52 protein-coding genes, 1 tRNA gene and 7 pseudogenes (1 of these 60 cut by a window edge) are annotated in these 55369 nt (G+C 63.5%); 27 read left to right on the top strand and 33 right to left on the bottom strand.

The genetic code is table 11. From position 1 onward, the window contains the following. Window positions 1-215 precede the first annotated feature (215 nt). Window positions 216-800, top strand: coding sequence for a hypothetical protein (locus tag IVB18_RS30080; RefSeq protein ID WP_247983995.1), 585 nt, complete (start codon window positions 216-218; stop codon window positions 798-800). Window positions 801-857: 57 nt separating this feature from the next. On the opposite strand, the gene IVB18_RS30075 is transcribed toward IVB18_RS30080, so the two are convergent. Both IVB18_RS30075 and IVB18_RS30070 read right to left on the bottom strand, forming a co-directional pair. Then, entirely contained in the window at window positions 858-2711 is a 1854-nt protein-coding gene (locus tag IVB18_RS30075; protein ID WP_247983994.1) for a nucleotide pyrophosphatase/phosphodiesterase family protein, read from the bottom strand. A gap of 146 nt (window positions 2712-2857) precedes the next feature. Next, complete coding sequence (locus IVB18_RS30070; RefSeq protein WP_256476422.1) at window positions 2858-3166, bottom strand: LuxR C-terminal-related transcriptional regulator; 309 nt, start codon at window positions 3164-3166, stop codon at window positions 2858-2860. A gap of 117 nt (window positions 3167-3283) precedes the next feature. Between IVB18_RS30070 and IVB18_RS30065 the strand changes: the two genes are divergently transcribed. After that, the gene (locus IVB18_RS30065) at window positions 3284-3640 is read left to right on the top strand and encodes a hypothetical protein (protein WP_247983992.1); all 357 of its coding nucleotides are present in this window, start codon (window positions 3284-3286) and stop codon (window positions 3638-3640) included. A gap of 20 nt (window positions 3641-3660) precedes the next feature. Next, on the top strand, window positions 3661-3951 hold the full coding sequence (locus tag IVB18_RS30060; protein ID WP_247983991.1) for a hypothetical protein: 291 nt from the start codon (window positions 3661-3663) through the stop codon (window positions 3949-3951). Window positions 3952-4003: 52 nt separating this feature from the next. Here the strand turns inward: IVB18_RS30060 and IVB18_RS30055 are convergent, their stop codons facing one another. Next, window positions 4004-4291 (bottom strand): hypothetical protein, encoded by a 288-nt coding sequence (locus tag IVB18_RS30055; protein ID WP_247983990.1) that lies wholly within the window; start codon window positions 4289-4291, stop codon window positions 4004-4006. 66 nt (window positions 4292-4357) lie between these two features. Continuing rightward, on the bottom strand, window positions 4358-4492 hold the full coding sequence (locus IVB18_RS51700) for a hypothetical protein (RefSeq protein ID WP_256476420.1): 135 nt from the start codon (window positions 4490-4492) through the stop codon (window positions 4358-4360). Between the two features lie 230 nt (window positions 4493-4722). Between IVB18_RS51700 and IVB18_RS30050 the strand changes: the two genes are divergently transcribed. Beyond that, the gene (locus tag IVB18_RS30050) at window positions 4723-5172 is read left to right on the top strand and encodes a hypothetical protein (protein ID WP_247983989.1); all 450 of its coding nucleotides are present in this window, start codon (window positions 4723-4725) and stop codon (window positions 5170-5172) included. A gap of 9 nt (window positions 5173-5181) precedes the next feature. Here the strand turns inward: IVB18_RS30050 and IVB18_RS30045 are convergent, their stop codons facing one another. Then, a complete protein-coding gene (locus IVB18_RS30045; protein WP_247983988.1) occupies window positions 5182-6024 on the bottom strand; it encodes a GNAT family N-acetyltransferase in 843 nt (280 codons plus the stop codon). Window positions 6025-6130: 106 nt separating this feature from the next. On the opposite strand from IVB18_RS30045, the gene IVB18_RS30040 reads away from it, so the two are divergent. Both IVB18_RS30040 and IVB18_RS52005 read left to right on the top strand, forming a co-directional pair. Continuing rightward, the gene (locus IVB18_RS30040) at window positions 6131-6835 is read left to right on the top strand and encodes an SDR family oxidoreductase (protein ID WP_247983987.1); all 705 of its coding nucleotides are present in this window, start codon (window positions 6131-6133) and stop codon (window positions 6833-6835) included. A 279-nt stretch (window positions 6836-7114) separates the two neighbouring features. Further along, window positions 7115-7942, top strand: a pseudogene (locus IVB18_RS52005) (outer membrane protein). Between the two features lie 62 nt (window positions 7943-8004). Here the strand turns inward: IVB18_RS52005 and IVB18_RS30025 are convergent. After that, window positions 8005-9066 (bottom strand): serine hydrolase, encoded by a 1062-nt coding sequence (locus IVB18_RS30025; RefSeq protein ID WP_247983984.1) that lies wholly within the window; start codon window positions 9064-9066, stop codon window positions 8005-8007. Between the two features lie 285 nt (window positions 9067-9351). On the opposite strand from IVB18_RS30025, the gene IVB18_RS30020 reads away from it, so the two are divergent. From IVB18_RS30020 to IVB18_RS30010, 3 genes and pseudogenes are all read left to right on the top strand, one after another. Next, window positions 9352-9741 carry a metalloregulator ArsR/SmtB family transcription factor gene (locus IVB18_RS30020; protein WP_247983983.1) on the top strand — a complete coding sequence of 130 codons (390 nt, stop codon included), beginning with the start codon at window positions 9352-9354 and terminating at the stop codon, window positions 9739-9741. Beyond that, window positions 9741-10225: pseudogene (locus IVB18_RS30015) on the top strand (SRPBCC family protein). The gene IVB18_RS30020 and the pseudogene IVB18_RS30015 overlap by 1 nt, the downstream one beginning before the upstream one ends. A gap of 179 nt (window positions 10226-10404) precedes the next feature. After that, window positions 10405-11250 carry a hypothetical protein gene (locus IVB18_RS30010; RefSeq protein ID WP_247983982.1) on the top strand — a complete coding sequence of 282 codons (846 nt, stop codon included), beginning with the start codon at window positions 10405-10407 and terminating at the stop codon, window positions 11248-11250. A 9-nt stretch (window positions 11251-11259) separates the two neighbouring features. Here IVB18_RS30010 and IVB18_RS30005 read toward each other — a convergent pair whose 3' ends face one another. Both IVB18_RS30005 and IVB18_RS30000 read right to left on the bottom strand, forming a co-directional pair. Continuing rightward, window positions 11260-11922: a response regulator transcription factor gene (locus tag IVB18_RS30005; RefSeq protein ID WP_247983981.1), complete on the bottom strand. Its 663-nt coding sequence runs from the start codon at window positions 11920-11922 to the stop codon at window positions 11260-11262. Then, window positions 11919-13311 (bottom strand): annotated as a pseudogene (locus IVB18_RS30000) (histidine kinase). The gene IVB18_RS30005 and the pseudogene IVB18_RS30000 overlap by 4 nt, the downstream one beginning before the upstream one ends. 188 nt (window positions 13312-13499) lie before the next feature. Between IVB18_RS30000 and IVB18_RS29995 the strand changes: the two are divergent. Further along, window positions 13500-14381, top strand: a complete 882-nt coding sequence (locus IVB18_RS29995) for a DUF3280 domain-containing protein (RefSeq protein ID WP_247983980.1) — start codon at window positions 13500-13502, stop codon at window positions 14379-14381. Between the two features lie 14 nt (window positions 14382-14395). Here the strand turns inward: IVB18_RS29995 and IVB18_RS29990 are convergent, their stop codons facing one another. Genes IVB18_RS29990 through IVB18_RS29980 form a run of 3 tightly spaced genes read right to left on the bottom strand, consistent with a single transcriptional unit; the run spans window position 14396 to window position 17427 of the window. After that, window positions 14396-15427, bottom strand: coding sequence for an L-idonate 5-dehydrogenase (locus tag IVB18_RS29990; RefSeq protein ID WP_247983979.1), 1032 nt, complete (start codon window positions 15425-15427; stop codon window positions 14396-14398). Window positions 15428-15449: 22 nt separating this feature from the next. Then, window positions 15450-16217 carry an SDR family oxidoreductase gene (locus tag IVB18_RS29985; protein WP_247983978.1) on the bottom strand — a complete coding sequence of 256 codons (768 nt, stop codon included), beginning with the start codon at window positions 16215-16217 and terminating at the stop codon, window positions 15450-15452. Window positions 16218-16227: 10 nt separating this feature from the next. Beyond that, window positions 16228-17427: a mandelate racemase/muconate lactonizing enzyme family protein gene (locus IVB18_RS29980; RefSeq protein WP_247983977.1), complete on the bottom strand. Its 1200-nt coding sequence runs from the start codon at window positions 17425-17427 to the stop codon at window positions 16228-16230. 182 nt (window positions 17428-17609) lie between these two features. Here IVB18_RS29980 and IVB18_RS29975 point away from each other — a divergent pair, with 182 nt between their 5' ends. Beyond that, window positions 17610-18377 carry a GntR family transcriptional regulator gene (locus tag IVB18_RS29975; RefSeq protein WP_247983976.1) on the top strand — a complete coding sequence of 256 codons (768 nt, stop codon included), beginning with the start codon at window positions 17610-17612 and terminating at the stop codon, window positions 18375-18377. A 24-nt stretch (window positions 18378-18401) separates the two neighbouring features. Then, the gene (locus tag IVB18_RS29970) at window positions 18402-19766 is read left to right on the top strand and encodes an MFS transporter (protein WP_247983975.1); all 1365 of its coding nucleotides are present in this window, start codon (window positions 18402-18404) and stop codon (window positions 19764-19766) included. A 4-nt stretch (window positions 19767-19770) separates the two neighbouring features. Here the strand turns inward: IVB18_RS29970 and IVB18_RS29965 are convergent, their stop codons facing one another. The 8 genes from IVB18_RS29965 to IVB18_RS29930 all read right to left on the bottom strand — a co-directional run bounded on the left by IVB18_RS29965 (window position 19771) and on the right by IVB18_RS29930 (window position 29800). After that, on the bottom strand, window positions 19771-21030 hold the full coding sequence (locus IVB18_RS29965; RefSeq protein ID WP_247983974.1) for an arsenic transporter: 1260 nt from the start codon (window positions 21028-21030) through the stop codon (window positions 19771-19773). Between the two features lie 23 nt (window positions 21031-21053). Next, window positions 21054-22331, bottom strand: coding sequence for an MFS transporter (locus tag IVB18_RS29960; RefSeq protein WP_247983973.1), 1278 nt, complete (start codon window positions 22329-22331; stop codon window positions 21054-21056). Window positions 22332-22381: 50 nt separating this feature from the next. Then, on the bottom strand, window positions 22382-22987 hold the full coding sequence (locus IVB18_RS29955) for a hypothetical protein (RefSeq protein WP_247983972.1): 606 nt from the start codon (window positions 22985-22987) through the stop codon (window positions 22382-22384). A 37-nt stretch (window positions 22988-23024) separates the two neighbouring features. Further along, the gene (locus IVB18_RS29950; RefSeq protein WP_247983971.1) at window positions 23025-23747 is read right to left on the bottom strand and encodes a hypothetical protein; all 723 of its coding nucleotides are present in this window, start codon (window positions 23745-23747) and stop codon (window positions 23025-23027) included. Between the two features lie 110 nt (window positions 23748-23857). Further along, the gene (locus tag IVB18_RS29945) at window positions 23858-25219 is read right to left on the bottom strand and encodes a sigma-54 dependent transcriptional regulator (protein WP_247983970.1); all 1362 of its coding nucleotides are present in this window, start codon (window positions 25217-25219) and stop codon (window positions 23858-23860) included. Beyond that, a complete protein-coding gene (locus IVB18_RS29940; RefSeq protein ID WP_247983969.1) occupies window positions 25204-26658 on the bottom strand; it encodes a HAMP domain-containing sensor histidine kinase in 1455 nt (484 codons plus the stop codon). The genes IVB18_RS29945 and IVB18_RS29940 overlap by 16 nt, the downstream gene beginning before the upstream one ends. 32 nt (window positions 26659-26690) lie before the next feature. Continuing rightward, window positions 26691-27131, bottom strand: coding sequence for an EamA family transporter (locus IVB18_RS29935; protein ID WP_247983968.1), 441 nt, complete (start codon window positions 27129-27131; stop codon window positions 26691-26693). Between the two features lie 191 nt (window positions 27132-27322). Beyond that, on the bottom strand, window positions 27323-29800 hold the full coding sequence (locus tag IVB18_RS29930) for a PAS domain S-box protein (protein ID WP_247983967.1): 2478 nt from the start codon (window positions 29798-29800) through the stop codon (window positions 27323-27325). A gap of 221 nt (window positions 29801-30021) precedes the next feature. Here IVB18_RS29930 and IVB18_RS29925 point away from each other — a divergent pair, with 221 nt between their 5' ends. The 4 genes from IVB18_RS29925 to IVB18_RS29910 all read left to right on the top strand — a co-directional run bounded on the left by IVB18_RS29925 (window position 30022) and on the right by IVB18_RS29910 (window position 34655). Further along, window positions 30022-31140: a putative zinc-binding peptidase gene (locus IVB18_RS29925; RefSeq protein WP_247983966.1), complete on the top strand. Its 1119-nt coding sequence runs from the start codon at window positions 30022-30024 to the stop codon at window positions 31138-31140. Between the two features lie 173 nt (window positions 31141-31313). Further along, window positions 31314-33329 (top strand): acetyl/propionyl/methylcrotonyl-CoA carboxylase subunit alpha, encoded by a 2016-nt coding sequence (locus IVB18_RS29920; protein ID WP_247983965.1) that lies wholly within the window; start codon window positions 31314-31316, stop codon window positions 33327-33329. A 163-nt stretch (window positions 33330-33492) separates the two neighbouring features. Then, entirely contained in the window at window positions 33493-34359 is an 867-nt protein-coding gene (locus IVB18_RS29915; protein ID WP_247983964.1) for an isocitrate lyase/PEP mutase family protein, read from the top strand. After that, entirely contained in the window at window positions 34356-34655 is a 300-nt protein-coding gene (locus IVB18_RS29910) for an acylphosphatase (protein ID WP_091889695.1), read from the top strand. Before IVB18_RS29915 ends, IVB18_RS29910 begins: the two co-directional genes overlap by 4 nt. A gap of 470 nt (window positions 34656-35125) precedes the next feature. On the opposite strand, the gene IVB18_RS29905 is transcribed toward IVB18_RS29910, so the two are convergent. Together IVB18_RS29905 and IVB18_RS29900 are read right to left on the bottom strand one after the other, a co-directional pair. Further along, window positions 35126-36646: a PAS domain-containing sensor histidine kinase gene (locus tag IVB18_RS29905; RefSeq protein ID WP_247991770.1), complete on the bottom strand. Its 1521-nt coding sequence runs from the start codon at window positions 36644-36646 to the stop codon at window positions 35126-35128. A gap of 130 nt (window positions 36647-36776) precedes the next feature. Then, a complete protein-coding gene (locus tag IVB18_RS29900) occupies window positions 36777-37631 on the bottom strand; it encodes a LysR family transcriptional regulator (protein ID WP_247983963.1) in 855 nt (284 codons plus the stop codon). Between the two features lie 106 nt (window positions 37632-37737). Between IVB18_RS29900 and IVB18_RS29895 the strand changes: the two genes are divergently transcribed. Further along, the gene (locus tag IVB18_RS29895; protein WP_247983962.1) at window positions 37738-38160 is read left to right on the top strand and encodes a 4-oxalocrotonate tautomerase family protein; all 423 of its coding nucleotides are present in this window, start codon (window positions 37738-37740) and stop codon (window positions 38158-38160) included. Between the two features lie 60 nt (window positions 38161-38220). Here IVB18_RS29895 and IVB18_RS29890 read toward each other — a convergent pair whose 3' ends face one another. Both IVB18_RS29890 and lipB read right to left on the bottom strand, forming a co-directional pair. Continuing rightward, entirely contained in the window at window positions 38221-38934 is a 714-nt protein-coding gene (locus IVB18_RS29890) for a DNA helicase (protein ID WP_247983961.1), read from the bottom strand. Between the two features lie 199 nt (window positions 38935-39133). Beyond that, window positions 39134-39871, bottom strand: a complete 738-nt coding sequence (gene lipB / locus IVB18_RS29885; RefSeq protein ID WP_247983960.1) for a lipoyl(octanoyl) transferase LipB — start codon at window positions 39869-39871, stop codon at window positions 39134-39136. A 67-nt stretch (window positions 39872-39938) separates the two neighbouring features. Here lipB and IVB18_RS29880 point away from each other — a divergent pair, with 67 nt between their 5' ends. Beyond that, window positions 39939-40181: a FliM/FliN family flagellar motor switch protein gene (locus tag IVB18_RS29880; RefSeq protein WP_057751563.1), complete on the top strand. Its 243-nt coding sequence runs from the start codon at window positions 39939-39941 to the stop codon at window positions 40179-40181. A 137-nt stretch (window positions 40182-40318) separates the two neighbouring features. Beyond that, window positions 40319-40403 (top strand) — tRNA-Leu (locus IVB18_RS29875). A gap of 532 nt (window positions 40404-40935) precedes the next feature. On the opposite strand, the gene IVB18_RS29870 is transcribed toward IVB18_RS29875, so the two are convergent. From IVB18_RS29870 to IVB18_RS29855, 4 genes and pseudogenes are all read right to left on the bottom strand, one after another. Beyond that, on the bottom strand, window positions 40936-41883 hold the full coding sequence (locus IVB18_RS29870) for a hypothetical protein (RefSeq protein ID WP_247983959.1): 948 nt from the start codon (window positions 41881-41883) through the stop codon (window positions 40936-40938). Window positions 41884-41955: 72 nt separating this feature from the next. Continuing rightward, window positions 41956-42612, bottom strand: coding sequence for a VOC family protein (locus tag IVB18_RS29865; protein WP_247983958.1), 657 nt, complete (start codon window positions 42610-42612; stop codon window positions 41956-41958). Between the two features lie 73 nt (window positions 42613-42685). After that, window positions 42686-44011: an epoxide hydrolase family protein gene (locus tag IVB18_RS29860; protein ID WP_247983957.1), complete on the bottom strand. Its 1326-nt coding sequence runs from the start codon at window positions 44009-44011 to the stop codon at window positions 42686-42688. A gap of 56 nt (window positions 44012-44067) precedes the next feature. After that, window positions 44068-44888, bottom strand: a pseudogene (locus IVB18_RS29855) (SDR family oxidoreductase). A gap of 206 nt (window positions 44889-45094) precedes the next feature. Here IVB18_RS29855 and IVB18_RS29850 point away from each other — a divergent pair. Continuing rightward, window positions 45095-45250, top strand: a pseudogene (locus IVB18_RS29850) (FMN-binding negative transcriptional regulator); the annotation flags it as partial. 194 nt (window positions 45251-45444) lie between these two features. After that, window positions 45445-46374, top strand: a complete 930-nt coding sequence (locus tag IVB18_RS29845; RefSeq protein ID WP_247983956.1) for a LysR family transcriptional regulator — start codon at window positions 45445-45447, stop codon at window positions 46372-46374. Here IVB18_RS29845 and IVB18_RS29840 read toward each other — a convergent pair. From IVB18_RS29840 to IVB18_RS29825, 4 genes and pseudogenes are all read right to left on the bottom strand, one after another. Beyond that, window positions 46280-46822 (bottom strand): hypothetical protein, encoded by a 543-nt coding sequence (locus IVB18_RS29840; RefSeq protein WP_247983955.1) that lies wholly within the window; start codon window positions 46820-46822, stop codon window positions 46280-46282. The two genes, IVB18_RS29845 and IVB18_RS29840, sit on opposite strands and share 95 nt — an antisense overlap. Window positions 46823-46878: 56 nt before the next feature. Then, window positions 46879-47202: a hypothetical protein gene (locus tag IVB18_RS29835; RefSeq protein WP_247983954.1), complete on the bottom strand. Its 324-nt coding sequence runs from the start codon at window positions 47200-47202 to the stop codon at window positions 46879-46881. Window positions 47203-47262: 60 nt separating this feature from the next. Then, window positions 47263-47451, bottom strand: a complete 189-nt coding sequence (locus IVB18_RS29830) for a hypothetical protein (protein WP_247983953.1) — start codon at window positions 47449-47451, stop codon at window positions 47263-47265. A 261-nt stretch (window positions 47452-47712) separates the two neighbouring features. Continuing rightward, a pseudogene (locus IVB18_RS29825) lies at window positions 47713-49045 on the bottom strand (PLP-dependent aminotransferase family protein). Window positions 49046-49149: 104 nt separating this feature from the next. Here IVB18_RS29825 and IVB18_RS29820 point away from each other — a divergent pair. The 4 genes from IVB18_RS29820 (at window position 49150) to IVB18_RS29805 (ending at window position 52097) form a co-directional block, all read left to right on the top strand. Further along, a complete protein-coding gene (locus IVB18_RS29820) occupies window positions 49150-49461 on the top strand; it encodes a DUF1127 domain-containing protein (RefSeq protein ID WP_346732561.1) in 312 nt (103 codons plus the stop codon). An 11-nt stretch (window positions 49462-49472) separates the two neighbouring features. Continuing rightward, window positions 49473-50231 carry a sulfite exporter TauE/SafE family protein gene (locus IVB18_RS29815; protein WP_247991768.1) on the top strand — a complete coding sequence of 253 codons (759 nt, stop codon included), beginning with the start codon at window positions 49473-49475 and terminating at the stop codon, window positions 50229-50231. Between the two features lie 171 nt (window positions 50232-50402). Further along, window positions 50403-50828 carry a hypothetical protein gene (locus tag IVB18_RS29810; RefSeq protein ID WP_247983952.1) on the top strand — a complete coding sequence of 142 codons (426 nt, stop codon included), beginning with the start codon at window positions 50403-50405 and terminating at the stop codon, window positions 50826-50828. 861 nt (window positions 50829-51689) lie between these two features. After that, on the top strand, window positions 51690-52097 hold the full coding sequence (locus IVB18_RS29805) for a hypothetical protein (protein WP_113484458.1): 408 nt from the start codon (window positions 51690-51692) through the stop codon (window positions 52095-52097). A 552-nt stretch (window positions 52098-52649) separates the two neighbouring features. Here the strand turns inward: IVB18_RS29805 and IVB18_RS29800 are convergent. Continuing rightward, window positions 52650-52991: pseudogene (locus tag IVB18_RS29800) on the bottom strand (ABC transporter substrate-binding protein); the annotation flags it as partial. A gap of 201 nt (window positions 52992-53192) precedes the next feature. Between IVB18_RS29800 and IVB18_RS29795 the strand changes: the two are divergent. Then, a complete protein-coding gene (locus IVB18_RS29795) occupies window positions 53193-53501 on the top strand; it encodes a hypothetical protein (RefSeq protein ID WP_247983951.1) in 309 nt (102 codons plus the stop codon). Continuing rightward, complete coding sequence (locus IVB18_RS29790; protein ID WP_247983950.1) at window positions 53498-54178, top strand: hypothetical protein; 681 nt, start codon at window positions 53498-53500, stop codon at window positions 54176-54178. Before IVB18_RS29795 ends, IVB18_RS29790 begins: the two co-directional genes overlap by 4 nt. A 592-nt stretch (window positions 54179-54770) precedes the next feature. On the opposite strand, the gene IVB18_RS29785 is transcribed toward IVB18_RS29790, so the two are convergent. After that, a protein-coding gene (locus IVB18_RS29785; protein WP_247983949.1) for a DsrE family protein crosses the window boundary here: on the bottom strand, window positions 54771-55369 show its 3' portion. The gene runs 1 nt beyond the window's last position; only the last 599 of its 600 coding nucleotides appear in the window; the start codon is cut by the window's right edge — 2 of its three bases fall inside, at window positions 55368-55369; its stop codon occupies window positions 54771-54773.

Genomic DNA, 55369 nt, shown 5'->3' with positions numbered 1-55369 from the left:
ACATCTCCATCGGAGCCACACTGTCTCGATTGCCCCGATAAAGCCTTTTATGACCCGCATCACGCTCGCCCGACGTTTGATGGAACCGAAATGGTCCTGATAGCGACCAATTGGCAACCATCAAGAAAAGTCGCGATCCCCATATCGAATCATTAACCACCCCTTTACGCCCGCATGAAAATGCTGGTCGATCAGAAGAAATCTGGAAGTGAACTATGTCTGCCGCTGCGCCCAAGTCCGCTGAGAAGCCTGTTGAGTTGCCGTCCCTCGAACCGTCCTGCCGCGATACCTCGGCTCATGCACTGACCATCGTGCGCGACGGCGTGATTACGGGCGAAGGCCCGACCACCAAGGGCCGGGTGCACTTTTCCCGCTCCCTCGATGCCGATGACACCGCCTGGTGCGCGCGCATCCTGACGGCCACAGCCGTCAACGACCAGCCGGTCAGCCGCGCCGAAGCCGAGACACTGTTCGAGATCAACGAGGCCGCGACCGAGCGTACCGACGGCGGCCGGTTCGACGACCTGCTCGCCAAGGCCGTGGCCCACTACGCTGCGAGCGCCTCGGGCCTGAAGGTGCCGCTGCGCAGCATCGCGCTGTCGGCAGAGTCCGACATCGACAGCTGGGCGCCGTCCTATGCCTCCAAGGTCAACAGCGAGATGCTGGAGTGGATCGCCGGCCAGATGCGCGGCAAGCGCCAGAACAACCGTCGCCTGATGGCGATGGTGGCGACCTTCCTGGGCGCCACCGCGCTGCCTCTGGCGGGCCAATTGCCGAACGTGTTCGACATCGGCATGTAAGGTTTTGGGCATGTAAAAGTTCTGCGTCTCTCTTGAGGACGCGAGAAAGCGGCGGGGTTATTTCCCCGCCGTTTTTTGTTTGCCGGCGTCCGGCTGGAGCCCGAGCGTGCGGCCCGGGAAGCCGGCGGCGTCGAAGTAGCGCTGGCTGCCGACGCGCTGGAAGTTGAGCACGGTCTGGAGACCGCTCTCGGACATCTTTGACTTCTCCACGGCCTTGTAGGCCTTCGGCACGACGCCGTTGGGCAGGGCCTCCGACATCACCCGGCCGACCAGGCCGCCATTCTGCGCGCCGCGCAGCCCGAGCAATTGGGCAGCCGTCATGCCGACATCGGCATTGCTGACCGGCAGCTCGTTGACGAACCCGGCTTTGAAGTCCGGCCCGATCGCGGCCATGAAGTTCATGGTGTCGCCGCGGCTGAAGCTGCCATGCATGCCTTGGCCTTGCCGCAGCACGGTGTCGGCCACCTGCACCGAGCAATTGGTCGGCGCCTCGCCGCAATCGCTGGCATAGGAGCGGAAGTTGACGACGATCGCCGGCGTCGGTATCGCCGCCTTGCCGCGCAAATTGATGCTCGACAGCGGCAGGGTGCCGGGGAAACGGCCGAGCTGATCGTCGACGAACAGGCCGGAGACGTAGTCCTGCTCGAGCAACGCCTTGACGGTCTTGGCCGCCAGCTTCTTGTCCTTGTTCGGGAGGTAGACCAGATCCGAGCCGCCATTGGCGGCAATGACGAGGTCGGGCTTGGTGGGATCCTTGCCGAGCACTCCGTTGCCGGCCTTGGGATGGGCGTTGCCGGTGACGGCGGCGTTCTTGTCGTTGGGATCGAACAGCGGCAGGTCGAGCGCCTTGGCGAGGTCGAGCGCCAGGAAGCCCATCGGCAGAAAGTCCTTCGGCGTGTCGTCATAGCTGACCTTGGCCGAGGGGCTGGTCTTGCTTTCCTTGGAGATGGTCGAGAAGCCGTGGTCGGCCTGGACCATGATGTTGGTGTTGGCGGCAAGGCCGAGCTCGTCGAGCGCCTTGCGGAGCTGGGCGAGGTTGTTGTCGGCATTCTTGATGCCGGCCATCGAGGTCGGTCCGTTGATGCCGGGCATGATCTGATTGAGGCTGTCGCCGGTGTTGTGCTGACTGCCATCGGGGTCGCGCGACCAGAACACCAGCACGAACGGCTTGTTGCGCGCCTTGAACATCGGCAGCACGACCTTGGTGGCGACGTCGGCGAAATAGGCCTGCTGTGCGACGTTGGCGACCGTGGTGCCGGGCGTCTTGGCATCGCCCGCCTTGCTGTTGTCGCCGCGCGGCGGCGTGGCGATGGGGAGGCCGGCTTTGGTCAGCGCAGCCTTCACCTCTTCGGACAGCGCCACGCCGTTCTTGCCGCCGGTGGCATCGTCGAACACGACCGAATGCAGGCCCGGCTTTTCGGGCTTGTCAGTGTGGTCGAACTGATAGGTCGGACCATGTTTGCCCAGCGCGGCGGTGCTGAATCCCTTGTCGCGGGCCATCTTCAGGATGGTTTCCTCGTTGAGATAGTCGCCCTTGAAATGCTCGTCGATGTCGCCGAGCACGGCGTCGTTCTCGATGAAGGGGACCACGGTGTCGCCGGCCGGGACGGAGGTGTAGTTGGTCCAGATCGTGTTGGAGAACACGCCGGTGTCGCCGAGATAGTGGCCGGTCGACATCGCCGAGCCGTTCGCCATGGTGAAGGTCGGAAACAGCGAATGTGGGTTCTTGAAATTGACGCCCTTGTCGCGGACCTCGGCCATCGCCGGCGCGGTCTCGGGCGTGACCTTCAGCGCGCGCAGCCCGTCGGGGATGAACAGGATCAGGTTACGGGGCGTGTTGTTCTGGGCGGAGGCAAGTCCGGTGGACAGCACTGTCAGTCCGGCGGACAGCAACACCAGTGAACGGCGCATCAAATCTCTCCCTACGGTGAGGCGGCTCGGCGGCCAACCGCGGCCCCCGCCATCGTTTAGTTTTGCTGCATGACAGTTTTGTTACAAGAGCGGGCAGCCATGCAAGAGGGCTGGGGAGGGTTTGCACGAGGGGGCGTGGGCAGGCCTCATTCCGGTACCCGCGGATGTTGTGCAAGCGCCTGCGCGGGCTTCGCCGCTGCGGGAAAGCCTCTGCCATTGGCCAGATCGCGGCGTAGCGACGGCGGCGCTGCTTGCAGCGCGAAGATGATCGCGATCTGAGTTCTGTTATGGAGGCGGTATTTGCGCATGATGTTGCCGATATGCGCCCGCACCGTGTTCTCCGAGATCTTGAGCTCGTAGGCGATGTTCTTGTTTTGCATTCCGCGCGCGATGAGCATCATCAGTTCGCGCTCACGCGGCGTCGGTGTAATCAAATCATTCGGATCCGGACTCATGACTTGCTCCTGCCTGGCCTTTGGGCTGACATGCCCACCCCAGCACGTACTCACTCCGTCTTGAGCGCTTCGATTGGACTGAGCTTGGACGCCTTGTGTGCGGGATAAAAACCGAAGATGAGGCCGGTCGCGATCGAAAAGACGAGGGCCAGCCCAATCGCTTCGCCGTCGATCGAGGTGATCCACCCGGCCATGCGTGCGACCGTCATCGAGCGCGTGATCCAGATTGGCGGTACCGGAACGGTCGATGCGACGATTGTCCAGAACGGGACCCGTAACTATGTCGATGTGATTCACGTGGGCGGCACCACCAACGCGCTGATTGGCCAGTCCGGCGTGAGCAACACCGCCAATATTACCCAGATCGGCAACTCCACGAATGCCCTCCTGCTCCAGATCGGTGATATGAACACGGGGACGGTGAGGCAGTTCGGACGTTTCAACTGGCTGGCGATATTCCAATTCGCTCGATGATCGAGACGATGAGGTGTGACATGAAATTCCTTCTGCTCGCATCCGGAATGAGCCTTATGACCGCGATCTCAGCAACGCCGGCCGGGGCCGGCGAGACCGGCGACGGACACACCACCGTGGTCCAGGACGAAAACGGGACGGCGGTGATCAGGCAAAGCGGTGATCCGCAGCAGGCCGAGGTCAAGATCGACAAGGAGCCCGGCCGCACCAAGGTCTATCGCCGCAGCGGTGGAAACACCGCGATCGTGTCGCAAGGCACCGGAAATCCGCAGGACATGCTGGATTGGTTGCGCAAGCAGCAGGGCCACTGACACGCGACGACCCACCGTCCGCGAGGACGATGGGCCCCTTAGCGAACGGGGCTTACCAGCTGCGATAGACGCCGGTCAGTGTGCCATTGTTGTTGCCTTCAGGGCCGACATCGCCCTGCGTCGAGCTCGGCGCGGGATGATTGGTGCCGTTGAGCGCACCGTAGGGTCCTGCCGCGCCCGGATAGTACATCGCGCGCGGCGGCACGGACTCATGGCGGGGACCGCTCCGTTCCCACCCCACTGGGTTTCCGAACCGATCGTAGCCTTGCGCCGAGGCGGCGGCCGTGCCTGCGATCAGCGACGCCGCGATGAGGCACAGAAGTTTTGATTTGTTCTGCATTTGAGATGCTCCTTGCTGGTGTCGGAGCCAACCACCGCAATGCGGCGGCGTTCCCGAATTCCGCGATCAACTCGGGATCAACTGACGATCAAATTTTTGAAAAGCGGATTGATCTGTTCCGATGAGATCATGGTAGCGGCTGCTGTGTTCTCTCGCGATTGCAGGGAAGGCGAGGAGGTCGAAGGCGTTGTCGCCGGCCATTCATTGGCCCACGCGATAAATCTAATCAGCTTTTATCGTCTAATCACCCGGCGGCCGCCGCGCAGCTGATTTTCAGCTCGGCGGCGTGCCGTGGAGAGCGGGCGCCTTTGTCGCAGGTCGCGTTAAGATTACGCCTTAACCAATAATTAATTATATGTTTGCCGGGTCCCGACGGGCGGGCCTAGCGTGCCTCGGGGAGCTGCTTTGTAGCCAACGAGTTGGTGCGTATCATGACGTATAAGATGCACGGGGCGTTGCTCGCCTCGCTCAGCGCAGCCGCGCTGCTCCTTGCCGCCAACGACAGCTTTGCACGACCCGGCGGCGCCGCGCCGCATGGTGTGGTGGCCGCTGCCGCGCCGCCGGCCGCAGCACGTTCGCCGATCGCACCGGGCGCCCGGTTCCACCGGCGGAACAATTCGTGGGTGTATTGGCCGGGCGGCGGCGGGTTTTTCTACGACGGTGCGATGAACAGCCAGCCTTTCGTCGATGCCGGGCAGCCGCTCTCCAACGACGTGCGCTACACTTATACTTATGACGTTCCCTGGGACTGGGCGCACCGCTTTCCGCCGAACGTCGTGCCGTCCGACCGTCCCTATGTGCCGAGCTGTCCCACGGAGTCCGTGACGGTGCCCGGCCGCGGCGGCGGCGAGCACACCGTCAACATCATGCGCTGCTACTGAGCGGCGGCGCTAGCCCAGCTCAAAGCTCGTCACGCCGAAGACTCGGTCGATCCGCAGTGGCGGGATCGGCCCGGTATACATCCGCGCCGTCTTGAACACCGGCTCGAGGCCGAGCGACTCCGCGAGTGCGATTGCCTCGCGATTGACCGCGGGGACATCGAGGAAGATCTGGCCGCTGCCCGCGCTTGCCAGCAATGCCTGCACGATCGCTTCCGCCGCCGCGCGGTCGTCGGCGATCAGCGGGCCGATCTTGCAGCCCATCCGGCAGGGACGGATCACGCCCCATCCAGCGAGCTTGCCGTCGCGCAGCAGCGCGCGGCCGAGATGGCCGGGCGTATTGATCCAGGCTTGCAGGAAGGTTCTGCGCGCGGCGGGGAAGACTGTCGCGTCATCGGCTTCCGCCAGCGCGAACGGGATCTTGTCGAGCGCGACGATGTCGGCGGGGTTGGAAGGCGTCGCGGAAATAGTGCCGCCATAACGGATATTGGCGTAAGCAAGCGAAAAGCCGGATTTCCTGTAATTGTCCTGCTGCGCCACAACGCCGTCGAGCCCGATCACGCGGGAGCCCGCGTGCGCGATCGCGGCGTTCCAGATGCGAAGGCCATGGCCGGCGCCGCGAAAGCCTTGCCGCACGATATAGAAGCCGAGGAAGGCGAAGCGGTCATCGTAGTTGACGCAGGACACGCTCGCGACCGGCTCGCCGTCGATCTCGCCAACGAAGAAGCCGTGTGGATCGGGGATCGCGAAGCAGGCGGCATCCGCAAGGCCCGGATTCCAGCCCTCGGCCGCGGCCCAGTCGACGGCGAGGGAGATTTCCTCGGGGCGCAGGTTGCGGATCTGCAAGTCGCTCATGACGGATGCCTTCAACGGTGGACCTGCCAACAAGTCTGGCTGTAGAAGGCCTCATGATAGGCCGGGCCTGCGGCTCGCCTCAACTCCATCGCAAAGGATGTCGGTCATGGCAGCAGGGAAAGTCGCACTCGTCACCGCCGGCGGCAGCGGTATGGGCGCGGGGGCTGCACGGCGGCTCGCGGCCGACGGTTTTCGAGTCGCGATCCTGTCGTCCTCCGGCAAGGGCGAGGCGCTGGCGGCCGAGCTCGGTGGGCTCGGCGTCACCGGCTCGAACAAGTCCAATGACGATCTGAAGCGCCTTGTCGACGGAGCGATGGCCAAATGGGGGCGCATCGACGTGCTCGTCAACAGCGCCGGCCACGGTCCGCGCGCCGCCATCACGGAAATCACCGACGAGCAGTGGCATACCGGCCTCGATACATACCTGTTGAACGTGATCCGTCCGACGCGGCTGGTGACGCCGGTCATGCAGGCGCAGAAGGCCGGCGCCATCATCAACATCTCGACCGCCTGGGCGTTCGAGCCGAGCGCGATGTTTCCGACCTCGGCGGTGTTCCGGGCAGGGCTGGCCGCCTTCACGAAGATCTTCACCGACACCTATGCCGCCGAGAACGTCCGCATGAACAACGTGCTGCCGGGCTGGATCGACAGCCTGCCGCAGACGGACGTGCGCCGCGACAGCGTGCCGATGAAGCGCTACGGCAAGGTCGAGGAGATCGCGGCGACGGTCTCGTTCCTGGCGTCCGACGGCGCGGCCTACATCACCGGCCAGAACATCCGCGTCGACGGCGGGCTGACGCGCTCGGTCTGATCTAGCGCGGATTCGATTCATCTCATCGCCCTCGCGCGCTTGTCGTCACGCGACGCGAGCGTGCATTGCGCGCCACTGCGTGAAGCGGATGCGTGGCCCTTTGGTTACACTCGTCACATGTCCGCACATGGCGGGGCTCACACTACGTCACAGTCCCTATGAACTTCGCTGCAGCCCAAGACGGCATTGGGCCGGCGGCCTATGCCCGATCTGCGCCGGATGCCTTCCGCCCGCGCATTCGAAAGCGCGAGATCAATCGCGTGGGGCAAGGAGACTGGAATGAAGAAGTTTTTGCTGGCGGTCGCATCGGTCGTTTTGGGCGCCGCGTCCGTGCACGCCGCCGACCTCGCGGCGCATTATACGAAGGCGCCCGTGATGGCACCGGCCTACAACTGGACCGGATTCTACGTCGGCGCCAATGTTGGCGGGCAATGGGGCAGCTCGAATCCCAACACGTCGACCGTCTACGATCCGTTCGGCTACTTTTTTACCACCAGCGTGCCGGCCGTCAATGCGGTGGGCGCCCAGCACGTCAGCAGCTCCAGCGTGACCGGCGGCTTCACCGCCGGCTACAACTGGCAGGTCAACTAGGCCGTGTTCGGCCTCGAAGGCGACATCAACTATTTCGGCTTCAAGGGCAGCGCGACCGGCTCTGCGCTCTACCCCTGCTGCGCGCCGTTCGGCCTCACCGTCAGCTCCCAGGTCTCGGCCGACTGGCTCGCCACGATCCGCGGCCGCCTCGGATTCCTCGCGACGCCGAGCTGGCTCATCTATGCGACGGGCGGTGCGGCGATCGCCGAGGTGAGGGGCAATTTCAACTTCACCGACACGTTCTCGGTGACGGAATCGGCCGCGATCCGCGACACGCGCGTCGGATGGACCGCCGGCGTCGGCAGCGAATACGCCTTTGGCGGCGGCTGGTCGCTCAAGGCCGAATATCTCTATGTCGATCTCGGCAGCAGCACGGTCAAGAGCACTAACCTCGGGTTCGCGGGCGGGGCACCGTTCACGGGCAACGTCTACACCCACTCGGTCGATCTTAAATCGAACATCGTGCGTGTCGGCGTGAACTACAAGTTCGGCGGACCGGTCGTCGCCAGGTACTGATCCATCCCGTTCCGTCCTGGCGTGGAAGGCCCCGGTTCAGCTGGGGCTTTCTGTTTCGGCGGTCAGCCTGCGTGTGAGGACACGAGATGCATCAGCGCGGGCAGGATCTTGTAGCGCGCGATCTCGTGCGGATATTCGCCGCGATTGGCCAATAGCACGATGCCGATCCGCCGCGCCGGAACCAGGCCGATGTAACCCGATGCGTTGTTGAGGCCGCCCGGCTTGTCGACGACGGTGACACCGGGCAGGTGCACGGTCTCCCAGGCCATGCCTTGTCCGAATTTCGCGTCGACGCGGAAGGCTTCGTGCTGCGTCATCCGCAACGCCTCGCGCAAATGCGGGTCGGCCGAGCGCCCGTCGACGCAGGCCGCCGCGAACGTTACGAGATCGCGCGTGGAGGAAAACATCTGGCCGGTGCCGGGGATATCGAAATAGCTCTGCTGGTTGCCGGGCGGTCCGATTGTCGTGCCCTGATCGGAATAGCCTTGCGCGACGCGCTGCATCCAGGCCTCGTCCATGACAGCGCGGTTGTCCGGCCCACGTTCGGGCACGCAAGTCGCAGTCATGCCGAGCGGCTTGAGGATGCGCTGTTCGAACAGCGTTGCGATCGGGGTGCCGTAACAACGCTCGAGCACGAGCTGAAGCAGCACATAGCCAGCATGGCAGTAGATGCGCTGCCGGCCGGGTGCTTCGCCGGCCTGCGGGCTCCACGCGTTGAGCATGTCGATGAACTGCGCTCGCGCGAACGAGTCGTTCGGCCAGGGCGGATGGTCGGTTGGTAGCAGCAGTCCCGACGTGTGCGTGACGAGCTCTCCGACGGTGACGCGGCGGATATAGTCGCCGTCGAGCTCCGGCAGATGCTTTGGCAGGGGATCTTCGAGCCGCAGCTCGCCGCGGAGCGTGCCGAGTGCCACCAGCGTTGCCTCGAAGGGCTTTCGCAAGGAGGCGAGGTTGAACAATGTGTCCGACGTCACCGCGCGCCGAGCCGCGTCGTCGGCAAAGCCGTAGTTGAAGAACTCGACATGGCGACCGGCATAGAGCGCGGCGGCAAGGCCGCCCGGCTGGTCCGGTGTCGCGGTCGGCGCCAGCTCGGCGGCGACGATGTCGCGCATTTGCGCGATCATGTCGGAATCCGCAGTTGCGCGGCGCGGCCGGGCAAGCCCGATCGCGAGCGGAACGAGCGCAGCTCGGGCGAGAGCTCGCCTGGTGAGGTGCGATGAGGTGACGACAAACGGCACGTGCTCTGACGATCGACGCAATGCGCCCCCGATCTAATTTAGCCGGGAGAACCTAGTGTCCCAATTCACGATTGCGCGTTGTGAGTTCCGCGTCCGCCGGCGCAGGAAAATACTTATCCAGCAAGCTAACAATTGTTGACGCCGGATCGCGGGGGCTCTATGGTTAGCCAAATGGCTAACCAATTATCCCGGCTCGACCAGATTTTCGCAGCGCTCGCCGACCCGACGCGGCGGGCGATCGTGATGCGGCTGTGTGCCGGTGAGGCATCGGTCGGCGAGCTCGCCGATCCCTTCGATATGGCGCTGCCGAGCTTCATGAAGCACATCCACGTGCTGGAGCTGAGCGGGCTTGTTCAGTCGGAGAAATTCGGTCGCGTGCGGACCTGCCGTCTTAGCCCGGACGCGCTGGTCGGCGCGGAAGACTGGTTCCAGCAGCAGCGCGCGATCTGGGAGGCGCGGCTCGACCGGTTCGAGGCCTACGTGCTGAAGCTGAAGAAAGAGAAGGAGGGGGCGGCCGGCAAACGATCGTCCCGAACAAGCAAACGGAAAGGTGCCGAGTGATGACAAGTTCCACCAACCCCGCTCTGTCGCAATGGTCGCTCGACCGCGAGATCGTGATGTCGCGCGTGATCGACGCGCCGCGCGAGCTGGTGTTCGAGGCGTGGTCGGACCCAAAGCATTTGCCGCAATGGTTCGGGCCGAAAGGGTTCACGAGACCCATGAGATCGACGTGCGGGTCGGCGGCGTCTGGCGCTTCAACATGATCGGGCCCGACGGCACGGTCTATCCGAACCGCATGCGCTTCCGCCGCATCGAGCGGCCGCATCTGATGGAGATGGACCACGGCACGGACCAGGATGACGATCCCGGACTGTTTCGCTTCACCATCACGTTCGCCGAGCAGAGCAACGGCAAGACCGTGCTGACGCTCCGGCAACTGGCCTCGAGCACGGCGCAGCGCGATGCCATGATCGGCTTTGGTGCCGTCGAATACGGCTATCAGACGCTGGACAAGCTCGCCGCGTATGTGGCGGGAGTGAGGTGAGCGTGTCATTCGGGGGCGCCCGGAAGGCAACCCGGAATGACCTTGGGACTGAGCCCAGGCTCCCGACCGTCTTCGCAAAATATGACAGTGCCGTCACGCAAATTTTTGTCGCGGCGGACTGCCTTATTGTGACACTATTGCTACCGTTGGATGTCAGTCCAGTTACAGCGGGGCAATCGATGAGGTTGATGTTGCAGGCGCGGTCAAATCCCCTGGCGTGGTGGTGGGGATCGCTGACGCTGATCAGCAACGTCAATATCCTTGTCTGGTTCATGCTGTACCGGGAGTTCTATCAGCCCGTCACCGGCAGCCTCGGTGGGTCGTCGGGGATGGGCGTGATGCTGCTGCTCTGCGCCGGCTATGTGTTCGGCTGCGCGTTCCGCTCGTTCCTGCCGCGCGCTGACGTGCAGCGCATCTGCCTGTTCGACACCTGGCTCTCCAGCGTGTTCGTCGGCCGCTCCGTCGCGACGGTGGCCGAAGTGTGTTTCGCCGCGCAATGGGCCATCATCCTGCATCAGCTCGGCAGCATGGCCGGTGCGGAGACCACGGTGAACATCGCTCTTGTCATCGTGCCCGTGATCATTATCGCGGAGTGTTTCTCCTGGTACGCGGTGCTCACCACCAACTATCTCTACAACGCGATCGAGAATTCGCTGTGGGCGGTGACCTTCTTCCTGGTCGGGATCGCGCTGTGCCGGCTGATGCCGGAATTCCAGGGAGCGGTGCGCTGGGCGCTGGTCGCGGGCATCGTCGGGATCGCCTGCTTTCTTGCCTTCCTCGTCACCGTCGACGTGCCGATGTATCTCAGCCGCTGGCGGGCGGGGCATGCCGAGGGCGACAGGCTCCTCGGCTTCCTCGAAGGCCTGCATGACGTCAGCACGCGCTGGGTTGTCACGCACGACGTCGCGCACTGGAAAGGCGAACTGACCTGGATGGCGCTGTATTTCAGCGCCGCGGTGTGGTCGAGTCTCGCGCTCTGCGCGCTCTACGCAATGGATGGCTACGTCACACGCTATCTGACCTGAGCCGGGCGCTCAGGTCTCGCCCAGATCTGCCTGCGTCAGGAGGCCCTGGCGCAGCGCGAGCCGGACCAGTTCGATGTCCGAGCCGACGCCGAGCTTGTCCTTGATCAGGGAGTGCAGGTTGGCGACCGTCTTCGGACTGACGTGGAGCGTTTCGGCGATCTCGTCGGTGTTCCGTTCGGCGAGCAACAGGCGCAGCACCTCGAACTCGCGCGCGGTGAGCACGTCGGCGGCGGAGCTTTCGCCACTGAGCCGGCTGAGTGCGAGCTCATGGTCGATGTCGGGACTGATGGCGATCTTGCCCGCGAGCACGTCCATCACGGCGCGCACCAGCGTCTCCGGCGGGCTGGTCTTGGTGACGTAGCCTCTGGCGCCGGCGCGGATCGCCTGCACGGCAAAGCCCGCGTTCTGGTGCATGGTGAAGACCAGGATTTTGGCGCCCTTGTCCCACTGCCTGATCCGCCGGATCGCCTCGATCCCGCCGATGCCGGGCATGCTCAGATCCATGATGACGAGGTCAGGTTTGGCGGACTTGAACAGGCGGTAGGCCTCGGCTCCGTCGGAGGCCTCGGCTACGACGCGCAAGCCGGGCTGCTTCTGCAACACCGAGCGATAGCCCTCGCGAACGACGGCGTGATCGTCGACCAGCATGATGGCGCAGTCGGTGCCATTCATGCGGCACGCTCCATGACGATGGGATGGACGGATGCGGGAATGACGACGTGCAGCGTCGCGCCGCGATCCGCTCCGGTCTCGAAGCTCAGCCGGCCGCCCAGCGCGACGACGCGCTCGCGCATGCCGAGCAGGCCCATTCCCGTCGTCACGGCCGTATCGCCCGGCCTGCCGTCATCGGCGATGCAAAGCTCGATCCGGCGATCTTCGTGCGCCGCCCCGTGCGCGGTCAGCTTCAACGTGACCCGGGTGGCGCCGGCATGCTTTGCCGCGTTGGTGAGCGCCTCCTGCACGATGCGGTAGAGCCCGGCGCCGACAGCAGCGGGCAGGCTCTCGAACGTGCCGTCAAACCGGCACTCGAACCGAGGCTGGCCGCGGCTGCGCCCGTTCCAGCCAGCGACCAGGCCTTCGAGACTCGCGACGAGGCCGAGTTCGTCGACGTCGGGCGGACGCAACCTGAACAGCGCTCCGCGCAGCGTCTCCATCATGTTGGTCGCGGTCCGGGAGATGCCGTCGCACTCCGGAAGCAGGGAGGGACAGTCCTCCGCTGCGGTCTGGTGCGCCGATGCGGCGAGGGCGCGGATGGCAGCAAGAGATTGTCCGAACTCGTCGTGCAGTTCGCGCGCCAGATGCCGCCGCTCCTCGTCCTGCACCACGATCAGCCGGCGGGTGAGTTCGCTGCGTTCGGCCAGCGCGGTGGAGAGACGTTCGGCGAGATGGTTGAAGACGTCGCGGATGGCCGAAAGTTCCGCGAGTTCAAATGGCGGCAGCCGTGCCGTGAGATCGTCGGCGGCGATCCGCTCGAGGCCTTCGCGGATGATCCGAGTCGGACGCAGCGCACGGGCCAGCGCCGCATAGACGAGCACGCACAACAACGGCAGGGCGATTGCAAGCGCCGCGATCAGGCGGCCGGCGTCGTGCCATGGCTGTCTGCACCGCCGGATCGATCCAGGCGACGGCCTCGCCGATCGTCGCGCCGCGGACGGTCACGGGATGTGTGGCCTCCCGGCCGGGATCGAACAGTTTCCGATAGAGCACGGCGAAGGCTTGCGGCGGATGGCCGGTGGCGCCGGATGCGCCGCCGCAGAAGCGCTGGACGGTGTCGCCGTTGCTTCCGCGAAACGCCAGACAAAGGCCCGGCGCCATGACCGAGGCCGCGACGCCGTCCAGATCCGGAAATTCGGAGCGGGGATGGTTCACCCACTGAATCTTGTTTTGTTGCAGTTCCAGGGTTCGCGCGGCGAGACCGGCGATCGCGTCGATCCGCGTGTGCACGGAGCGATCGGCCTCGATCAGGAAGTAGGCCGAGATCGCAGCGAAGCAGAGGGTGGAAATGGCTCCAACGCGCAACGTCAGGCGCAGCTTCAGGTCGGGCTTCGAGCGCTTCCACATCGGCGGACGTCCCTGGCGGATGATCTTGTCTTCAGGCATTTAACGGCAGAACGGAACCGCCGGAAAGCGCCGCGGACGATCCCGGGGCAATGTCGTGAAATTTTCCCGGCCGTCGCCGGGACGCGAGAAGCTGCGGGCCGCGCCACCCCGGCCTAGCGTCAGGGCCTTTCCCACCCGCGAGGCCGCACATGCGTCGATCCCTTCTTGTCTCTCTTGCATTTCTCCTGCTCGTCCCGGCGGCTCGTGCGCCGGCGGGTGCCGATGCCAGCGTCGGCGTTGCCGTCGACGACTTCAGCTATACCGATACGTCGGGCGAGCCTGCCAACCAGACCGCCGTTCACGAGAAGCGGTTGGCCGCGTTCATGGTCGCGCTGCGGCGGGACATCGCCGCCGACCCGCGCTATCGGCTTGCGCCGTCCGTGCAGGAGGGGGCGGCGTTCAAGGTCATCGGCGGCATCCAGAAGACGAGCACGCTGGTGCAATGGGCCAAGATCGCTGTGATCGACGTCGGCGCCAAGAAGGTCGTGATGGATAAACTCTACACCTTTCGTGGCGACAACGACGAGGCGTGGGAACGTGCCGAGGCCTTCGTCGTCCGTGAGGTCCTGGCGGCGCTCGCCGCACCGGCGCCGGTCGCGCTTGCGGTGTTCGATTTCGAGCTCGACGACAACACCGCGGCACCCGTATCCGGTCTCGCAGCCGCCGATGTGTCCTATCTGGACGAGGTGACGACCGGCGTGCGCGATGCACTGGGGCAATCCGGCCGTTACCGCATCGTCGACGTCAGCGGCGCGCGCGACGACGTCGTGAGCTCCCGCGCGTTGCGCGATTGCGGCGGGTGCGATGCGGCCATCGCGGGGAAACTCGGCGCGGATCAATCGCTCGTCGGTGTGGTGCGGCGGGTCAGCCGCACTGAATATACGGTCGGATTCCAATTGCGCGATGCCCGGAGCGGCGCTGTGATGTCACGCGGCGACAGCGGGTTGCGCATGGGCGCCGACTACTCCTGGAAGCGGGGCGCGGTCCGGTTGGTCAGCGATCGTCTCCTCGACGGGGTGGCACAGCCCTGAGGCCGCGACCGCTCTCAGAACGTCAACTGCACCTTCATCGATTGGGCGCGGTCGCTGGCGAGCTCGAAGGCAGCGACCGCGTTCTCGAACGGTATGGTTGCGGTGATCAGCGGCTTGACGTCGATCAGGCCTTCGCCCATCAGCCGCACTGCGAGTTCGAACTCGGGATCGAAGCGGAAGGTGCCGCGGAGCTGCAATTCCTTGGCGACAATGGAATTGATCGGCAGCGTCATCTCGCCGCCGAGGCCGAGCTGCACGAGGGTCGCGCCGGGCCGCAGCACATCCAGCGCGGTCCGCAGCGCAGCCTGGTTGCCGGAGGCTTCAAACAGCGTGTCGAACACGCCCTTGCCGGCGCGCCAGGGATCGAGCGCAGCGGCATCGGTCGCGACATTGATGGCGTGAGTGGCGCCCAGTTTTTTGGCGACCGCGAGCGGCGCCTCGGCGACATCGGTCACCACGATTTCGGCGGCGCCGCCGAAGCGCGAGACCAGAATCATCAGCGCGCCGATCGGGCCGCAGCCGGTGATCAGCACGCGCTTGCCGAGCAGGGGCCCGGCCTGCTTGCCGGCATGCAGGCATACAGCGAGCGGTTCGGCGACCGCAGCTTCGGCCAACGACAGCCTGTCCGCGATCGGCACGGCCTGCGTGGCGTCGACCTCCAGGAATTCACGGAAGCCACCCTGCACATGGGGAAAGCGCATCGCGCTGCCGAGGAAGCGCATGTCGAGGCACTGGTTGCGCATGCCTTCCTGACAATGCAGGCACTGGCCGCACGGCTTGCTCGGATTGACCGCGACGCGGGTGCCGGGCTGCACGTTGGTGACGCCGTCGCCGACGGCCGCGACGACGCCGGCGATTTCATGTCCCAGCGCCATCGGCTGCTGGATGCGCACGACGCCGAAGCCGCCGTGATGGTAGTAGTGCAGGTCGGAGCCGCAGATGCCGCCATTGGCGATCTTGACGCGGACCTCACCCGGACCGGGCGCAACATCCGGATAGTCGTCGATGCGCAGGTCCTTCGGTGCGTGGATGACGACGGCGCGCATGGGCTCGCTCCTTAGTTCTTGATCACATCGCGGCGATCATGCCGCCGTCGACATAGATGATCTGGCCGTTGACATAAGTCGAGGCGTCCGAGGCGAGGAAGATCGCCGCGCCCACCAGCTCATCCGGCTTGCCCCAGCGCTTGGAGGGAATGCGGCCCATCAGCCAGTTGTTGAAGTCGGTGTTGTTGACCAGCGCCTCGTTCATGTCGGTCAGCATGTAGCCGGGCCCGATCGCATTGGCCTGGATGCCGTGCTGGGCCCATTCCACCGCCATCGCGCGCGTCAGGTTCTTGATGCCGCCCTTGGCGGCGGTGTAGGGCGCGATCGTGGGGCGTGCGAGCTCGCTGCCGAGCGAGCCAATGTTGATGATCTTGCCGTGCTTGCGTGGGATCATGCGCTTGGCCGCCTCGCGGCCGATGACGAAGGCGCTGGTGAGGTTGGTCTCGATCACCTTGCGCCATTCGTCGGTGGTGAATTCCACCAGCGGCTTGCGGTGCTGGATGCCGGCATTGTTGACGATGATGTCGACCGCGAGGCCTTGTCTGTCGAAACTCTCGAAGGCAGCGACGATCGCGGGTTCGTCGGTGACGTTGAACGCCGCGCCCTCGGCCTGGTAGCCGGCCGCGCGAAATTCGGCGACGGCCTGCTCGACGCGCTTGGGATCGACGCCGTTGATGATCAGCTTGGCGCCGGCCTTGGCCATGCCCTCGGCAATGGCGCGGCCGAGGCCGCGGGAGGAGCCGGTCACGAGCGCGGTACGGCCGGAAAGGTCGAAAAGGGCGGTGCTCATCTCAAGATCCTCAGACGTTGGAGCGGCGCACGGTGAGATCGCTGCGGTCGAACACCGCGGGCAGGAGGTCGATGCCAAGGCCGGGACCTTCCATCGGGAAGACATAGCCGTCCTTGATCACCGGCATGGTGGTGACAAGCTCATTGTACCAGCCCTTGTAGAAGGCGCGCACCGATTCCTGGATCAGCGTATTGGGCTGGCTGAACGACATGTGGATGGCGGCGACGAAGCCGATCGGGCCGATGCAATCGTGCGGCGCAAAGGGACGGTGATAGGTCTCGGCCATCGCCGCGATCTTGCGGCCTTCGGTGAGCCCGCCGGTCCAGCAGAGGTCCGCCATCACCACATGCATGGCGTCGCGGTCGAGCATGTCCTTGTAGGGGAAGCGCGAGCCCAGCGTCTCGCTGGCGCAGACCCAGACGTCGGTCGAGCGCGCATATTCCGCGAGCGCCTGCGGCGAGTTCATGCGGATCGGGTCCTCGTACCAGGTCGGCTTGTACGGCTCGAGCGCACGCGCGATCTGTTTGGCGGTCGGCAAATTCCAGAGTGAATGGAGCTCGACCATGATCTCCATCTTGTCGCCCACGGCTTTACGGATCTTCTCGAACGGCTCGATCGCCTGCTTCATTTGCGCGGCCGTGATGAACAGGCCCTTGTTCTCCTGCGCAGCAGGATCGAATGGCCAGATCTTCATTGCGGAGATGCCGCTTTCCAAAAGGCTTTCGGCGAGCGCGTCGGCGCGGTACATGAAGCCGTCGAGGTCCTCGTAGGGGCCCTCGGAGGCGCCGAGATTCCAGTTCGACACGGGGCTGATGTTGGTCGAGCGGACATATTTGGTGCCGGCGCAGGTGTTGTAGATGCGCTGCTTGTCGCGGCAGAGGCCGCCGAGCATCTGGTGCACCGGCTGATTGCAGACCTTGCCGAACAGATCCCATAGCGCGATGTCGATCGCGGAGGCTGCGCGGTATTCGACGCCGGTGGAGGACTGCGCCATCGGCAGGTTCAGCATGTCGCGATGGATCGCTTCGATGTGCAGGGGATTGCGACCGAGCAGGCGGCCGGCAAAGGTGTCGTGGATCTGCGCCTCGACCGCGCCGGCGCCATAGAAGGTCTCGCCAAGTCCGATCACGCCCGCATCGGTGTGGACGCGCACCCAGATGACGTTGGAGAATTCCTCGGTGCGCAGGGTCTCAATCGACGTGATCTTCACGGCAATAATCCTCCCATCACAGGCGCGTAGCGCCTTCTTGTTGTTGTCATTCCGCCCGGCTGGAGCGGCGGGGTTCGGCGGGCAGTCTTACGCCTGCTTGTAATATATCACAACATGTTTTAAGGATATCACAAACAACGTGCCGCCCTGCAGCGCGAGCGCAGGCCGACGGGGAGGAATTCATGGCACGGCGCAAGCGCGCGCTCGAGGTGGTGAGAACGGAATACGACGGCGAGGGCAAGCCCAGCCGGCGCAACCGCCTCAACTTCTTCGAGCTTGCCTATCAGAGGATCGAGGAGCTCCTCGTTCATTGCGAGCTCAAGCCCGGCCAGTTCATGACGATGCTTGAGCTGCAGCACATTACCGGATTCGGCCGCACGCCGGTGCATCATGCCGTCAACCGTCTCTCCGCCGATACGCTGATCATCATCCGCCCGCGTCACGGCCTGCAGATCGCGCCAATCGATCTGGCGCGCGAGCGCATGCTGCTCGGCTTGCGCCGCGACATGGAGCGTTTCGTGATCCGGCTCGCCGCCGATCGCGCCAGCCTCTCGCATCGCAATCAGGCGCTGCACATCGAGCGTCTCCTGCGCGAGCGCCGCGCCAGCCTGACCCTCGACGAATTCAACAGCATCGACCGCCGCATCGACGCGTTGGTGTTGGATGCGGCGGGCGAGCCTTTTCTGGTGCATACGCTGCGGCCGCTGCACACGCTCTACCGCCGCATCGGCTACATTCACCACCGCTTCATGCCAGGGCAGGCTGATTTGTCCGGCACGATCGACCATCATCTTTCCATTCTCAATGCAGTCGCCAATCGCCGCGTCGGGGACGCGGTGAAGGCGAGCGATGCACTGATCGACTACATGGGTGAGATGTTCACGGGCATGGAGACGGGAATCGACCCGCGCCTGCTTGATTGCAGCATCGAGCCGCTACTCGGCGCGTAAAGAGTTTTGAAGAGAGGACCAAGCATGTCAACGATGGCCGTGCCACAACCGACCGCGAGCGAAGCCGCGGTCCGCTACCTCATTACGAATTACAGTCCAAAAGGTAACAAGGTCGGCTGGCTGATGATGGCCTCGATCCTGGTCGAAGCCTGGGATCTCTATTCGATCGCCTTCGTGCTCATCTTCATCCGCGAGCAGTACAATCCCGATCCGCTGATGCTGGGCCTTGCCGCGGCCGGCACCCAGGGCGGTGCCCTGATCGGCGCGCTGCTCGGCGGCTGGCTCTCCGACAAGATCGGTCGCCGCGTCATGTTCCTGATCACGATGGTGATGTTCATCGTGCTCGCACTGGCGCAGGCTTTCGTGCCCAGCGTCGGCTGGCTCGTCGTGATCCGCTTCCTGCTCGGCATTCCGCTCGGCTCGGACATCTCGACCGGCTACACCTACATCATGGAATCCATGGCCAAGGGTGAGCGCGAGGTGATGGGCAACCGCTGGCAGTTCATGTTCGCGGTCGGCGAAGTCCTGACCATCGGCGTCATCGTGATCTTCCTCCTGTTCGATATCAACCACGAGACGCTGTGGCGCGTGACGCTCGGCCTCGGCGCGTTGCCGGCGCTGATCATCCTGATCATGCGCCATGACGTGCCGGAGACGGCGGTCTGGCTGGTGCAGAAGGGACGCTTCCGCGAGGCCAAGCAGGTCGCGCGCGAGATGTTCAACGACGATCTCGCCATGCTGCCGGACCAGGACGTGGTGGTGCCGAAGGTCAGCACGCGTGCCTTCATCGCGGATCTCAAGAAGGATCCGATCCGCTGGCGCGCGACGATCTACGGCTGGATCGCCTGCTTCGCTCAAGGCAGCGAGTTCTCGACCTTCGCGTTCTATTTGCCGGTGCTGTTCGTGATGGTCGGCGTGTCGAGCGTGCTCGGCAACAATCTGGTGACGATGGGACTGTTCTGCCTCGCCGCAGTGTCCGGCTGGGTCGGACCGTTGCTGACGCCGAAGATCGGCCATCGCGGCATCGCGATCGCTGGGTTCTCCATCGTGCTGGCGTCGCTCCTGGTCGCGGCCTTCGCGCTCTACAGCGACAACAAGATCCTGCTGCCGTTCGCGGCGGCGGCGATGCTGTGGGGCCATTATTGGGACGCGTCGAACTGCATGACGATCCCGACCATGGTCGCCAAGCCGAAATACCGCGGCACCGCCAGCGGCTTTGCCTACATGTTCGTTAAGCTGCCGTCGTTCCTGGCGATCTTCCTGTTCCCGTCGCTGTTCGCGGCGATCGGACAGGCCGGCGCCACGCTGTTCGTCGCGATCTTCCCGCTGATCGGATTGCTCGCCGCAATCTTCATCCTGCCGGAAGTCTACGGCTACGATAACGACTGAAGTCTCACCTGATCGCGGCAGCCAATGCCGCGATCAGGGCCGGTGGCGTCACCAGCATGCCAAGCTTGAGAAACGGCCAGGCGCCGACCTCGATTTTTTCGCGGCGGAGCGCGACCAGCCACAGGATGGTGGCGAGCGAACCGGTCACCGACAGGTTAGGGCCGAGATCGACGCCGATCAGGATGGCGCTGACGACAGGTGCGGGCAAATGATCGCTGGCGGCAATCGAGCCGGCAACGAGGCCGACCGGTAGATTGTTGGCAATGTTGGTGGCGATTGCGGTGGCGACGCCGACGCTCCATGCGGCATTCGGGACGGATTGCGCCACGGCCTCGTGCAGCAGTGCGCTGAGTTGCCCGATCACTCCGGTCTTGATCAGCGCTTCCACCATCACGAAGAGCCCGCCGACCAGCGGCAGCACGCTCCAGGAGACGCCGCGCAGCACGGGCAGCGGCGATTGCCGGCTCAGCAGCAGGACGATCGCAGCGGTCACCAGGCCGCAGATGAAAGTCGGCAGGCCGAGCGGCTTGTCGAGCGCAGAGGCCGTGACCAGCACGATGCCGATCGCAACGATGCCCGCAGCCGTCAGCTTGCCGCCGCGGCCGAGCTTTGGATGCGGCACCCTGCGCGCAATCGTTTCTTCCTTCAGGGCGCGGCGCTGGGTCAGACGCAACACGACATAGGTCAGCAGGATCGAGGCGGCCGAGGGCAGGGCGAACAGGCGCAGCCAATCGGTGAGCTGCGGCATCCGCGCGCCGAAGACGACGAGATTGGCGGGATTGGAGATCGGCAATACGAAGCTCGCCGCGTTCGCTATGAAGGCGCAGACGAACAGGTAAGGCAGCGGCTTGGCACCGGCCGCGCGCGTCGCGGCATAGACGGCGGGCGTCAGCACGATCGCGGTGGCGTCGTTGGAGAGCAGCACCGTCACGACGGTGCCGACGAGATAGATCAGCAGAAACAGCCGCTGCGGCGAGCCGCCTGCGTATTCCACCGCAAGCGCGGCGAGATAGTCGAACAGGCCTTCGAGCCGCGCCAGCTCGGCGATCAGCATCATACCGATCAGGAAGAGGTAGACGTCGACGCCCTTCTCGACGCCGGCAAGGGCATCGCGCCAGGGAAGGAAGCTGAGCAGCACCAGCGTGGCGGCGCCGGCGACGGCCCAGACCGCCTCGGGCAGACGAAACGGGCGGACGATAACGCCTGTGGTCGCGGTTACGATGATGCTCCAGGCCCAGATGGCGTCATGCGGTGCGGTCGGCACGTTCAGTCCTCGATGTGGTTTCTTTATTCCGCAGCGATAGCCGAAGCCGCCGGCGCTGTCTTCCCCTGCGCGCGCGGTGCGCCATCGGCGATTGTTCGCGTCTCGGGTAGGGCGAGTAGGCAGATAACGGCGCCGATCGCGGCCACCGCGCCGAGCGTGAGAAAGGCCGCGCTGTAGCCGGCGCCGACCACGACAAGGCCCGCCAGCATCGTTGACAGCGCCGCGCCGATGCTCTGGGCGGTGATGACCGCGCCTTGCGCGACGTTGAAGCGGCCGGTGTTGCGCATGAGGTCGGCGACAATCACGGGGGAAATGGCGCCGAAAATGCCGGCCCCAACGCCGTCAAGGAGCTGGACGCCGACGAGCCAGAACGGATTGTCGGAAAACGTATAGAGCGCGCCGCGGATGGGAAGGATCAGCAGCGCGGCGAGGAAAAAGCGCTTGTGGCCCCGGAGGTCGGCCCTGGCGCCGACCAGCATCGCGAACGGCACCATCACCACCTGCGCGGCGACGATGCAGGCGGACATCAGGCTGGTGCCCATGTTCTTGTCCTGGAGCGCGAGCTTTTGGCCAACCAGCGGCAGCATCGCCGCATTGGAGAGGTGGAACAGCAGGACGCAGATCGCGAAGACGAGGAGGGGACGGCAGGTCAGGAGCACGGCGAGACCCGACGGCCGATCCTGTTGGCTGCGAGTGTCGGCATCGTGCAGCCCGCGGGCGAGGTCGTGGTCGATGGCGTGTTCGGGGATCGCGAGAATGCTGACGAGGCTCGCGACCGCCATTGCACCGAGGAGATAGAAGACGACGGTCGGCCCGAACCAGTGGGCAAAGATACCAGCTACGCCCGCGGCGACCGCGTTGCCCGCATGATTGAAAGTTTCATTGCGGCCGATCCGCCGGGTGAAGGCAGCATGGCCGAAGATGCCGAGCGACACGGCGGCGATCGCCGGCGGAAAGATCACGGCGGCGGCCTGCGCGAGTCCTTGCGAGATCGCAACCGGCCCGAAGGAGGGAAACAACGGCAGCGACAGGGAGGCGAGCGTCACCACGATAGCCGCGAGCGCCATCACTGTCCGCTTCGCCCGCGTGGCATCGACGAGGGCGCCGGCCGGGGTCTGCGCCACGACGCCGGCGACCGTCGCGATCGACATCACGAGGCCGATGCGCGCCTCATCCCAATGCTGCTCGGTGAGGAGATACACGGCGAGATAGGGCCCAAGTCCGTCGCGGACGTCGGCGAGGAAGAAATTGGCCGCATCGAGCGCGCGGCTGGCGCGTCGTTGATCGCCATTGTCGGACATGAGAGTCCTCCGGAAAATGCGGTTGCTTCCTTCCTCGCGCTTATCTTGGCTCAGGCCGCGCGGGCATCGTCCTCATGCTTCGGCTTCTTGTCCTTCGGCTTCCGTACCGGCTTCAGCCTTGCGGGATCGGGGCCGACCTCCAGCGCATGGATCACCCGGCCGTGGCTGGTTTGAATGCCGTCGCCACGCGCGGCGAGTTTCGCACCGGGGGCAAGCAGGGCTGCGACCTGCTCGGCCTCTTTCGGGCCGATGCGCAGCACGGTGCCGTCGGAGAGCAGGGCGCCACGCAGTTCGCCCTTCGGTCCGAACAGCGACATCTGGACGGTGCCATCGGCGGTCATCGGCTCATGCTTCACCTTCGGATGCTTGCGGTCAGGGTCCGGACCTTCATCGATGATCTGCCACCCGCTCGCCGTAGTGACGGCGATCGCGGCGAGCAACTCTGCGCCGCGCGGACGCACGCCGCGCACGCGGACCTTGTCGCCGGGCGAGAGGTGACGGGTGAGCTCGCCATCCATGTGTGGCGGCGTGTGCACCAGAACGGCGGCCTGCCTGTCCTTCATGACAAAGCCATCCACCTCGCCGTGAGGATTGAGGATGAAGCGCTCAAAGAGGCCTGCGGCTTCCGGCAGGCTGTCGGGATCGATCCAATGCATGTTGATATCCTTATCTGTCCGTCTCGGTTCGAAAGCGTCAGCCACGCGGGGGCGGGGGCGGACCGAAGCCGGGAGGAGGAGGCGGCGGGCCGCGACGGTCAGGGCCATCCTTCGGTCCGGGCGGACGCGGGCTGCGCAGCTCGGTCATCTGCTCCGGTGAGGCGCCGATGGCCCGCACGTCGACGACCTTGCCGAGCGCAGTATCAAGGACGTCGCCGCGCGCCGAGACGGTCCGGCCCTGGCGCAGCCAGTCCTGCATACGCTCGGCCTCGGGCGGCGGAAGGTGGAGCGTCGTACCGTCGTCGAGCAGCACGCCATTCACCTCGCCGCGCTTGCCGTGCAACTGCGCCGTGATCTTGCCGCTGATGACCTGATCATCATTTCCGTCGCGCCGGTCCGGCGGGCCGTTGTCGACGACGCTCCTGCCGGTCGCGATGTTGGTGATCGACGCAGCGTCGACCAGCGGCAGGGCGCGGGCGCGCAAGCCTCGCACCGAGACCGCGTCTCCGGGGTGGATCGCAAACACGGTCTGGGCGGTGAGATGCGGCGGCAGCTTCACCTCGGTGCCGTCGGTGAGAATGACGCCGTCGACGTCGCCCCGTGGCGTCAGCGTGTATTGCTTGACGGTTCCGCGCGACTCCGGAAGCTGCGACGAATCCCACATCGGACCCATCGCCTGCGAATAGGCGGCCGCACAGCCGCCGATTGCCGTCGTGGCGAGCAGCACGCAGAACAGCGCGCGCATGCGTGTCATCTTCATGGAATAACTCCTTTCGATTTCGCGACATTGTCGCTTGCGGTCACTTGAGCAAGCGATGTGCCAGCCGTGTGATCGTTGATTTGAAAGGGATTATTCCGACGATGCCGATATCAATCGTCGTCTTTCCCGACACGCCCCGTCAGATTTTCTGACGTCTCGGCGAGGCCATAACGCTGCATCTTCGTGTAGAGGAGCTGGCGGTTGATGTTGAGACGTCGCGCCGCCTCGGTGCGATTGCCTCCGCAGGCATCCAGCGCGCGCTGAATCATCGTCGCCTCGAGCTGCGCGACGGCAGCCGGGAGGTCCGCATCAAGCTGCACAGTGTCGGCTTTCAGTTCGGTCGCGCTGGTATCGATGTCGTCAGGCCCAATGACGTCTGCGCGCGTCATGATGTAGGCACGCTCGATCACGTTGCGGAGCTCGCGGACATTGCCGGGCCAGGCATGGCGCCGCAACTTGTCAGTCGCGGCTGCGTTGAGCTGCTTGTCCCGTCCGCTGGAAGCCGCAGCGCGGGCGAGAAAATGCCCGGCGAGCGGAACGATGTCTGCCGCGCGCTCGCGCAGCGCGGGAATCGCAATCGGCACGACGTTAAGCCGGTAATAGAGGTCCTCGCGGAACTCGCGTGCCGCGACCAGTTGGGCGAGATCGCGATGGGTGGCGGCGACGACGCGAGCGTTGGTGCGCACCGGCTTGCCGCCGACCGGCGTGACGATCTGCTCTTGCAGGGCGCGCAGGATCTTGGCCTGCATCGCCAGCGGCATGTCGCCAATCTCGTCGAGGAACAGCGTGCCGTTGGCAGCGTCGCGGAAAGCGCCGGCGCGATCGCCGGTCGCGCCCGTGAAGGAGCCCTTGACGTGGCCGAACAGCTCGCTCTCGAGCAGTTCGTCGGGAATGGCCGCGCAATTGACCGCGACGAAGGGGCCGTCCTTGCGCCTGCCGTGGACGTGCAGCGCGCGGGCCACCAGCTCCTTGCCAGTGCCGGTCTCGCCGAGGATCAGCACGATGGCGTCGCTGTCGGCCGCAAGCCCGATCGCCTTCTGCACGCGGCGCATGCCCTCGCTCGACCCGATCAGGGTGTCCTCGGCGTCGTATTCTGGATGTCCGATCGCAGGCGTGCGGTCGGGCAGGCGAAGCAGCAGGGCTTTCAATTCCTCGCGTCCGACCGGCTTGCTGAGATGGTCGAACGCGCCGAGCCGCATCGCCTCGATCGTGTTCGCGGCGCTGGCGAAGGCCGTCAGCACCACGACCGGCGGTGCGTCACGCCCCGACCGGATCCGGCGAAGCACCTCGATTCCATCCATGCCTCCGGGCATGCGCAGGTCGAGGAGGACGGCATCGACGTCGCCGCCGAGCGAGGCGAGGGCCTCACGGCCGGAGGCGGCAAGGCGGGGCGTATGCCCGAGGTCGGTCAGCGCCTCGGCGAGGGCGTCGCGCAGCGCCGCATCGTCGTCGACGATCAGGACGGTTGCCATGGCACTTCGATCTCGAAAACAGTGCCGCTGGCGGCTTGGACCAGGCGGACGTCGCCGTGATGATGTCGTGCGATTTCGCGGACGATGGCCAGTCCAAGACCCGTGCCCTCGGCGCGTCCGGTGACGAAGGGTTCGAACAGACGTTCACGCACTTCATCAGCAACGCCGGGACCGTTGTCGGCCACCCGCAACAGCAACATGCCGTCCCTCCTGCAGGCCTCGACGCTGATCGCGCCGCCGGCCGGCGTGTTCTGAATGGCGTTGATGATCAAATTGTCCAAGGCCCGTTGCATCTGGGATGGATCGAGCTGCGGTAACGGCTGAGACGCTGGTCCGGTTCCCACGGTCATGACGAGGCCTTTGGCGGTGGCGAGGTCGCGGTGCGTCTCGACGGTGTGTGCGAGGAATGCCGCGAGATCGACCTCCGCGAGTTTGGGCTCGCGAGCCTGGGTCATCTCCAGGAGATCGCGCAACAACAGGTCGAGCCGGTCGACTTGTTGGAGGATCGCCTTCAGGGCGGCGTCGCTGCGCGAGCCATCGGCGACGGCTAGCGCGTTTTCGGCCTTCAACCGCATCGCGGCGATGGGATTGCGGATTTCGTGGGCAAGGCCCGCCGACATCCGGCCGAGCGCCGCGAGCCGTTCGGCCGCGGTGGCCCGACGGCGCTCCAGCGACAGGCGCTCGCCGGTGCTGTTGAGCGCGCCGACCAGCCGGTCGAGCTCGGGGGCTCCGGTGGGCGCAAGCTTCGGCAGATCGACGGTGCTCTCGTGCGTGTCATCCAGGGCTGTCTCGATCAAGGTGATATGGCGCGACCAGACGTAGAGCACGCGTGCGAGCCAGGCTGCCGAGCCAAAGATGGTCAGTGCGAGCACGATCAGACCGGCCAGCAACTGGTTGTAGGCCGGGCCTTCCGACGTGAAAGCGCGTGTCATGGTCCAGCCGGTGACGCCCGGCAGCGGGCCGCGCAGCGGGCAGGCGTGCACGAGCAGCACCTGGGAGCGGCCGGGCTGCCGGGTCGATGCCGGACGCCCGGACTGCAGCGCTTCGGCGTTGACGTCGCGGATGGTGTTGAACTCAGCGGCGGGAAGGTCGGTCTTCGGTCCGGTGCCCTCATAGGTCGGGAATGCATAGGCGAGCGAGCCGTCGTCTGCCTGCCAGACGCCACCCTCGACACCGGTCGCGCCAGCAAGTGCGGACTGTGTGACGGCGATCAGTTGCTGCTTGAGCTGATCATCGACCGGCCCGCCGCGCCAGCCAGCGACGAAGAACTGGTAGCGATCGGCAAGGTCGCGGCAGGCGCGGGCGACCAGTTCCTCGGATCGGGCCAGCCGCGCATTGGCGGTCAGCCGAAACGACTCGAACAGGAGATAGCCGGTAGCAACGCCGGAGACGACCAGCATGATCCAGAGGGCCAGCAATCGGGAGCGAAGCGAGCGCATGTCTGGAAACGCCTACCTCCGGGATCAGTGCGTCAAAACTTCACCGCCAGCAGCACCGCGCCGGCGCCAATCATGGCGATGCCGACCCAGCCCTGTGCAGTCGGGCGCTCGCCGAGAAAGGCGAAGGCGAACACCGCGACCAGGACGACGCTGAGCTTGTCGATCGGCGCGACCAGCGTGGCCGGGCCGAGCTTCAGCGCGCGGAAATAGCACAGCCAGGAGGCGCCGGTCGCAAGCCCCGACAGGATCAGGAACAGCCAGGTCTTCGACGAGACTGCCGACGGCACGGCGAACTGGCCGGTGAAGAACAGCAGCACCGAGAAGGCGAGCAACACCACGATGGTGCGGATGAAGGTCGCCAGATCCGGATTGATGTTCTCGACGCCGACCTTGGCGAAAATCGCGGTCAGCGCGGCAAAGCAGGCGGACAACAGCGCCCAGGTCTGCCAGGCGGAGAAGAGGGCGGGTTTCATGGGGCGGTTATCTGAGGTGTTGCCATTGAATCGTCATTGTCAGGGTGGCCGCGACCAAACGCTCCGCCGTCGTCCCGGCGAAGGCCGGGACCCATATCGCGGAGTCTATCTTGAGGCACGCACGTCGTTGTTCTTCGCCAAACACAATCCCGTGGGTACCGGCCTTCGCCGGGACGACAACGTGGATGCATTCATCGCACCACCGACAGCTTCTCCGTGATCGCCTTGCGCAGGATGCGCGACAGCGACTCCACCGAATAGGGCTTCTGGATCAGCTCGAAGCCGCGATGCGCGTTCTCGGCGAGCACGTTGCTGTAGCCACTGGTGAGCACGACGGGGAGGCCCGGATACCGCTCACGGATGACGCCGGCGAGCTCGACGCCGTTCATGCCGGGCATGATGACGTCGGAGAAGACGAGATCGACGGCGAATTCGTTCTCGCCGAGAATCGCCAGCGCCGCATTGGCATTGGCGACGCGGCGGACGACATAGCCGAGGTCTTCCAGCAGCTCAGTCGAGAATTGGCCGACATCGTCATTGTCCTCGACCACGAGCACCCGATAGCCGCGCCCGGTCGTTGCCGCCTCGTGGGTCAGTGCGGCGGCTTCCTTCTCCCCGGCAGGGCTTTGCGCCTGCGGCAGATAGATGGTGAAGCTCGCACCGTGGCCGGGCGTGCTCGTCACTGCGATGTCGCCTTCGGATTGCTTTGCGAAGCCGAAGGCCTGGCTCAGGCCGAGGCCGGTGCCTTTGCCGACCTCTTTGGTGGTGAAGAACGGCTCGAAGATGGCGTCGATATTCTCCGGCGAGATGCCGCTGCCGGTATCAGTGACCGAGATCCCGACATAGTCGCCTCCGCGCGCCGATTGCGCGCGCAGGCTCGGAATGCCCCGAACTTTCCGCACCGCGATGGTCAGTCGTCCTTCATCGTCCATCGCGTCGCGGGCATTGATGGCGAGGTTGATCAGTGCGGTCTCGAATTGCGCAATGTCGGCGACAGTGAAGCAGTCGGCATCGTGGACCTCCACCGCGATCTCGATGCGGCCGCCGACCAGCGGCCGGACCAGTTGCGCCACGCCCTCGACCTGGCTGCCGACGTTGAAGATCTGCGGCTTCAGCGGCTGCCGGCGTGCAAAGGCGAGCAGCTGCGCGGTGAGCTTGGAGGCGCGTTCGACGGTGTCGGAAATGGCGTCGACATAGCGGCGGTGGCGCTCCTCCGGCAGCTCGCGCCGGCGCAGGAAGTCGGTGGCCGAGCGGATGATGGTGAGCAAATTGTTGAAGTCATGCGCGACCCCGCCGGTGAGCTGGCCGATCGCCTCCATCTTCTGCGACTGCCGCAGTGCTTCCTCGCCCCGGCGGCGCTCGGTGATGTCGACCAGTTCGGGCACCGCGCCCGTGATGTTGCCGTGGCGGTCGAGCACGGGACGCATGCCGAACTCGAAATCGCGTTCTCCGACGGGAAGTCGCAGCCGCATCTCCATCCGCACCGCTTCGCCGCCGAGCACGGTGTCGAAGGCGGCGCGGACGATCGCGCCAAGGCCCTCGGTCGCGGTGAACCAGGGCGTCTCCCAGAACGGTCTGCCGATGACGTCAATTGCCTCCGCGTGGATGCCGGCGAGCGCGGTCCGGTTCGCGTAAAGCAGCTCGCCCCTGAGATTGACCAGTCCCTGATACTGGTTGCTGGTCTCCAGGATCGCGCGCAGCCGCGCCTCGTTGGATTCGAGCTCGGCGGTGCGCTCGGTGATCCGCTCCTCCAGCGTCTCGTTGAGTCGTCTCAACTCGATCTCGGCCTGCTTGGCGGCGGTGATGTCGTGGGCGACGCCGATGAAGCCGATGTGCTTGCCGGTCGGGTCCCAGCGCGGCTGCGATTCCGAGCGCAGCCAGCGCCATTCGCCGCTGGCGTTCTTGTAGCGCGCTTCCAGCACGAACGGCTTCAGCGACGCTTCGCCCTGGACGGATTGTTGCAGCACATGCGGCAGGTCGTCCGGATGCAGCACCTTGCGCCAGTCAAAATCGATCGCCTCCGCGTAGGGCAGGCCGACGAAGTCGACATAGGCCTGGTTGGCGAAGGAGCGCTTGCGGTCGAGCTTGGTCACCCAGATCGGCACCGGTGCGCTGTCGGCGATCAGCCGAAAGCGCTCTTCGCTCTCGCGCAACGTCTCGCGGACCAGCATCTGGTCGGTGATATCGATGTGGGCGCCGACCAGACGGATGGCGCGGCCATCCCTGTCGCGCTCGATCTTGGCGACGACGCGGATCCAGCGGGTCTCGCCGTCGCTGGGACGGATGATGCGGTATTCGGCGGTGTAGTCTTCGCTGGTCCCGGCGAGAGCCTCGAAGAAATGCTTGATGGTCGCGTCCCGGTCCTCGGGATGGATGCGATTGACCCAGTCCTCGTGCGACTCGTCGGCGGCTTCCGCCGGCAGGCCGTGGAGCAGCAGATATTCCGGCGAGCGACGGTTCTTGAAGCCTTCGCGGAAATCCACCTCGAGGCCGCCGACCTTGCCGATGCGCTGGATGCGTGCCAGCTCGGCCTCGCGCTCCTGGAGCGCGCGATAGGCGTTGTCGCGCTCGCGCGCGATTTCCTCCAGGTGCTGGCGCAGCCTTTCGGCGGCGATGGTCTCGGGCAAAGGATCGTTCAAGGCGTCGGCCGTTGTCATGCGGGTGCGCACGTGCCGGACCGATCTTCACACAGACGGAGCCTGATGGCCATTGCTCAAAGGGGAGAGAGTGTCGGGAAGGGACCCGCGGCCTGCCTGAACGCGGGAAAAGTCCGCTGTGCCAACGTCCGGTCTGGCAATTTGTTCCGGAGACTGGAACGATCGGGCGGCGGACGCGTCTTCGCGGGGCGCCAAACCCGTCCATAAGACTCCCTTTCCGAAGAGGCTAAATCTTGAAGCTCTTTGTCTGCCAGGCCTGCGGAAACATCCTCTATTTCGAGAATCGCGCCTGCGAACGCTGCGGCCATCGGGTCGCCTTCCTCCCGGAAAAGGAAACGATGTCGGCGCTCGAGCCTGACGGCGAAGCCTGGGCCACGCTCGCCGACAAGGGCAAGGGACGGATGCTGTGCCGGAACGCCGAGTACGACGCCTGCAATTGGCTGACGGATGTGGGCGATAGCACCGGCTATTGCCGCGCCTGCCGCCACAACGGCATCGTGCCGGACCTGTCCGATCCCGCTCAACTCGCCGGCTGGCGTGAGCTGGAGGTGGCCAAGCACCGGCTTTTTTATTCCCTGATCCGCTGGAAGCTGCCACTCCAGACCCGGCAGGAGAATTCCGATTATGGCCTGATCTTCAATTTCCTCGCCGACGATCCGAACAGCGCGCAGAAGGTTATGACCGGCCATGACAACGGTCTGATCACGATCGCGCTCACCGAGACCGACGACATCGAGCGTGAGCGGCGAAGGCTCGAGATGGGCGAGCCCTACCGCACGCTGCTCGGGCATTTCCGCCACGAGGTCGGGCACTATTTCTGGGAGGTGCTGGTGCGGGAGGGGGGCAAGCTGGAAGAATGTCGCGTGGTGTTCGGCGATGATTCGGTGGATTACGGCCAGGCCTTGCAGCGCCACTATGCCGAAGGCGCGCCGCCGGACTGGCAACAGAACTACGTCTCGGCTTACGCCACGACGCACCCGTGGGAAGACTTCGCCGAAACCTGGGCGCACTACCTCCACATCGTCGATACCCTCGAGATGGCCTCCGAGTTCGGCATGGAAGTGCGGCCGCGGGTCGATCGCGACGGGGAGTTGTCGACCCGGCTCCGGTTCAACCCCTACGAGGCGAGGGACGTCCAGACGCTCGTCGACGCATGGCTGCCCTTCACCTTCGCCATGAACAGCGTCAACCGCGCGATGGGGATGCGCGACCTCTATCCCTTCATCCTGTCGCCCGCGGTGGTTGCGAAACTGGGCTTCGTTCATGGCCTGGTCCGGGACGTGGCCAAGTCCGAGTCCAAGTCCAAGTCCGAGTCCGAATCCAAGACCGAGTCGAAGGCCAAGGGGCAGTAGAAGGTTCGCGGGTCTCGCAGGGGCGGGTCTGGGCCGGTCTGGTACCGCCAGGAGCGCGGATTTTGACCGTTGCCTCCCGCCCATTTTGATGTACCACGGGAGCCACACGGCCCGTCCCATAGGCCCAAACGGCCAGGGAAGGGTCCCGCCCAAGGTCGAGACTCAAGAAAAGCATGTTCAAACGCATTCTGATCGCCAATCGCGGCGAAATCGCCTGCCGGGTCATCAAGACCGCTCGCCGCATGGGAATTCAGACGGTCGCGGTCTATTCCGAGGCCGACCGCGACGCCCTTCATGTCGAGATGGCCGATGAGGCCGTGCTGATCGGTCCGCCGGCGGCGGCCGAGAGCTATCTGGTGATCGAGAAGATCGTGGACGCCTGCCGCAAGACGGGCGCTGAGGCCGTGCATCCCGGTTACGGCTTCCTGTCCGAGCGCGAGGCGTTTCCGCGCGCGCTGGAGGCGGCCGGCATCGTCTTCATCGGCCCTAACCCGGGCGCGATCGCGGCGATGGGCGACAAGATCGAATCCAAGAAGGCCGCGGCGAAAGCAAAAGTCTCGACCGTGCCCGGCTATCTCGGCGTCATCGAGGACGACAAGCACGCGGTGCGGATCTCCGACGAGATCGGCTATCCCGTGATGATCAAGGCCTCCGCCGGCGGTGGTGGCAAGGGCATGCGCATCGCCCATTCCCGGAGCGAGGTCGCCGAAGGCTTCAATCTCGCCAAGGCCGAGGCCAAGGCTTCGTTCGGCGACGACCGCGTCTTCGTCGAAAAGTTCATCGTCGATCCCCGCCACATCGAAATCCAGGTGCTGGGCGACAAGCACGGCAACGTGATTTATCTCGGCGAGCGTGAATGTTCGATCCAGCGCCGCAACCAGAAGGTCATCGAGGAGGCGCCGTCGCCGCTGCTCGACGAAGCCACCCGCCGCACGATGGGCGAGCAGGCGGTCGCGTTGGCCAAGGCCGTGAGTTACGATTCCGCCGGCACCGTCGAGTTCGTCGCCGGCCAGGATAAGAGCTTCTTCTTTCTGGAGATGAACACGCGTCTCCAGGTCGAGCATCCTGTCACCGAACTCGTCACCGGCATCGACCTTGTCGAGCAGATGATCCGCGTTGCCGCAGGCGAGAAGCTCGCCATTGCGCAGAAGGACGTCACGCTCACCGGCTGGGCGGTGGAGTCGCGTCTCTATGCCGAAGATCCCTTCCGCAACTTCCTGCCCTCGATCGGACGTCTGGTAAAATACCGGCCGCCGGCGGAAGTGAGCAAGGACGGCATCACCCTGCGCAACGACACCGGCGTGCAGGAGGGCGGCGAGATCTCGATCTATTACGATCCGATGATCGCCAAGCTCGTCACGCATGCGCCGTCCCGCGCCGCGGCAATCGAGGCGCAGGCGACCGCGCTGGATTCCTTCTATGTCGAGGGCATCAGGCACAACATCCCGTTCCTGTCGGCCCTGATGCATCATCCGCGCTGGCGCGAGGGCCGGCTCTCGACCGGCTTCATCGCCGAGGAGTTTCCCAAGGGCTTTGCTGTGCGCGTGCCCGAAGGCGAGGTCGCGCGGCGGATCGCCGCGGTCGGCGCCGCTATCGATCACGTGCTCGGCGAACGCAAGCGGCAGATCTCGGGGCAGATGGGCGGCCGGATCGTGCAGCGCGAGCGGCGCCGCGCGGTGTGGCTCGATCGCCAGGATATCTTGCTCGAGGTCGCGCGCGAGGGCGAGGCGATCGTAGTGCGCTTCGTCGATGCCAGCGGCAAGGCCGGTAATGCGCATCTGTTGCAATCGCCGTGGAAGCCGGGCGATCCGGTCTGGCAAGGCACGATCGATGGCCAGTTCGTCGCCGTGCAGGTCCGTCCGATCGCCAACGGCATCCGCCTCGCGCACCAGGGCGTGGAGGTGCCGGTCTACGTCTGGACCGAAGCGGAAGCGGCCTCGGCGCGGCTGATGCCGGTGACCACGGCCGCCGACACCGGCAAGAAGCTGCTTTGCCCGATGCCCGGGCTCGTGGTCTCGATCGCAGTGACCGAAGGGCAGGAGGTCAAGGCCGGCGAGACGCTCGCCGTGGTCGAAGCCATGAAGATGCAGAACGTGCTCCGCGCCGAGCAGGACGGCACGGTGAAGAAGATCCATGCCAGCGCAGGCGCGACGCTTGCGGTGGATGCCTTGATTTTGGAGTTTGCGTAGGATGTGAGTGGGACGGGCGATCTGTCCGCAAGCACCGTCATTGCGAGAGCCCTTAGCGACGAAGCAATCCAGTCTGTCTCCGCGGATGCATTTCTGGATTGCTTCGCTTCGCTCGCAATGACGGAGGTTGGGGCGGCCGCGTGCCCCAGAGAGAGAAATCACCATGGCCTTCCGCTCCCGCCGCGAAAAACTGCGATCGATCCTCTCGGGGCAAGCCTGCATCCATCCCGGCTCTGTCTACGACGCTATCTCGATCCGCATCGCCGAGGATCTCGGCTTTCCACTCGGCATGTTCGGCGGCTCGGTGGCTTCGCTCGCCGTCCTCGGCGATCCCGATATTGCGCTGATCACGCTGACCGAGTTCGCCGAGCAGATGCGGCGGATGTCGCGCGCCGCTACATTGCCCGTGCTGGTCGATGCCGACCACGGCTATGGCAACGCGCTCAACGTGCGCCGCACGGTGCAGGAGCTGGAGACGGCGGGCGCCGCCGGCCTCACCATCGAGGACACGCTCTTGCCGGCCGCCTTTGGCGAGCCGAAGACGCAACTGATCTCGCTCGAGGAAGGCGTCGGCAAGATGAAGGCGGCGCTCGACGGCCGCAGCGATCCCTCGCTCGTCATCATGGGCCGCACCGGTGCAGCCTCAATCACCTCGATCGAGGATGCGATCCGCCGCGTGCAGGCCTACGAGGCCACTGGCATCGACGCACTGTTCTTCACCGGCATCAAGTCGCGCACCGAACTCGAGGCGATCGCAGCGGCAACGCACCTCCCGATCGTGCTCGGTGGCGCGCCGGACGAATTGAACGCGCTCGATTACCTCGCGGGGCATGGCGTGCGCATCGCGCTCCAGGGGCACGCACCGATCGCGGCCGCAACGCAGGCCGTCTACGAGACGCTGAAAGCGCTGCGCGAGTGCACGTCGCCGAGGGCGCTCGAGGGCCTCGCATCGCCCGACTTGACCAGCCGCGTGATGCGTGAGGCCGACTTGAAAGCGCGCAGGGCCGAGTTTCTCGGATTGAAGAAGTGAGCCGGGCGATCCTCCAGGTCATGATCCGCGGCCGCGTGCAGGGCGTCGGCTATCGGGCCTGGGTCGAATATCAGGCCACTACGAGCGGCCTCGAAGGCTGGGTCCGCAACCGCCGTGACGGCAGCGTCGAGGCGCTGTTCGCGGGCGCGCCGAAGCATGTCGCCGACATGGTCGCACTGTGCCGCCACGGCCCGCCGTCGTCGCGCGTCGACAGCGTCACCAGCGAGACCGCCGGGGCAGATGAGCTGAATTTGCGCAGGGCAGGGGAAGCATTCTCGGTGTTGCCGACGGTGTAAAGCTGACGAGAACGCATATGAACATTCGCAAGAGGTCGTCATGCCCGGGCTTGTCCCACGGCTGTCCGGTTCAGGCTTCGGCGTCAAAAAGCGAGTCGCTAGAGTCAATTAATGGCGTCGGGGCATAGCTGCGAATACTTGTTGTTCGCGAGAACACCGCAAATTTTCTTCATTGCGGACCTCAGCATACTCCGCTGCGGGTCGCTCGGCTAAAACGAGAGCGCAAAAATCGTGAGTCGCATCAATGAATTTTGCGCTCATTACGAGTCGATGCGTCTCGTTGCAACCGTTTTGCCTGAACCGGACAGCCGTGGGCTTGTCCCGGGCATCCACGTTCTTCGTTCCGCGTGGCTAGGCGTGGATGGCCGGGACAAGCCCGGCCATGACGCCGTGGAGGCATTAGCGCCCAAAACTCTCGGGTCGTATTCGATCGCCCTGCCGCAATCGGGGCGAGGTGAAGAAGCCGGCCATCACCTTGGCAGCTTGGCGATCGCCTCGCTCAGCTCGTGGATCTCGTAGGGTTTTCGCAGGATCTGGAAATCGCCGCGGACGTTAGCGGCGACTTCACTGTAGCCGGTGGCGAGCAGGATCGGCAGGCCGGGCCGGATCTCGCGCAGGTGATGGGCGAGGCTGAGCCCGTCCATCTTGCCGGGCATCACGATGTCGGAGAACACGAAGTCGACGCCGTTCTTCTCGATCTCGCGCAATGCCGCTTCGGCATCGGCGACCCGGCGTACGTGATAGCCGAGCTGCTCCAAAAGGCCGATGCTGACGACGGCGACGTCCGGATTGTCCTCGACCAGCAGCACCGTGCCGCTGCCACGGAACGATGGCGCCTCCGCCGTTTCGCGGGATGGCGCGGTCTTTCCGCGCGGCAGGAGGATGGTGAAGGTAGTGCCCTTGCCGAGCTCGCTTGCGACCTTGACTGTACCGCCGGCCTGATGGGCGAAGCCGTGCACCTGTGAGAGCCCCAGGCCGGTGCCCTTGCCGATCGGCTTGGTCGTGAAGAACGGCTCGAAGATCTTGTCGAGCACGTCGGTGGGAATGCCGAACCCGTTGTCGGCGACGTCGATCCCGACGAACTCGCCGGCGTGGGGCGGCTCGGTCTGCACGACGTTGCGCGCGCGGATCGTCACCGTGCCGCCGTCGGGCATGGCATCGCGAGCATTGATGATGAGATTGAGCAGGGCGGTTTCGAGCTCGGAGACATCGGCCTTGACTGACCAGACGTCGCGGTCGACGTCGAAGCTGAGGCGCACCGAGCTGCCGATGCCGGCGTCGAGCACCTCGCGGATGCCCGTGATGCGGTCGGCGAAATCGATCGCCTGCGGATTGACGCTCTGCCGCCGCGCGAAGGTGAGGAGTTGGTTGGTTAATGCGGCGCCGCGCTTGGTCGCGGTCTCGATCGCGGAGATCGCGCGCTGAAGCTTGGCGTCGTCGGCGGTTCCCCTCTTCAGCACATGGAGACTGCCGCTGATGATCATCAAGAGGTTATTGAAGTCGTGGGCGACGCCGCCGGTAAGTTGGCCGAGCGCATCGAATTTCTGCGACTCGGCGAGCTGCTTCTGCATCGCCTCGAGCTTGAGCTGCGCATTGCGGCGCTCAGTGATGTCGCGCGTGATCTTGGCGAAGCCGACCAAATCTCCGTCTTCGTAGATCGGATCGATCACCACGCTCGCCCAGAAGAAGGTGCCGTCCTTGCGGACGCGCCAGCCTTCTTCCTCGTAGCGGCCCTTTTCCCGTGCGATGCCGAGCGCGCGGGCAGGCTTGCCATTCGCCCGGTCGGTCTCGGTGTAGAAGCGGGAAAAATGCTGGCCGAGGATCTCTTCGGGCAAATAGCCCTTGATGCGCTCGCCGCCGATGTTCCAGCTCGTGATGGTCCCGCCAGGGTCGAGCATATATAGCGCGTAGTCCGCCACCCCTTCGACCAACAGCCGGAAACTGCGTTCACTCTCGAACAAGTCTCTCTGCTGACTGGATTTTCTCACGATTCCGGAACCCTGCCTGGACCCGGAGAAACGCAAGCACCCCGGGGATTGTTCCCGCACTCTGGGATATTTTTAGGCAAATCAGTATGCAAGCCCCGGCCCGCCCCAGCGGCCTGTTCTGAAAATGGGCCCGTCAAGCCGCCGCCACGCTCCGGAACGTCGCCGCCACCGCACGCAACGCCGCCAGTTTTGCGGGGTCGCTGACCTTGGAGTGCAACATGACCTTCGAGCTGCCGAGCTTCGGCAGCTTGTGGGCCGACCCGATGTCGACCAGTCCGGCCGGTGCGATCCGTCGCGCCAGTGGCGCGACTGCGAGGCCCGCAAGCGCGGCACCAACGACCGCAGTGACGCCACCGCCGACAAAACGCTCGCGCCAGGCGATGCCGGCCTTGTCGAGTGCGCGCACGGCAATCGCGCGAACCCCGCAGGGCGGGGCGAGTGTCGCAAGCGGCAGCGGCTCGCCGCGCGGCAGGGCGAAACGTCTTGCCGCGAACCAGCCGAACTCGTCCTCGGCGAGTTTTTCTCCGCCGCGCCGGCTGCCTTCCTGCCGGACGATTACCGCATCCAACCGGCCCGCGTCATAGGCACCCTGCATCTCGCGCGAGAAGCCGATGGTGACGGCGAGGGTCAGCTGTGAGGACATCGCATGCAGGCGTTCGAGCAGCGGCACCAGCTCCGGACCCGCGGCGTGATCTGAAATGCCGAGCGAGAGCGACTGCGCGGCAGATGCTTCTCCCGAGAGTGCGCGGTCATGGGCCTCTATCAGCGTACGGGCGCGATCGAGAAAGCCGGCGCCGTCGGCAGTGAGTCGGACGGCGCGCGGCGAGCGTTCGACGAGGCGCTTTCCCAGCAGCGTCTCCAGCCGTTGCAGCTTGAGGCTGACAGCCGCTTGCGTCGTGCCAAGCGCCTCGGCAGCGCGCGTAAAACTCTGGAGATCGGCGATCAGCAGGAAGGCCTGGACGGTGGTGATGTCGAGGATGGATGTCATTATTAATGCTTATCACTGGTATCAGTGTAGATAAGGTACCAAAATGGAGGAGGTCTAGCTTTCCTGAGACGCCGCGCAAACAGCCCGCGGCATTGAAGAGAACGACATGCCCCTGATCACCGTGTCCTACACCACCTCCCGCCAATCCGCCTCGCTGAAGGCCGACATCGCGAGCGCGGTGTCCGAGCTCACCGCAAGAATCCTGCACAAGGATCCCAAGGTCACCGCCATCGTCGTGAAGCCGGTCGAGGCGGGCGACTGGTTCGCAGGCGGAAAGTCGCTCGCCGAGCAGAAGCTTGCGAGCTACTGGATCGATATCCACGTCAGCGAAGGCACCAACACCAAGGACGAGAAGGCCGCCTATCTCGCCGCGATGTTCAAGCGCATGGCCGAGATTTTGGGCCCGCTGCATCCCGAGACCTATCTGCATATCGATGAGGTCAGGGGCGATGCCTACGGTTTTGGCGGCCTGACCCAGGAGCGGCGGTACATCGCCGGCAAGCTCGAGGTTTCGCTGGAGAAGGCTTGATGCCGGAGGTCGCGGGTGAACGGATTCGCCCGCGATCTGAGCCGTTTGGGGCGGGGATTGTCAGCTCGCCGCCCGGAACTGAACCTCGGCCTTGTTCATGAAACACGTCTTGTCGAACAGCTTCAGGTCAAGCGGGTTCGGCAACCTGACATCCGTGAGGTCGGGGCAGGGCTTGATCGACGGATCATACGATCGATCGATCTGCGAGATGAAGACAACGATCAGTCCCTTGTCGCGTGCGAATGATTTCAGCGCGCGCACCTGAACAGTCAGATCGGGGTTTTCCCGCTTCTGATCGAGCAGTTGCAGATAGTCGATCACGACAAATGTGCCGCGGGGAGCCGCGGCCATCTGCTTCACGACATAATCGGCGCTGATGGCGTCGGAGCAATCGACGTCGAACAGTTCACGGAATTGCGCCGGGTCCACGCCGATCGCACGGAAGCGATCCAGAACGTCTCTCTCGGTGTATTCGAGCGAGACGAATGCCGCGCGATGGCCCGACCTCATGGCCTCCACTGCAAGTTCGAGGCTCATCAGGGTCTTGCCATGGCCGGGGCGCGCTCCGACCAGTACCAGGTCACCTGGCCTGAACTGGGGGAACAGCCTGTTGGCCGGCGTCGCCGCAGCGGCTTTCGCTGCGAGGATGCTCCAGGCGCTGAACCCTTCAGCCGCAGCGACGCGGTCAAGCGCATCGTGGAGCGGAATGCCTTCCTCGCGGGACAGGCGCTTCGCTTTGCGTTTCAAATGATAGATGGGCGCATACAATCTCATCGTGAGAACCTCCCATTGCGAGCATGATCGCAATCCCTCCTTATGCCTGGCGCTCGAACAGGCGGCCCAAAGATCAATTCGCCCGGCATGATCTGTACTTCCCGGCGGAGGGGGGAGGCGTGGGCGACACCGGAATCAAGCATAGCGGATTCCGCGCCGGCGGAGAACAAGCGCGCTTGGGTCTCCGAAACGGATGCGCCTAGGCAGCCGCCTCCGGCACCAGCGCCTTTGTGGGCCCGAACAGCTCCTCAAAGGCCTGCCGGAGCGCGATGTCGACATCGGCCATGGTCACGAGCTGGCCGAGGTCGACCAGCGAGGTGACGCCGTAGCGGGGGTCGGCGACGCCGCAGGGCACGATGCCTGCGAAATGCGCAAGCTCCGGCTCGACATTGATGGCGATGCCGTGGAACGAGACCCAGCGCTTCAGCCGGACGCCGATGGCCGCGATCTTGTCCTCGTGGTCGGGGCCCTTGTCGGACCTCCTGACCCAGACGCCGACCCGGTCCTCGCGCCGCTCGCCGTGGACGTTGAAGGCGGCGAGCGTGCGCAGGATCAATTCCTCGAGGCTCGCGACATAGGCCCGGACGTCCGGCCGGCGGCGCTTGAGGTCGAGCATGACGTAGGCCACCCGCTGGCCGGGGCCGTGATAGGTGAGCTGTCCGCCGCGCCCGCTGGCAAAAGTCGGGAATCGGGCATCGAGCAGGTCCGATGCCTTGCCCGAGGTGCCGGAGGTGTAGAGCGGGGGGTGTTCGAGCAGCCAGACCAGCTCCGGGGCTTCACCGGCCGCAATCGCCGCGACGCGGGTCTCCATGGCGGCCACGGCCTCGGGGTAGGGCACCGGGGCGTCCGAAATCCGCCACTCCACGGGCTCGCCGGCGGAAGCGGAAAATGACGTCAAATCGAGGTGTTGGCGGGGATATTGAGGCGAATTAACCATTGACTAACCATAACGTGGTGATGATCGCAGGCGCAAATGCAGAGTCCCTTGTTGCGGCGGTGCTGAAGTGCCCACTCTCGATAAAGTCACCGTGGATCTCATGGTCGTCCTCGGGACGACCACCATGCCGATCCATCAAGTATTACGTCTTTCCCGCGGCGCCATCATCGAGCTGGATGCAACCGAGGCCGACGAGGTCAAGGTTTTGGCCAACAACCTGCCGGTCGCCTCCGGCGTCGTGCTGGTCGACCGCAACCGGATCGCGGTCGAGGTCAAGCAGATGCTGCCGCGCACGCCCGGCAGCCGGTAGGGCCGCCGGGAGGGGCGAAACTTTCTTCCCAAGCTTGTGGAATTCGGGGCCTTTGCAGGCTTGTACCCCTTTGACGGATTTGTTAGATCGGCGCCGTTGATCCGGCAGGCCTCAAGCCTCAAGCCGGTATCCCCAAAGCGCTCGTGGCGGAATTGGTAGACGCGCTGCCTTGAGGTGGCAGTGTTGAAAGACGTGGGGGTTCGAGTCCCTCCGAGCGCACCAAGGGCATAAGTCATTGATGCAAAAAATGTTTTCGCGATTTGTACTCCCACATTGTTACTCACTGCGAGCCGCGTAATCTTCCCTGTTTGATCCCGCGCGTCTTGGTGCAGTGCTTGCTCTTGCGGTCGTCGCATCGTTATCTGAACCAACGCCCTACGAAAACCACCGTCTCCTCACGGCCTCCTCACGAGAGGGTAGTGGCGTAGCCCAGCGTAGAAATCGGCGGGCTCGTACTTTGATCCAGGCGAGCAGGCTCGATGGTTTCAGATCACCTGTTTGATGGCGGCGGGATCGAATGGTCGTTGGCATGCAAAAAAGCACCAAACAATAAGCGAATAGCCACACGGGTCCTGACTATCTTTCTGGCAATGATTGACGAAGAAAGCGTGGTCGGAGGCGCTTGAGAAGCGGGAGTTGGCCGGTTTCATCAAGCTGCTGCGATGATACGTCCGGAGCATAGAAGTCGACCAATCTTTCGATGCGCCTTCTTCAGCTTTTAGACCACAAATTATTGGGTGGTCTAACGCGCTTCCTAGACGAGCGTCGAGCGAACCGCTTTGAGTATCGAGGCGGCAGCGCGAAGGTCTGATGTCTCGTGCCTGTCCGTAAAACGAGCAAAGATCGGTTCGAGGATTGTTCGGGCGCGATCGCAGTCCCCCTGTTTCGCCTTCAGGCGAGCCAGGCTAACGGCCGCACGCAACTCCCAGAATAGCGCCCGCTGAGTTCGTGAGACCTGCAGGGCCTGGAGCAGGCACGCCTCGGCGCATGCACCGTTGTCGTCATGTCCGGCATCGAGGACGAGCAATTCACCCCTGACGCGATGAAGTTCCGGCAAGTACCAGCATTTGCCGCCGTCGATGGCGCGCGCGATGGCCCGATCGATTGTGGCGAGCGCAGGACCGAGATGGCCCAGTCCGGCCGAGCTTTCGGCGAGCGTTCCCAGAAATTCAGGAAAGCACACGGTCCAACCGATGCGCTCGCACTCTTCAAGCGCGATGCCCAACCCCGCATTGCCCGTCTTGTAGTCGCCGCGCGCGATCAGCAATTTGGCTTCAAGACAGCGGCCGAGCATCTTCCAGAACGCGGTGTTGTATCGTGCCGCAAGGTCGGTGAGCATCCTGAGGGACCGCTCGGCGGCAGCAAACTCTCCGCTCAGCAGAGCAAGCGGAAACAGCGCCCATCCCAACGGATAGAGTAGCGATAGCTGATGGCCCGTGCCCGCCTCGGCGAAGCTCTGCTGCGCTTCCCGGGCGGCCGCAGCCAGTTCGCCCTGCATCCAGAGCGTTCGCGCCAACATCGTGCGTGCCAAGACGCGTTGGTCGTAGTGAAACTGGGCGGTGTGTCGCTGATCGTTCGGGGCCACATAAGAATCCAGCATGAGGTTCAGAAGATGACGTGCCTCGCCCTGTTTGCCGCCATATTGCAACGCGTTGGCAAGAAGCCTGTCGGATACACTGACGGGTAACATGATGATTGTCATTCTGTTGATTGGCTGAACGGCACGGCCATTTGTGCATGAATTATTTCTTTTGATGTCGGTTTGTGACGAGGCCTATTCCGGCAGCTCACGACCGGACTGCTCGGCCGCCATGTATTCGGCGTACCAGTCCGGCCAGTTTGCATCATGCGCACCGATCCGTTTCTCATGCTCGCCATGCGCGGCCGCGGCACGGCGAAGCGCACCGACAAGCGCAGCCGGCGAGGAGAATATCGTTTCTTTCGCGTCCACGCGTCCCGGCAATCGCGCGGTCACCTCCTGAAGCAGCCAGGTGTTACCGTCTGGGTCACTGAACGAGGCGAACGAGACGTAACTGCGCCGCGCGGGATCTTGTCCGCTGACGGGCGGCTGTCCTGGGCCGGCGCGGTGGAACACATCGCTTACCTTGGCACCGCGTTCGACGAGTTCGGCGCGTGCGGCCTCGATGTCGGAGACGATCAGATAGAGATTCTGTGCTGCGCCGGGTGCGGCGGACGTCAGTCCCTTGCCGAAGTGGATCGAGGCCGGCGAGCCGGGAGGCGTGAACTGCACGACGCGAAACGACTCGCCGACGACAAAGTCTGCGTCGAGCCTCCAGCCGAGGCCGCTGTAGATAGACTTTGCGCGATCGACGTCCGACACCGGGATGACGACGGCCTCAAGCTTCAAATCGGTGTTCCGTGCTTGCGAAGTCTTAGTTGCAGCTCCGCTCTGCTCTTGGATCGTGCTCATGTTCAACCCTCGGCTGTTCGACTATGCGCGGTATCAAAAGCCGGCGCTGGCAGTGCCTGCGCCGGCAGTTGCTCTATTGGGTTTGCCGCAGCGGCCTGAATGCAGTCCGCAGTTCGGCCGAGAAGACCTGCGGCTGTTCCCACGCCGCAAAGTGGCCGCCCTTTTCGAGCTTGTTGTAATGGATCAGGTTCGGATAGGCGCGCTCTGCCCAGCTCCGCGGGGCCTGATAGATTTCATCGGGAAAAGCGCTTACCGCGACAGGGATCTTGACGCCCCGGACATCGAAGAAGCCTCCTCCGGTCGAGATTTGCGTGGTGTCCCAATAGAGGCGCGCCGATGAGACCGCGGTGTTCGTCAGCCAATAGAGCGTGACGTTGTCGAGGATGTCATCACGCGGGAGGCCCTCAGTTTCTCCGTCGAAGACGCGCGCGATGAGCTTATAGCTGCGGATGTCGTGATCGATCATCCACGCGGCGAGCCCAACCGGCGAATCCGCGATGCCGTACAGGGTTTGCGGGCGGTTTGACATCTCCAGGGCGTACGCAAGCCCCTTTCCGTAGAAATCGGCCAGTTGATCCCACGCTTTGCGTTCCTCCGTGGTGAGATCGGTGGGCGGCGTCTCGTGATACGCAAGCGCCTTTGAGATGTTGGCCGGAACCGTGGCTGCCATGTTGGTGTGGATGCCAAGCAGTCCTGCCGGCCGCTGCAGGGCCATTACCTCCGACACAGCGTTCCCCCAGTCGCCGCCCTGTGCGACATACTTCGCGTAACCGAGGCGCTGCATCAGCGTCGCCCAAGCACGGGCGATGGTGACGGGAGTCCAGCCAGGCGCCTGCGGCTTGCCCGAGAAGCCATGGCCGGGCAACGACGGAATCACGACGTGGAAGGCGTCGGAGGCGCTACCGCCGTGAGCGGTGGGATTGGTCAACGGTTCGATGATCTTCAGTTGCTCGATGATCGAGCCCGGCCAGCCATGCGTGACAATGAGCGGCAGTGCGTCTTGATGCTTCGAGCGAACGTGAATGAAATGAATATCAAGGCCGTCGATCTCGGTGATGAATTGCGGCAGGGCGTTGAGCCGCGCCTCGACCTTGCGCCAATCGTATTCTGTCGCCCAATAGCGCGCGAGCCTTTCTATCGTCGCGAGCTGGACCCCTTGTGACGCATCGCTGACCGTCTCCCGATCCGGCCATCGCGTCGCCAACACGCGCCGGCGCAGATCGGCAAGCTGCTCCTCCGGCACATTGACTTGGAAGGGACGGATGGCGTCGGCGGGCGCGGCAGCCAAGGGCGACGGCAGCAGGCTTGCGGTACCGGCGAGGACGATGCCCATGGCAGCTGCACTTAAAAATTCGCGGCGATCCTGGTCGATTACCTCGGTGGTGATGTTGGTATTCATGACACTCTCCCTGATTTCAGTCACAATATTTGGTACGAATACGCGGCAAGTGCCGGTTACATGCTCAGGCGCTTGTGTTGGCGCACGTTGTACCGGGGCGCCGCGATTGCCCTCGAAAGCTTGCCGTTCATGATGCGGCGAGCCACCTCATAGCGATCCCATTCCGCCTGCTTGGGCAGCGAGGGAATGGTCACGGTCTCGCCGAGATCGAGGCCTGCCAAAGCAGCGTCGACCATGTCGTCAGCCGACATCACGATCTCCGCGGGCAGTTGGTGAACCGGCTTGCCGGCAATGTCCCAAAATTCGGTCGCGTGGCGCCGGGAAGGACCGCTTGAGCGCGAATGCCCTTGTCAGCGAGTTCGTGGACGAGAGAATGATTGAGCGCCAGCACGAATGCCTTGGTGCCACCGTAGACGCCGTTCAATCGCTCCGGCGCGATCGCTACGACCGACGAAATGTTGATGATCGTGCCGCGGCGGCGGCTGACGAATCCAGGGACCGCGGCATAGGTCAGGCGGGTCGGCGCGGTGACATTAAGTCGGATCATCTCCTCCATCTGGTCGACATCGGAGGCAAGTAGCGGCTTAGTGGCACCAAAGCCGGCGTTATTGACCAGCAGGGAAATCCCGGCATTGGTCCGCAAGATGTCCTCGACGCGCCGCAGGTCTGCCGGAGAGGTGAGATCGGCTTGGACCGTCTCCACTTTCCGGCCGGTGTCGCTCGTGAGACGACGCGCCAGCGATGCAAGCCGATCCATGTTGCGAGCAACCAGAATGAGGTCGTGGCCGCGCTTTGCCAGCCGGTCGGCGTAGACCGCTCCGATACCACTCGATGCGCCGGTAATGAGTGCAATGCCCTTCGTTTCGGTCGTGTTCACGTCCGTCTCCCGTGCGTTAAGCGACTACGTTGTCGACGCTCGAGATAGACTCTGCTCAGTTATTCGCTATCTGACAGAATCGAGATGTATCCTTCCAAAAAACGGAAACTGACATGGATCGTTTTGAAGCAACGTCGATGATGCCGGCTGTTGCTGACGCTGACAGCCCGTGCGCTGCCGCGCACAAAACGTCGCTCGCAACCGTCGTTGCTGACGCCCCGGTCGATTTCATCGCCGCGCATTTGCGAGGCATCGTCGGGGCGCAGATCCCGGTCGCGCGATTTGAAGGCAAGCGCAAGATAAGCCCAAACCGTCCTGAGATTGACCGTGTCGGCGTGATGGCTGGGCTTGCGGCAAGTGAAACCCCGCGGGACCGAAAAGGTCGCCAGGTTCATCCAGCCTGCCGGGGCGCATTCCCGTCGCCCGCAACGTCCATCAAGCCATTCGCCGTCCAAATTCAGCGGCTTATTTAGGAAGGCCCTGAAATGGTCTTCCGAAATTTGCAGCGACATGGCAAAGTTGAGACCTTTCCTTCCGGACTTTGGAAGAGGGCTCAATGGATCGTCTGGAAGCCATGTCGACCTTCCTGGCTGTGGTGGAGGCAGGCAGCCTTTCGGCTGCGGCTCGTCAAATGAAGACGCCGCTCACAACAGTCAGCCGCAAGGTCTCGGAGCTTGAGTCGCATCTGCGGATCAAGCTGTTTAACCGGTCGAGCCGTCAGCTAGCGCTCACTGATGCAGGCAGCTCCTATCTGGCTGCCTGCAAACGCATCCTCGCGGACGTAACCGAGGCCGAGCGTATGGCGTCTGGCGAATATACCGCGCCAACCGGCGAGCTGACGGTGACGGCGCCGGTTAGCCTTGGGCGTACTCACCTCATCCCCATCCTGGCGGACTTTCTCAAGACCTACCCTGATATCAAAACCAACTTGATCCTGACTGATGTTGTGCTGAGCCTGTTTCAAGAGCAGGTCGACGTTGGCTTGCGCATTGGCACGCTACCGGACAGCAACCTGATTGCGGTGAGGGTGGGGACGACACGGCCTGTGGTTTGCGCTAGTCCTGCTTACCTCGCAGCTCGCGGAACACCGCGCACGCCAGATGATCTGGCCGGCCACGACTGCATCAGCTATCCGGCTATTGCGTCGCCCGATGTTTGGACATTGGTGGTCGGCAAGACGCCCGTCGCCGTGCCAATGCATCCGCGACTTATTGTCAGTAACGCCGAGGCCGCCTGTGACGCGGCATGTTCGGGCATCGGAATTACGATCGCCCTCGCACACCACTTCCACGCGGCACTGAGGTGCGGGGCTTTAATAACTCTGCTGGACGAGTTCCAACCGTCCACATTGCCGGTCAACCTGGTGTACACAGCCGATCGGTTTCTGCCGATCAAGGTGCGCGCCTTTCTTGATTTCGCGGCGCCACGGCTAAAGCGGGTCCTCGCGGGGCTAAAGACGCCTGATCGCCAGGCCGAACGCGCTTGACCGAAGAACTGCTTCGAGCCTCGATTGCCCTTACCGATTGTTCAAACGCGCTCTCTAATACGCGCCGGCCAATGGTGCCTAGTACGAAGCCGAGCAGGCGTCCCTTGAAATTCTTGCCGTCGCGCACGACAGCGACGTCAATGTCGGTCGCACCATCGGGCCGACGCGTGAAGGTGTAGGTGTGGCCTGATGCGTCTCCCCGCACATTGGAGTCGATCGTCGTGAGGACAACGCGGTCGAGGCTGGACCAGTCATAGTGCAGGCGTTCCCAGATGCCGTTCGAGCCTTCCGTGACGTCGGCCTGCGAGGGGCCTTTGTGATGCACCTTGAGGTACGCGTCGGCGCTGTTGCCAAAGAGCCTCGAGCGTCCAGGCCCGAAGTCGGTGAGCCCGGCAATGTACTGCTCGGGCGTTGCAGTGGTCGTCAGATGGAGGTGAATCGTGGACATGCGCGTCGCTCCTTTAATTCATGCCTTCTAACGAAGACACCGGTTGACCTCGAAATTCAGTTCGAAATTGCGTTCGCCTTGCGGACGAGCACGCTGTCGCCCTCCCGACTGATTTCGAGCGCGCCCGCCTGCGGCGTCGAAAGGACCACGCGCTGACCGGGCGCAAGAACAGACACGACGCGGATCGGCGTTCCCGCCTTACCGTCCGCAAGAGTCGTGACGACATGAAATCCATCATGCTCGGCCGTGTAATAGGCGATGCCCGATATCCCTCCAAGCTCGATGCTCTTGGCCTCAATCGGACGCAGGCCATCAGCATGGGCAGTCGTCACAGAAACAAAAGCGAATGCGGTTGCGATAAGCATGTTGCGGATTGACATGGTAGTCTCCTTTGGGCTGCGACTGAATGTGCAGCGGCTGCAGAGATAGCGATGCGTCGATCAACGCGGGGCGTCGTCGCCGCGCCGCACATCGGGTCCGTTGACCACCTGAGCTATTGTCGTCTTGTCGCGCTGCGCGTTGATCGATTGAGATGACGGGAAAACGCTGTCGTACATCGCGCGGGCTTCTCGAATCAGGTGGAGTCGCTCGCGCTCGGCCTTTGAAACAAATCGGACAACTTCGCCCATGTTCGCCTCCTGTAATGTGCCGCGCTCTGGCGGCGTCTCGATGGGGAGATGGGGCGAGGACCGTGCGTCAACAGGCGCTCAAATCGGAAAGAGCCCTTCCAAATTGCGGAAAGCCCAGACGGAGGAGATTTCGGTCAGGCTGAAATAGCCCGCGAACCAGCGTTGTAGTGCGGGCATTGCGTAGGGACGATGTCCGCCGGAGACAAGGACCTTAGATCGGTCAGTCGGTTGGATACGGAACAAGCATTGCGACAGCGACGCTCATTCCGTCGAATCGAAATCCTCCTCCCTGGCGTCCAGCATCGCGGCCAATGTGCGCAGGCCGGTATCGAGCTGATCCATCGTCGGAGCCGCCAACGCCAGTCTCACGGCGTTCGGCGCATGGCCGGGCGAGACGGCGAATGTGGTCGAGGGTGTCAACGCAATGTCGCGTCTGGCTGCGGCCGCGACGAAAGTCTACGAGCGCCAATGCGCCGGCAGCGTCAGCCAGAGATGGTAGCATTTTTCGTTAGTCTGGATTTCGAAGCTCGAAAGACGATCGATTGCCAGCTTCTGACGCGCGCCGCTTCAGTCTTGTAAGCTCGGCAATGGTGCCGTCGCCCATCATCCGCTGCGCAGCCGCAAACGCAAATCCTGATGCGGTCCACCCGCCCGAACGCACCGAGGCCGTCATGCTTTCACGTAGCCGCTGCGGCGGCACGATGAAGCCCAGCGTCAGGCCCGGTGCGACCTTCTTGGAGAGACTGTCGATGACAATGCAAGTCTCCGGCGCCAGCGCGGCAAGCGGCGGCTCATTGTCGAGGAAGCCGTAGACGTTGTCCTCGATGATCGGAAGGTTGAGCTTTTCGACCACGCGCAGGAGATCGGCCCGGCGTGCCGAGGTCATCGTCATACCCAACGGATTGTGGATAGCCGGCTGAATGTAGATGGCCGAGAGATGGGCCTCACGGTGCGCCTTTTGCACCGAGTCAGGCCGTACGCCGCCTTCGTCCATCGCCAGAGGCACCAGCAAAATACCCAGCCGGGCGGCGATCCCCTTGATAAAGGGGTAGGTCAAAGCCTCCACGCCGCAGCGGCCGCCGGTAGGAACGACTGCCGCGAGCGCGGCCGCAATGCTTTGCCGTCCGTTGCCGGTGAACACGAGTTGTTCGGGGGCAGGGGACCATGCTCCCTGCGATAGGTACGCGGTTGCAACGTTTCGGACCGCCGATGTTCCGACGCTGGTCCCCTGCCTCAATGCGGCATCGAGCGCCGCAAGTTTCTCCAGACCGTCCAGGCTCTTTGCGATGAGCGCGGTCTGATCGGGAAGCATCGGGTAATTGAACTCAAGGTCGATCCGGATGCCGCGCGGCTCGCTTGGCGCTGCCGCTCCGCGCCTGGCATCGCTCGAGATAAAGATGTCCCTACCTACTTCGCCCACGACGAGCCCGCGGCGCAATAGCTCGGCGTAGACGCGACCCGCCGTCGAGACCGCGATCTTGCGCTCGTAGGCAGAATTGCGTTGGGGCGGCAGGCGGTCGCCCGGCTTGAGGGTGCCGCCAGCTATCTCAGCGGCGATAGCGTCAGCAAGCTTCAGATATTCGGACTTCGACATATATTGCACCGAGTTCAATGTTTTGATTGCACCGAGAATTGCCTCGGTTCATTACATCAACATCAACTAGATTGTACCGGAAGATACGAAGATTTCTGAGGTCAATGAGCCACGGCCGGCGCGACAAGCGCTTGCGCCGACGGCCTCGCATTGCCCCGGAGCAACCATTGGAGACGAGGATGTCTGCAACCCTTGCAACGATCGTTCGGCCTGAGGTCACGAAGCGGGCGAACCCATTCGCTCGGATTTTCAGCGCCTGTTGCGACTGGATCGCACGCCATTTCGTCCGTCGCACCGCCATTGCAACCCTTCGCGGGCTCGACGACCGCGCACTGCGGGACATTGGCATCGCGCGTTTTGAGATCGAAGCGGCGGTCCACGGTTTCATCACTCTTCCCGACCAAGGGAGGATGTGATGATGGCCCCCATGGACCTGACCGTTTCCACGATCCTGGTCGCCTTTGCCGGCGTTCTCCTGATCTGCTTCATGAAGGGAGCTTTCGGTGGTGGATTCTCCATCGTCGGCATTCCGTTGTTGTCGATCGTGATGGACCCGGTCACCGCCGGCGGTCTGCTCGCGCCCTTGTTCATCGCGATGGATCTGTTCGCGCTGCTGTACTGGAAGCCCTCAACGTGGTCGAAGCCGGACCTTGTGCGGCTCCTGCCGGGGCTCGTGACCGGCATCGGCATCGGCTATCTCTTGTTCCGCTTCCTCGATCATCGAGCCATCTCGATTGTGATGGCGGCGACGACCCTGATCTTTGTCAGCCTGTGGCTTGTTGCAGGTGCGGAGGCGATGATCCGTCCGCGTTCGACGCCGAAGGCAATCACCGCTGGCCTCGCATCGGGGATCACCACCATGGTGGCGCATTCGGGCGGACCGCCGCTTGCGATGTATCTGCTGCCGCTCGGCCTCAGCAAGGAAATCTACGCGGGAACAACCAGTCTGTTCTTCACCGTCGGCAACGCGACCAAGGCGGTACCGTGGCTGCTGCTGGTGAAACCCACCGCCGATGTCTGGACATTGATGGCGATTTGCCTGCTCGCCATTCCCGCGGGCGTATGGCTGGGTTGGCGGTTTCACGGCGCGCTGGACCAGCGTCAGATTTATCGAGTCTGCTATGGCTTGCTGGTCGTGACGGCATTGAAGTTACTGTGGGACGGCGTTTCCGGCTATCTCGCTTGATTGGGCAGGACCTTGGCTACCACGATGCGTCGATCTGACTCCAAAGCGTCGGGGGCCCTTCAGACTTCGGAAGGATTGTTTCCAAAATTCATGAGGTGGCGGGGCGGACTTTCCTCTCCATCTCTCCTGCCAGCGGGGCAGCCCGCGTGATCAAGCCAAAGGAGAAAGGCCATGAATGCAATATCCACCACCATTGGGGACCACACGTCCGCCAAACGCCATGAATTACCGAGGACGCGGCTCAGTTTGTATTACCTCGTCGGCTACACGCTTCCGGTTGGCGTGGCGCTGATGTTCGTTCCGCAAACGACGATGAATTTGTTGCTCACCAACCATGCCTACGATGACCTCGGCCTTCGTATGTTCGGGGTACTTCTTTTTTCGCTAGGGATTATCGCGTCTGGGATGATCATCAATAAAGCGTCTAGCGTTTATCTGGTGACTCTGTTTGTGCGCGGCTTCATCATCGCGGCGTTGTTCGTGCTTTACTCGCTGTATGGCGATCCTGCGTTGCTTGCGGTCAATCTGGTTGTAACAGTGGGCTGGGCACTGACATTCCTGAGCTGGCGCAAAGATAAGGCTGAGGAGCGTGGATAGAGTGGCGCGCCCATATACATGACCAGCGTCATATAAAAGAATGCAAGGGAACCCTGCACCGGAGACGTTGAGGCATGGCCGTTCAAGCCGACTCCAAAACCCAGTCGTCGACGACGAGGCCCCTCGATTCAGAACGCTCTCACAGTTGTTGCGATGCGACAGCAGATGAACAAGAACCGGAGTTAGATCAATGTCCACCAATAACCGCTTGACGATCTCGACGGTCACGCCGGGACACTGGCGGTCCGCGATGTCAAGTCGGCCCCTTGTCTCGGCAACATGCCCGGTCCCACCCACGACCAACCCGGTCGGGCCCCTCACGCGCCACACAGGGGTGGAGTTGGCGACCGCGCATCATTGCTTGGCGGTAGAACATAGCGGTTGAGCCGGATGCCAGGAGGCCGTCATAAATCACTCTGCACCATTCTGGGTTCGACATGCTGCCCTCGTCTTCGCGCTAAAGACTTTTGCAGCAGCAATGCCGGCGCTCTCCATCGCGCTCTGGCTCGATATGCCACGCCCATATTCTGCAATAATACCCGCTAAGCGGCTTTGCGAGTGACGGGAAACACATGATTTCCGTGCAGCGCCCATGTAGGCCGACGATGAAGCATTTCGCAGCGGCGTTCAGGCATCCTTGCTGAAGCCGAAATGAGGCTTTGCGTCGAACCGACTTGTTGCCCGCGAGGCGGCTGTGTAGAATCGCCTTACGGTGGCAACAACGGTCACGCAGACCGTCAGAATCCGCCGCATCAACGCCACGTCCTTTTTTTTGTCATCGCGTACGTCTACGGCTATATCAACCGCACGTCGGTGCGTCGGCGACGCCCTTCTCGCCTTCACACAATGGGAGGAGTCACAATGCATCCCTTACGCAAACTACGGGAATCTGGTAACGCTACACCCGCCCAGGTGAGCGCGCTCCTTGCCGAAAACATCGTATTCAAGAGCCCGATCCTGGTACGGCCGATCGAGGGGCGTGAAGTCATCGCGGCGATATTCGCCCAGTCGAGCTCGACGCGTGGTTCTGGTGCCTATACGGCCGAGTTCAAGCTCGATGGGCGTACCACCTTCTTGCGATGGGAGGGGACCATGGACGGCCACAAGATCGAGAGCTTGGAGGTCATCGTGGACAACGAGCAGGGACTGATAGTGGAGCGCACGATTGCCCTTCGACCGTATCCGGCGGTGAAACTGTTCCGCGACGCCATGTATGCATCGCTCAAGGACAAGCTGCCGCCTGATGTTTGGGACTACGCAACGCCGTAGTGTGAACACCACGGAGCGTCGGCAGGGACGATCGCTCTAATCCCGAATCTCGTGAACGCATCCGAGCTGCTCAGCTTGGTCGTTGCGCTCTGGCTTGGCATTTTTCTCTATTTCTCGATGATTGATGGTACCCCGCGCGGCTAGCCCCGGAGCCGGCGCATGTTCCTCGCCAGTACATCGCGGAGCGGTCCTCTACTCCACGAACGGCGAACTGCGATGTTGCCTATGCACCAGCGGCGTCGCGCTTTTTGAAAGGTCCGGCAGGAGGCGCGCCTATCGGGGCGCGGAGCTGGTCGCGTGTTTTCGATTGAAGATAGGATCTGGGACGGCCAGAGGAACGTCTGCAACAGCCACCGTCGGTCGGATGTTTGGTGCAAGCCGGGGAACCCTCCGACCGGTTCGCAGGTGCGGAGGGTGTTTTGTGGGCGAAGTCACTTTCAGGTGGTGCCGCTATGTCACTTATTGGGTTCGAAATGCGCTGGAAGGTTCATCAAGGTCAAGCGATCGATCATCGCCAGCTAATTTTTAGCGCCGTCCGGTGCCGTGAATAGTTCACTCTTTCGCGGCTTTCACAGGGTCCTTGACGGCCTCGAAGGTAGCGAACTCGACATTATAGAGTTCGCCGTCGACCCTCTCGACTTTGCTGACATAAATATTCTGGACGATGTCCCGCGTCTCCGGATCGATCGATATCGGCCCGCGCGGGCTCTCCCATTTCATGCCTTTCATGGCGCCGATGAGCACGTCGCCGTCGGTCGCGCCATTGGTCTTCTTGAGCACCTCATAGATGAGGTGCATTCCATCGTAGCCGCTGACCGAAAAGAAGTTCGGTCGCATGCCGGGATTGGCTTTCTTGAGAGCATCGACATAGGCACCGTTTGTCGGCGACGGATGCCTTGGGCGAAGCAAGAGACCGGCCAGTCCACCTCTTCACGGCACCTGGCCCGGCTACCGCTCGCCGGTGCGCAACCGTCGCCTGTGGAGATGCCGGCGAGCCAGGCGGACCCGCGAGCACTTCCCGATCGTCCATCCATTGCCGTCTTGCCGTTTCAGAATATGACAAGCGATCCGGAGCAAGAGTATTTTGCAGACGGCATGGTCGACGACATCATCACCGGGCTTTCGCGCATCAAATGGCTATTCGTCATCGCGCGCAATTCGAGCTTCGTGTACAAGAGCAAAGCGGTCGATGTAAGACAACTGGGGCATGGCCTTGGCGTTCGCTACGTGCTCCGGAGCGGTGTGCGCAAATCCGGCGAACGCGTCCGCATTGGGGCCCAGCTGATCGATGCACATCGCGGCGTGCAAGTCTGGGCCGAGCGCTATGACTGGTTGTTGGGCGACATCTTTGCAGTGCAAGATGAGATCCCAACGAGCGTGATCGCGCGATCGAACCGGGCTTGAGAAAAATCGAGATCGAGCGCATAAAACGCAAACGGCCGGACAGCCTGGATGCCTATGACCTGGTGCTTCAGGCGCTGCCGTTCATCTACAAATTGATGCCGGAAGGCTCCGCGCCAGCGATCCCGCTGCTGCAGAAAGCGCTCCAGCTTGAGCCGGATTATTCTTTTGCCCACGCTGCTTTGGCCTGGCGTTCCCACATTCGAGTTGGTCGCGGAGGCCTCAAAGAGGAAGATCGCCGGTCTGCGATCCACCACGCCCATGGAGCTCTCTCAGGCGGCGGTGACGATGCAACGACGCTTGCGATCTCGGCGTTCGTGATTTGGTTCGAGGAACATGACGTGACGGCGTTCGATCTATTCGACCGCGCGTTGGCAATCAGCAATTTAAATTTTGTCGCCCTGTGCACAAGCGCCGTCGCGCTGGCGTGGACCGGAAAGAGCGAGCTCGCCATCGAACGTGCTCGGCATGCATTGAAGCTCAGTCCGTTCGATTCCCTGAACCATCTGTCGTATCAGGCCCTCGCCGGTGCCAACTTCCATCTCAAGCAGTACGCGGAAGCGTGTGAGGCGGCACGGCGCGCGGTCGAGTTGAGTCCTAGCTTCAGCGTTCCGTACGCGTATCTCGCGGTGGCGCTGATTTGTTCGGGGCGCGACCAAGATGCGAGGACTGCCGCTTAGTCTGTGCTGAAGCTCGAGCCGAGCTTCAGCATCCGTCGTTTTTCCGTGACTGTGGGAGTGAATCCAGAGGTATTCTTAGCCTTTGCCAATGCGTGGCGCGAGGCCGGCTTGCCAGAATAGGGCTGAACGTCCCTCCGAGCGCATCATAAATCCACGTTGGCGTGAAATCATTACGCTTTTTTTTGGAAAGTGCCCGGGAATGTTACGCGACCGGATCGTGGCACGCAGCGCCGACAGGTAGGTTGTCCGCCTGAGACGACGTGCGCGCCTTCATTTCCGCGTTGATAATGTTACGCGTCAGCACCGCAAACGGCTTCTCCCCATTCTCCGACACTAGGCTCTCGATCAGCCCGGTGCGCTGGAGCAGGGTCGAACTCCGCCAGCCGCGCGAGCGTTGAGTGGACCTGCAATGGAAGCTCATATTTTCGATTGGTAGGAGGCGCTGAATGCGGAGGTATTCGTCGCGCCTTAGCTGAGGTCCGCTGGTTCAGGTAACAACATTGGTGAGTTTCTTCTACCGTAAGCCGACCCAAGCGTGGACTCACCCGGGAGCGTTCTCTGTCTGCTGCTGCCGCCGCGGATCCCCGAGCTTTCATGGTTTGACGTAGGTCCATCCCTGCTCCTGCAACTCCATCACCCGCACGACGCCAGACTTCACGACTTGCGCCTGCGGAAGGATCGGTATGTCCTTGTTCTCGGCCTTCTGCATTTTCTCTTGGGTGTTTCCGCAGGCCTTGAACGATACCTCCGGCGCGCTCAGAGCCATTTCCTCGATTCGAGCTTTCACCGGCGAGGTGTCGTTGCGGAGCATGTGCAAGCCGGGACCGAAAGTGACAACCTCGATTTTTGCTTTTTGGTTGAGCTCCTTGTAATACTGCGCGACGTTGGTTGCGTTGTTCAAGGCAAGGTTCATCGCAGCCGGATCATTAGTGTTGACCTGAAGGATCAGGCGGTGCTCCTTGTTGGTAGACGACGGCGGCGTCATGAGAGCCAGCGCAGATCGCTTTTGTGTCACAGCGCTCACCAATGACTTTGTCTGCTTTATTGCTGACCTGTGCTTTGGCATCGCGGCGGGCGAGATTGTCTGTGCCGGCGGCGCGCCGGGTTCCTCGGCCGCGGCGCTAGACAGCCCGACCAGAAGCGAAATGATTATCGCTGCTGTTGCTCTGACAAACTGCTGAAACAGGCTCA

Origin of the sequence: Bradyrhizobium sp. 186 (assembly GCF_023101685.1) — a bacterium.
GTDB lineage: Bacteria > Pseudomonadota > Alphaproteobacteria > Rhizobiales > Xanthobacteraceae > Bradyrhizobium.
The sequence above is the reverse complement of the archived record's forward strand: the minus strand, read 5'-3'. Positions and strand labels throughout refer to the sequence as shown.

Excerpts from the sequence above, each read along its gene's own strand:
- IVB18_RS30080 (WP_247983995.1), top strand. The coding sequence starts at position 216 with ATGTCTGCCGCTGCGCCCAAGTCCGCTGAGAAGCCTGTTGAGTTGCCG.
- IVB18_RS30075 (WP_247983994.1), bottom strand. The coding sequence starts at position 2,711 with ATGCGCCGTTCACTGGTGTTGCTGTCCGCCGGACTGACAGTGCTGTCC.
- IVB18_RS30070 (WP_256476422.1), bottom strand. The coding sequence starts at position 3,166 with ATGAGTCCGGATCCGAATGATTTGATTACACCGACGCCGCGTGAGCGC.
- IVB18_RS30065 (WP_247983992.1), top strand. The coding sequence starts at position 3,284 with ATGAGGCCGGTCGCGATCGAAAAGACGAGGGCCAGCCCAATCGCTTCG.
- IVB18_RS30060 (WP_247983991.1), top strand. The coding sequence starts at position 3,661 with ATGAAATTCCTTCTGCTCGCATCCGGAATGAGCCTTATGACCGCGATC.
- IVB18_RS30055 (WP_247983990.1), bottom strand. The coding sequence starts at position 4,291 with ATGCAGAACAAATCAAAACTTCTGTGCCTCATCGCGGCGTCGCTGATC.
- IVB18_RS51700 (WP_256476420.1), bottom strand. The coding sequence starts at position 4,492 with ATGGCCGGCGACAACGCCTTCGACCTCCTCGCCTTCCCTGCAATCGCG.
- IVB18_RS30050 (WP_247983989.1), top strand. The coding sequence starts at position 4,723 with ATGACGTATAAGATGCACGGGGCGTTGCTCGCCTCGCTCAGCGCAGCC.
- IVB18_RS30045 (WP_247983988.1), bottom strand. The coding sequence starts at position 6,024 with ATGAGCGACTTGCAGATCCGCAACCTGCGCCCCGAGGAAATCTCCCTC.
- IVB18_RS30040 (WP_247983987.1), top strand. The coding sequence starts at position 6,131 with ATGGCAGCAGGGAAAGTCGCACTCGTCACCGCCGGCGGCAGCGGTATG.
- IVB18_RS30025 (WP_247983984.1), bottom strand. The coding sequence starts at position 9,066 with ATGATCGCGCAAATGCGCGACATCGTCGCCGCCGAGCTGGCGCCGACC.
- IVB18_RS30020 (WP_247983983.1), top strand. The coding sequence starts at position 9,352 with ATGGCTAACCAATTATCCCGGCTCGACCAGATTTTCGCAGCGCTCGCC.
- IVB18_RS30010 (WP_247983982.1), top strand. The coding sequence starts at position 10,405 with ATGAGGTTGATGTTGCAGGCGCGGTCAAATCCCCTGGCGTGGTGGTGG.
- IVB18_RS30005 (WP_247983981.1), bottom strand. The coding sequence starts at position 11,922 with ATGAATGGCACCGACTGCGCCATCATGCTGGTCGACGATCACGCCGTC.
- IVB18_RS29995 (WP_247983980.1), top strand. The coding sequence starts at position 13,500 with ATGCGTCGATCCCTTCTTGTCTCTCTTGCATTTCTCCTGCTCGTCCCG.
- IVB18_RS29990 (WP_247983979.1), bottom strand. The coding sequence starts at position 15,427 with ATGCGCGCCGTCGTCATCCACGCACCGAAGGACCTGCGCATCGACGAC.
- IVB18_RS29985 (WP_247983978.1), bottom strand. The coding sequence starts at position 16,217 with ATGAGCACCGCCCTTTTCGACCTTTCCGGCCGTACCGCGCTCGTGACC.
- IVB18_RS29975 (WP_247983976.1), top strand. The coding sequence starts at position 17,610 with ATGGCACGGCGCAAGCGCGCGCTCGAGGTGGTGAGAACGGAATACGAC.
- IVB18_RS29970 (WP_247983975.1), top strand. The coding sequence starts at position 18,402 with ATGTCAACGATGGCCGTGCCACAACCGACCGCGAGCGAAGCCGCGGTC.
- IVB18_RS29960 (WP_247983973.1), bottom strand. The coding sequence starts at position 22,331 with ATGTCCGACAATGGCGATCAACGACGCGCCAGCCGCGCGCTCGATGCG.
- IVB18_RS29955 (WP_247983972.1), bottom strand. The coding sequence starts at position 22,987 with ATGCATTGGATCGATCCCGACAGCCTGCCGGAAGCCGCAGGCCTCTTT.
- IVB18_RS29950 (WP_247983971.1), bottom strand. The coding sequence starts at position 23,747 with ATGAAGATGACACGCATGCGCGCGCTGTTCTGCGTGCTGCTCGCCACG.
- IVB18_RS29945 (WP_247983970.1), bottom strand. The coding sequence starts at position 25,219 with ATGGCAACCGTCCTGATCGTCGACGACGATGCGGCGCTGCGCGACGCC.
- IVB18_RS29940 (WP_247983969.1), bottom strand. The coding sequence starts at position 26,658 with ATGCGCTCGCTTCGCTCCCGATTGCTGGCCCTCTGGATCATGCTGGTC.
- IVB18_RS29935 (WP_247983968.1), bottom strand. The coding sequence starts at position 27,131 with ATGAAACCCGCCCTCTTCTCCGCCTGGCAGACCTGGGCGCTGTTGTCC.
- IVB18_RS29920 (WP_247983965.1), top strand. The coding sequence starts at position 31,314 with ATGTTCAAACGCATTCTGATCGCCAATCGCGGCGAAATCGCCTGCCGG.
- IVB18_RS29915 (WP_247983964.1), top strand. The coding sequence starts at position 33,493 with ATGGCCTTCCGCTCCCGCCGCGAAAAACTGCGATCGATCCTCTCGGGG.
- IVB18_RS29900 (WP_247983963.1), bottom strand. The coding sequence starts at position 37,631 with ATGACATCCATCCTCGACATCACCACCGTCCAGGCCTTCCTGCTGATC.
- IVB18_RS29895 (WP_247983962.1), top strand. The coding sequence starts at position 37,738 with ATGCCCCTGATCACCGTGTCCTACACCACCTCCCGCCAATCCGCCTCG.
- IVB18_RS29890 (WP_247983961.1), bottom strand. The coding sequence starts at position 38,934 with ATGAGATTGTATGCGCCCATCTATCATTTGAAACGCAAAGCGAAGCGC.
- lipB (WP_247983960.1), bottom strand. The coding sequence starts at position 39,871 with ATGGTTAATTCGCCTCAATATCCCCGCCAACACCTCGATTTGACGTCA.
- IVB18_RS29870 (WP_247983959.1), bottom strand. The coding sequence starts at position 41,883 with ATGACAATCATCATGTTACCCGTCAGTGTATCCGACAGGCTTCTTGCC.
- IVB18_RS29865 (WP_247983958.1), bottom strand. The coding sequence starts at position 42,612 with ATGAGCACGATCCAAGAGCAGAGCGGAGCTGCAACTAAGACTTCGCAA.
- IVB18_RS29860 (WP_247983957.1), bottom strand. The coding sequence starts at position 44,011 with ATGAATACCAACATCACCACCGAGGTAATCGACCAGGATCGCCGCGAA.
- IVB18_RS29845 (WP_247983956.1), top strand. The coding sequence starts at position 45,445 with ATGGATCGTCTGGAAGCCATGTCGACCTTCCTGGCTGTGGTGGAGGCA.
- IVB18_RS29840 (WP_247983955.1), bottom strand. The coding sequence starts at position 46,822 with ATGTCCACGATTCACCTCCATCTGACGACCACTGCAACGCCCGAGCAG.
- IVB18_RS29835 (WP_247983954.1), bottom strand. The coding sequence starts at position 47,202 with ATGTCAATCCGCAACATGCTTATCGCAACCGCATTCGCTTTTGTTTCT.
- IVB18_RS29830 (WP_247983953.1), bottom strand. The coding sequence starts at position 47,451 with ATGGGCGAAGTTGTCCGATTTGTTTCAAAGGCCGAGCGCGAGCGACTC.
- IVB18_RS29820 (WP_346732561.1), top strand. The coding sequence starts at position 49,150 with ATGAGCCACGGCCGGCGCGACAAGCGCTTGCGCCGACGGCCTCGCATT.
- IVB18_RS29815 (WP_247991768.1), top strand. The coding sequence starts at position 49,473 with ATGGACCTGACCGTTTCCACGATCCTGGTCGCCTTTGCCGGCGTTCTC.
- IVB18_RS29810 (WP_247983952.1), top strand. The coding sequence starts at position 50,403 with ATGAATGCAATATCCACCACCATTGGGGACCACACGTCCGCCAAACGC.
- IVB18_RS29805 (WP_113484458.1), top strand. The coding sequence starts at position 51,690 with ATGCATCCCTTACGCAAACTACGGGAATCTGGTAACGCTACACCCGCC.
- IVB18_RS29795 (WP_247983951.1), top strand. The coding sequence starts at position 53,193 with ATGGTCGACGACATCATCACCGGGCTTTCGCGCATCAAATGGCTATTC.